This window comes from Actinomadura sp. WAC 06369 (assembly GCF_003947565.1).
Lineage (GTDB): Bacteria > Actinomycetota > Actinomycetes > Streptosporangiales > Streptosporangiaceae > Spirillospora > Spirillospora rifamycini.
Genome location: NZ_QHJN01000056.1, coordinates 1 through 43,123, shown reverse-complemented (window position 1 = coordinate 43,123; position 43,123 = coordinate 1). Strand labels below are relative to the sequence as shown.

38 protein-coding genes are annotated in these 43,123 nt (G+C 73.1%); 29 read left to right on the top strand and 9 right to left on the bottom strand.

Annotated features, from left to right (window positions below; genetic code table 11):
* The first annotated feature begins 378 nt into the window (after positions 1-378).
* Positions 379-2,553, top strand: coding sequence for a RelA/SpoT family protein (locus DMH08_RS17380; RefSeq protein WP_051301139.1), 2,175 nt, complete (start codon positions 379-381; stop codon positions 2,551-2,553).
* 80 nt (positions 2,554-2,633) lie between these two features.
* Here the strand turns inward: DMH08_RS17380 and aspS are convergent, their stop codons facing one another.
* From aspS to DMH08_RS17365, 3 genes are read right to left on the bottom strand one after another with little or no spacing between them, the layout of a single operon-like run.
* Complete coding sequence (gene aspS / locus DMH08_RS17375; RefSeq protein ID WP_026404174.1) at positions 2,634-4,394, bottom strand: aspartate--tRNA ligase; 1,761 nt, start codon at positions 4,392-4,394, stop codon at positions 2,634-2,636.
* Positions 4,391-5,659 carry a histidine--tRNA ligase gene (hisS, locus tag DMH08_RS17370; protein ID WP_125615793.1) on the bottom strand — a complete coding sequence of 423 codons (1,269 nt, stop codon included), beginning with the start codon at positions 5,657-5,659 and terminating at the stop codon, positions 4,391-4,393. The genes aspS and hisS overlap by 4 nt, the downstream gene beginning before the upstream one ends.
* Positions 5,660-5,675: 16 nt before the next feature.
* Positions 5,676-6,371 carry an MBL fold metallo-hydrolase gene (locus DMH08_RS17365; protein WP_125615790.1) on the bottom strand — a complete coding sequence of 232 codons (696 nt, stop codon included), beginning with the start codon at positions 6,369-6,371 and terminating at the stop codon, positions 5,676-5,678.
* A gap of 221 nt (positions 6,372-6,592) precedes the next feature.
* On the opposite strand from DMH08_RS17365, the gene DMH08_RS17360 reads away from it, so the two are divergent.
* On the top strand, positions 6,593-7,381 hold the full coding sequence (locus DMH08_RS17360) for a peptidylprolyl isomerase (protein WP_026404177.1): 789 nt from the start codon (positions 6,593-6,595) through the stop codon (positions 7,379-7,381).
* Between the two features lie 83 nt (positions 7,382-7,464).
* Positions 7,465-8,700: a DUF349 domain-containing protein gene (locus DMH08_RS17355; RefSeq protein ID WP_026404178.1), complete on the top strand. Its 1,236-nt coding sequence runs from the start codon at positions 7,465-7,467 to the stop codon at positions 8,698-8,700.
* Positions 8,701-8,781: 81 nt separating this feature from the next.
* Here DMH08_RS17355 and DMH08_RS17350 read toward each other — a convergent pair whose 3' ends face one another.
* The 3 genes from DMH08_RS17350 to DMH08_RS17340 all read right to left on the bottom strand — a co-directional run bounded on the left by DMH08_RS17350 (position 8,782) and on the right by DMH08_RS17340 (position 10,842).
* The gene (locus DMH08_RS17350) at positions 8,782-9,522 is read right to left on the bottom strand and encodes a DUF305 domain-containing protein (protein ID WP_125615787.1); all 741 of its coding nucleotides are present in this window, start codon (positions 9,520-9,522) and stop codon (positions 8,782-8,784) included.
* Positions 9,519-10,202 carry a DUF3105 domain-containing protein gene (locus DMH08_RS17345; protein WP_084550770.1) on the bottom strand — a complete coding sequence of 228 codons (684 nt, stop codon included), beginning with the start codon at positions 10,200-10,202 and terminating at the stop codon, positions 9,519-9,521. Before DMH08_RS17345 ends, DMH08_RS17350 begins: the two co-directional genes overlap by 4 nt.
* Positions 10,203-10,305: 103 nt before the next feature.
* Positions 10,306-10,842: a hypothetical protein gene (locus DMH08_RS17340; RefSeq protein ID WP_125615784.1), complete on the bottom strand. Its 537-nt coding sequence runs from the start codon at positions 10,840-10,842 to the stop codon at positions 10,306-10,308.
* A 281-nt stretch (positions 10,843-11,123) separates the two neighbouring features.
* Here DMH08_RS17340 and DMH08_RS17335 point away from each other — a divergent pair, with 281 nt between their 5' ends.
* The 17 genes from DMH08_RS17335 to DMH08_RS17255 all read left to right on the top strand — a co-directional run bounded on the left by DMH08_RS17335 (position 11,124) and on the right by DMH08_RS17255 (position 29,978).
* Positions 11,124-12,494, top strand: a complete 1,371-nt coding sequence (locus DMH08_RS17335; protein WP_125615805.1) for a replication-associated recombination protein A — start codon at positions 11,124-11,126, stop codon at positions 12,492-12,494.
* Between the two features lie 194 nt (positions 12,495-12,688).
* Positions 12,689-13,120 carry a DUF948 domain-containing protein gene (locus DMH08_RS17330; protein ID WP_026404181.1) on the top strand — a complete coding sequence of 144 codons (432 nt, stop codon included), beginning with the start codon at positions 12,689-12,691 and terminating at the stop codon, positions 13,118-13,120.
* Positions 13,117-13,437, top strand: a complete 321-nt coding sequence (locus DMH08_RS17325; protein WP_125615781.1) for a hypothetical protein — start codon at positions 13,117-13,119, stop codon at positions 13,435-13,437. Before DMH08_RS17330 ends, DMH08_RS17325 begins: the two co-directional genes overlap by 4 nt.
* Before the next feature lies 1 nt (position 13,438).
* A complete protein-coding gene (alaS, locus tag DMH08_RS17320; RefSeq protein WP_026404183.1) occupies positions 13,439-16,108 on the top strand; it encodes an alanine--tRNA ligase in 2,670 nt (889 codons plus the stop codon).
* Positions 16,109-16,181: 73 nt separating this feature from the next.
* Positions 16,182-16,640: a Holliday junction resolvase RuvX gene (gene ruvX / locus DMH08_RS17315; protein WP_026404184.1), complete on the top strand. Its 459-nt coding sequence runs from the start codon at positions 16,182-16,184 to the stop codon at positions 16,638-16,640.
* Entirely contained in the window at positions 16,637-17,791 is a 1,155-nt protein-coding gene (mltG, locus tag DMH08_RS17310) for an endolytic transglycosylase MltG (RefSeq protein WP_125615778.1), read from the top strand. The genes ruvX and mltG overlap by 4 nt, the downstream gene beginning before the upstream one ends.
* Before the next feature lie 69 nt (positions 17,792-17,860).
* Positions 17,861-18,703 carry a shikimate dehydrogenase gene (locus DMH08_RS17305; protein ID WP_125615775.1) on the top strand — a complete coding sequence of 281 codons (843 nt, stop codon included), beginning with the start codon at positions 17,861-17,863 and terminating at the stop codon, positions 18,701-18,703.
* 472 nt (positions 18,704-19,175) lie between these two features.
* Complete coding sequence (gene infC, locus DMH08_RS17300; RefSeq protein WP_199747850.1) at positions 19,176-19,724, top strand: translation initiation factor IF-3; 549 nt, start codon at positions 19,176-19,178, stop codon at positions 19,722-19,724.
* A gap of 295 nt (positions 19,725-20,019) precedes the next feature.
* Positions 20,020-20,214: a 50S ribosomal protein L35 gene (gene rpmI / locus DMH08_RS17295; RefSeq protein WP_026404187.1), complete on the top strand. Its 195-nt coding sequence runs from the start codon at positions 20,020-20,022 to the stop codon at positions 20,212-20,214.
* 70 nt (positions 20,215-20,284) lie between these two features.
* Positions 20,285-20,659 (top strand): 50S ribosomal protein L20, encoded by a 375-nt coding sequence (gene rplT, locus DMH08_RS17290; RefSeq protein ID WP_026404188.1) that lies wholly within the window; start codon positions 20,285-20,287, stop codon positions 20,657-20,659.
* A 34-nt stretch (positions 20,660-20,693) separates the two neighbouring features.
* A complete protein-coding gene (locus tag DMH08_RS17285; RefSeq protein ID WP_125615772.1) occupies positions 20,694-21,509 on the top strand; it encodes a TrmH family RNA methyltransferase in 816 nt (271 codons plus the stop codon).
* Between the two features lie 238 nt (positions 21,510-21,747).
* Complete coding sequence (locus tag DMH08_RS17280) at positions 21,748-22,191, top strand: STAS domain-containing protein (protein WP_051301129.1); 444 nt, start codon at positions 21,748-21,750, stop codon at positions 22,189-22,191.
* A gap of 199 nt (positions 22,192-22,390) precedes the next feature.
* Entirely contained in the window at positions 22,391-23,467 is a 1,077-nt protein-coding gene (locus DMH08_RS17275) for a sensor histidine kinase (RefSeq protein WP_125615802.1), read from the top strand.
* Positions 23,468-23,610: 143 nt separating this feature from the next.
* Entirely contained in the window at positions 23,611-24,720 is a 1,110-nt protein-coding gene (gene pheS, locus DMH08_RS17270; protein WP_026404192.1) for a phenylalanine--tRNA ligase subunit alpha, read from the top strand.
* A complete protein-coding gene (pheT, locus tag DMH08_RS17265) occupies positions 24,720-27,200 on the top strand; it encodes a phenylalanine--tRNA ligase subunit beta (protein ID WP_125615769.1) in 2,481 nt (826 codons plus the stop codon). Before pheS ends, pheT begins: the two co-directional genes overlap by 1 nt.
* Positions 27,201-27,549: 349 nt before the next feature.
* On the top strand, positions 27,550-29,169 hold the full coding sequence (locus tag DMH08_RS17260; protein WP_125615766.1) for an ABC-F family ATP-binding cassette domain-containing protein: 1,620 nt from the start codon (positions 27,550-27,552) through the stop codon (positions 29,167-29,169).
* Positions 29,170-29,243: 74 nt separating this feature from the next.
* Entirely contained in the window at positions 29,244-29,978 is a 735-nt protein-coding gene (locus DMH08_RS17255; protein ID WP_026404195.1) for a DUF7873 family protein, read from the top strand.
* A 469-nt stretch (positions 29,979-30,447) separates the two neighbouring features.
* Here the strand turns inward: DMH08_RS17255 and DMH08_RS17245 are convergent, their stop codons facing one another.
* Genes DMH08_RS17245 through DMH08_RS17235 form a run of 3 tightly spaced genes read right to left on the bottom strand, consistent with a single transcriptional unit; the run spans position 30,448 to position 32,779 of the window.
* On the bottom strand, positions 30,448-31,287 hold the full coding sequence (locus DMH08_RS17245) for an ABC transporter permease (RefSeq protein ID WP_125615763.1): 840 nt from the start codon (positions 31,285-31,287) through the stop codon (positions 30,448-30,450).
* A complete protein-coding gene (locus tag DMH08_RS17240) occupies positions 31,284-32,294 on the bottom strand; it encodes an ABC transporter ATP-binding protein (protein ID WP_125615760.1) in 1,011 nt (336 codons plus the stop codon). The genes DMH08_RS17245 and DMH08_RS17240 overlap by 4 nt, the downstream gene beginning before the upstream one ends.
* Positions 32,291-32,779, bottom strand: a complete 489-nt coding sequence (locus tag DMH08_RS17235; protein ID WP_026404198.1) for a MarR family winged helix-turn-helix transcriptional regulator — start codon at positions 32,777-32,779, stop codon at positions 32,291-32,293. The genes DMH08_RS17240 and DMH08_RS17235 overlap by 4 nt, the downstream gene beginning before the upstream one ends.
* 166 nt (positions 32,780-32,945) lie before the next feature.
* On the opposite strand from DMH08_RS17235, the gene argC reads away from it, so the two are divergent.
* The 9 genes from argC to tyrS all read left to right on the top strand — a co-directional run bounded on the left by argC (position 32,946) and on the right by tyrS (position 42,492).
* Positions 32,946-33,974, top strand: coding sequence for an N-acetyl-gamma-glutamyl-phosphate reductase (argC, locus tag DMH08_RS17230; RefSeq protein WP_125615757.1), 1,029 nt, complete (start codon positions 32,946-32,948; stop codon positions 33,972-33,974).
* A complete protein-coding gene (gene argJ / locus DMH08_RS17225) occupies positions 33,971-35,128 on the top strand; it encodes a bifunctional glutamate N-acetyltransferase/amino-acid acetyltransferase ArgJ (RefSeq protein ID WP_026404200.1) in 1,158 nt (385 codons plus the stop codon). The genes argC and argJ overlap by 4 nt, the downstream gene beginning before the upstream one ends.
* Before the next feature lie 23 nt (positions 35,129-35,151).
* Entirely contained in the window at positions 35,152-36,069 is a 918-nt protein-coding gene (argB, locus tag DMH08_RS17220; protein ID WP_125615800.1) for an acetylglutamate kinase, read from the top strand.
* The gene (locus DMH08_RS17215; RefSeq protein ID WP_267898552.1) at positions 36,066-37,340 is read left to right on the top strand and encodes an acetylornithine transaminase; all 1,275 of its coding nucleotides are present in this window, start codon (positions 36,066-36,068) and stop codon (positions 37,338-37,340) included. Before argB ends, DMH08_RS17215 begins: the two co-directional genes overlap by 4 nt.
* A gap of 3 nt (positions 37,341-37,343) precedes the next feature.
* On the top strand, positions 37,344-38,261 hold the full coding sequence (gene argF / locus DMH08_RS17210) for an ornithine carbamoyltransferase (RefSeq protein ID WP_026404202.1): 918 nt from the start codon (positions 37,344-37,346) through the stop codon (positions 38,259-38,261).
* An 8-nt stretch (positions 38,262-38,269) separates the two neighbouring features.
* On the top strand, positions 38,270-38,773 hold the full coding sequence (locus DMH08_RS17205; RefSeq protein WP_034519757.1) for an arginine repressor: 504 nt from the start codon (positions 38,270-38,272) through the stop codon (positions 38,771-38,773).
* Positions 38,774-38,942: 169 nt separating this feature from the next.
* Positions 38,943-40,361, top strand: a complete 1,419-nt coding sequence (argH, locus tag DMH08_RS17200) for an argininosuccinate lyase (protein WP_125615754.1) — start codon at positions 38,943-38,945, stop codon at positions 40,359-40,361.
* A gap of 111 nt (positions 40,362-40,472) precedes the next feature.
* Complete coding sequence (locus DMH08_RS41660) at positions 40,473-41,144, top strand: DNA-3-methyladenine glycosylase (protein ID WP_233617649.1); 672 nt, start codon at positions 40,473-40,475, stop codon at positions 41,142-41,144.
* Between the two features lie 70 nt (positions 41,145-41,214).
* A complete protein-coding gene (gene tyrS / locus DMH08_RS17190; RefSeq protein WP_026404207.1) occupies positions 41,215-42,492 on the top strand; it encodes a tyrosine--tRNA ligase in 1,278 nt (425 codons plus the stop codon).
* Positions 42,493-43,123: the final 631 nt, after the last annotated feature.

Here is a 43,123-nt window from a genome sequence, read left to right as displayed (position 1 = left end):
CCCCCGTTCAGGGCAGGCGGAGAGCGGCGGTGCGCCCGCCCGGCGCGGCGGGCGGGCGGCGCGCGGCGCGGGCGGCGGCCCGGTGCGCCCCGCCGCGCGCGGGGGGGGCGGCGAGCCCCCCGCGGGCCGCGCCCCCCAGCACCGCCCCCCCGGCCGCCCCGGGGGGTTGGTGGGGCAGGGGGTGGACCAGACCCGCGTCGGGCCGGGGCCACCCCGGGCGGCACCGGGGGCGAGGCCGGGGCCGCCCGGCCGGGCCCCGCGTCCCACACCGAGGAGGACCCCGCCGACCGGGGCGCCTCCGCGACCACCACCGTCCCGCCGTCCGCCGCCCGGGTGCGCCGCAGGCTCGCACGGCTGGGCGCCCAGCGCGGAACCGCCATGAACCCGGTACTGGAACCACTGATCAAGACGGTCCGCAACACCCACCCGAAGGCGGACCTCCGGCTCATCGAACGCGCCTACGACGTCGCGGCGCACTACCACCGGCACCAGAAGCGCAAGAGCGGCGACCCGTACATCACGCACCCGCTCGCGGTCGCGACCATCCTCGCCGAGCTCGGGATGAACACCGAGACGCTCTGCGCGGCGCTGCTGCACGACACCGTCGAGGACACGCCCTACAGCCTGGACGAGCTCACCGCCGACTTCGGCGACGAGATCGCCGCCCTGGTCGACGGCGTCACCAAGCTCGACAAGGTCAAGTACGGCGAGGCCGCCGAGGCCGAGACCGTCCGCAAGATGGTCGTCGCGATGTCCCGCGACATCCGCGTCCTGGTGATCAAACTCGGCGACCGGCTGCACAACATGCGCACCCTGCGCTACATGCCGCGGCACAAGCAGGAGAAGAAGGCCCGCGAGACCCTCGAGGTGTTCGCGCCGCTGGCGCACCGCCTCGGGATGAACACGCTGAAGTGGGAGCTGGAGGACCTCGCGTTCGCCACCCTGTACCCGAAGCGGTTCGACGAGATCGCCCGGCTGGTGTCCGAGCGCGCCCCGCGGCGCGACGTCTACCTGCAAGAGGTCATCGAGAACGTCTCCACCGACCTGCGCGAGGCCCGCATCAAGGCCACCGTGACGGGACGGCCGAAGCACTACTACTCGATCTACCAGAAGATGATCGCCCGGGACGTCAGCTTCGACGACATCTACGACCTGGTCGGCATCCGGGTCCTGGTCGACAGCGTCCGCGACTGCTACGCCGCCCTCGGCTCGATCCACGCGCGATGGAACCCGGTCCCCGGCCGGTTCAAGGACTACATCGCGATGCCGAAGTTCAACATGTACCAGTCGCTGCACACCACGGTGATCGGCCCCGGCGGCAAGCCCGTCGAGCTGCAGATCCGCACGTGGGGGATGCACCGGCGCGCCGAGTACGGCGTCGCCGCGCACTGGAAGTACAAGGAGGAGACCGTCGGCGGCCGCCGCGCCGGCGACATGCAGTGGCTCCGGCAGCTCCTCGACTGGCAGAAGGAGACCGCCGACCCGGCCGAGTTCCTGGAGTCCCTCCGCTTCGACCTGTCGGTCTCCGAGGTGTTCGTCTTCACCCCCAAGGGCGACGTCATCGCGCTGCCGCAGGGCGCGACCCCGGTCGACTTCGCGTACGCGATCCACACCGAGGTCGGGCACCGCTGCATCGGCGCCCGCGTCAACGGACGCCTCGTCCCCCTCGAGTCGACCCTCGACAACGGCGACACCGTCGAGGTGTTCACCTCCAAGTCGCAGGACGCCGGGCCCAGCCGCGACTGGCTCGGGTTCGTCAAGAGCGCCCGCGCCCGCAACAAGATCAAGCACTGGTTCTCCAAGGAGCGCCGCGACACCGCGATCGAGTCCGGCAAGGACGCCATCGCCCGCGCCATGCGCAAGCAGAACATGCCGCTGCAGCGCATGATGTCCGGGGAGGCGCTGCTCGCCCTCGCCCGCGACATGCGCTACCCCGACGTGTCGTCGCTGTACGCCGCGGTCGGCGAGAGCCAGGTCTCGGCCCAGCACGTGGTGCAGCGCCTCGTGGACGCCCTCGGCGGCGTGGAGAGCGCCGAGGAGGACCTCGCCGAGATCGCGCTGCCGACCCGCCGCAAGCGGAACCGGCCCGCGGGCGACCCGGGCGTCGTCGTCGCCGACGACCCGGACGTGTGGGTGCGGCTGTCGCGCTGCTGCACGCCCGTCCCCGGCGACGACATCGTCGGGTTCGTCACCCGCGGCCACGGCGTCTCGGTGCACCGCAGCGACTGCGCCAACGTCGGGAGCCTGCGCAGCCAGCCCGACCGGCTGATCGACGTCAAGTGGTCCCCGGGCGAGGACTCGGTCTTCCTCGTGGCCATCCAGGTCGAAGCGCTCGACCGGCCGCGGCTGCTGTCCGACGTCACCCGCGTGCTGTCCGACCAGCACGTGAACATCCTGTCCGCGTCGGTCACCACCACCCGCGACCGGGTCGCCGTCAGCCGCTTCACCTTCGAGATGGGCGACCCCAAGCACCTCGGGCACGTCCTGAAGGCCGTCCGCTCGATCGACGGCGTGTACGACGTCTACCGCGTGACGAGCGGCGCCACCCGCTGACCCGCGGCGCCGGGGCCTCCGGCCGGACACGCGAGAGGGCGGTCGCCACCGCGGCGACCGCCCTCTGCCGTGCGTGCGGGTCAGCTCCCGGCGGGCTCCTCCTCGGGGATCACGTCGACGCCGGCCTCCTTGCGCTGCTGCGGCGTGATCGGCGTGGGCGCGGCGGTCAGCGGGTCGAACCCGGACGCGGCCTTCGGGAAGGCGATGACGTCGCGGATCGACTCCTGCCCGGCGAGCAGCATGACGACGCGGTCCCAGCCGAACGCGATGCCGCCGTGCGGCGGCGGGCCGAACTTGAACGCCTCCAGCAGGAAGCCGAACTTCGACTCGGCCTCCTCCTTGGACATGCCGAGGACGTCGAACACCCGCTGCTGCATCTCGGCGCGGTGGATACGGATCGAGCCGCCGCCGATCTCGTTGCCGTTCAGCACGAGGTCGTAGGCGTCGGCGAGCGCGGCGCCCGGGTCGTCCTGGAAGGTGTCGGCGTACTCGGGCTTCGGCGCGGTGAACGGGTGGTGCACCGGCGTCCAGCCGATCTGCTCGCCCTTGTCGTCCTCGACCGGCTCGAAGACCGGGGCGTCCACGACCCAGACGAACTCCCACGCGGACGCGTCGATCAGCTCGCAGCGGCGGCCGATCTCCAGCCGGGCGGCGCCCAGCAGCTCCTGCGTGGCGTGCCGCTTGCCCGCGCCGAAGAAGATCGCGTCGCCGGGGGACGCGCCCGTCTTCGCGGCGAGGCCCTCCTTCTCGGCGTCCGACAGGTTCTTGGCGACCGGCCCGCCGAGCGCCCCGTCGGGCTGGACGAGGACGTACGCGAGGCCGCGGGCGCCGCGGGACTTCGCCCAGTCCTGCCAGGCGTCCAGCTCCTTGCGGGTCTGGGACGCGCCGCCCGGCATCACGACCGCGCCGACGTACGGGGCCTGGAACACCCGGAACGAGGTGTCGGCGAAGTACTCCGTCATGTCGGTCAGCTCGTTGCCGAACCGCAGGTCGGGCTTGTCCGAGCCGTACCGCGCCATGGCGTCGGCGTAGGTGATGTGGGGGATCGGCCGGGGGATCTCGTACCCGGCGATCTCCTTCCACAGCCGGGACACGAGGTCCTCGCCGACGCGCAGGACGTCGTCCTGGTCGACGAACGACATCTCGATGTCGATCTGCGTGAACTCGGGCTGCCGGTCGGCGCGGAAGTCCTCGTCGCGGTAGCAGCGGGCGATCTGGTAGTAGCGCTCCAGCCCGCCCACCATGAGCAGCTGCTTGAACAGCTGCGGGGACTGCGGCAGCGCGTACCAGTGGCCCGGCTTGAGCCGGACGGGCACGAGGAAGTCGCGGGCGCCCTCGGGCGTCGAGCGGGTCAGCGTCGGGGTCTCGACGTTGACGAAGCCGTGCTCGCGCATCACCTCGTGGGTGAGGAACGACGCCTCCGACCGGACGCGCATGGCGTGCGCCACCGCGTCCCGGCGGATGTCGAGGTAGCGGTACTTGAGCCGGATCTCCTCGTTGACGTTGACGTCGCCCTCGATGGGGAACGGCAGCGGCGCGGCCTCCGACAGCACCTCGATCGTCTCGGCCGCGACCTCGATGTCACCGGTGGGCAGCTCGGGGTTCTCGTTCCCCTCCGGACGGATCCGGACCTCGCCGACGACCTTGACGCAGAACTCCGAGCGCAGGTCGTGCGCCGCGTCCTCCTCGCGGAAGACGACCTGCGCGGTGCCGGACGCGTCCCGCAGGTCGATGAAGGTGACGCCGCCGTGGTCGCGGCGGCGGGCCACCCAGCCGGCCAGCGTGACCTGCTGCCCGGCGTGCTCCCTGCGGAGCGTCCCCGCCTCGTGCGAGCGGATCATTTCGAAAGCCTCTCTTTCAACGTCGTGACGATGTCGGCGAGGGGGACGGCGGTCTGCTCGCCCGCGGCCAGGTCCTTGACCTGGGCGACGCCGTCCGCGATATCTCGCTCGCCGAGGATCACGGCGTACCGGGCGCCGGACCGGTCCGCGTCCTTCATGGCGCCCTTCAGCTTCTTGCCGCCGAACGCCGTGTCGGCGGCGACCCCGGCCCGGCGCAGCTCCGCGACGAGCCCGAACATGCGGCGTTCCGCGGCGCCGCCCAGCGGCACCCCGAACGCCTCGCAGCGCGGCCGGGCGGCGAACTCGGCGCCCTCGGCCTCCAGCGCGAGGATCGTCCGGTCCAGCCCGAGCCCGAACCCGATGCCGGGCAGCGGCGGGCCGCCGATGTCCTCCGACAGCCCGTCGTAGCGGCCGCCGCCGCCGATGCCCGACTGGGCGCCGAGCAGCGGGTGGTCGAACTCGTAGGTCGTCCGGGTGTAGTAGTCGAGGCCGCGCACCAGGGTGGGGGTGTCCTCCCACTCGATGCCGAGGTCGGCCAGCAGCTCCCGGACGGCGTCGTGGTGCGCCTTGCAGGCCGCGCACAGGTGGTCGGCCATCAGCGGCGCGCCGGCGAGCTGCTCGCGGACCTGCGGGCGCTTGTCGTCCAGCACCCGCAGCGGGTTGATCTCGATGCGGGCGCGGGTCGCCTCGTCCAGGTCGAGGCCGCGCAGGAACTCCTGCAGCCGCGCCCGGTAGGCCGGACGGCACTCGCGGCAGCCGAGCGAGTTCAGCAGCAGCCGCACCCGCGTCAGCCCGAGGGAGCGGTACCAGTTCGCCGCGATCGCGATCGTCTCGGCGTCGACCCGCGGGTCCTCGCTGCCGATCGCCTCGAGGTCGAGCTGGTAGAACTGCCGGTAGCGGCCCTGCTGCGGGCGCTCGGCGCGGAACGCCGCGCCGGTCGTCCACACCTTCACCGGCAGCGCGCCCTGCTTGTGCAGGCCGTTCTCCAGCACGCACCGCAGGACGGACGCGGTGAACTCGGGCCGCAGCGTCAGCGAGCGGCCGCCGCGGTCCTCGAACGTGTACATCTCCTTGGACACCACGTCGGTGGACTCGCCGACGCCGCGGCGGAACAGGTTGGTGTCCTCGAAGACGGCCAGTTCCAGATAGCCGTATCCGGCCAGCCGCGCCTGCTCGGCGAACGCCTCGCGGACCGCGTACAGCAGGTCCGCGCGCGGCGGGACGTATTCACTGACCCCTTTGGGGGCCTGGAAGCTCGAACTCATGATGTGTGTGAGGTTCCTAGAGTCCCTTGCGGGGCCCGTCGGCGGGCGCGGTGTCCGCGAGGAACGGATTCGTGACGCGCTCGCGGCCGATTGTGGTCTGGGGGCCGTGGCCGGGCAGGACGGCGGTCTCGTCGGGCAGCGACAGGCACACCCGCGCCAGGCTGGCGAGGATCTGCTCGTGCGACCCGCCCGGCAGGTCGGTGCGGCCGATCGACCCGGCGAACAGCAGGTCCCCGGAGAACATCACGTCGGGGAGCTCCTGCGCGGCGGGCGTCCGGAAGGTCACCGACCCGGGCGTATGGCCCGGCGCGTGGTCGACGGTGAACCGGAGCCCGGCGAGCTCCAGCTCCGCGCCGTCGGCCAGTTCCCGCACGTCGTCCGGCTCGGTCAGCTCCAGCCCGCCGAACAGCTGCTGCCCGGGACCGAGCGACAGCCCCTTGGCCGGATCGGTCAGCAGGTCGCGGTCGTCCGGATGGACGAACGCGGGCACGTCCTTCGCGCCGCACACCGGCGCCACCGACCACACGTGGTCGATGTGGCCGTGGGTCAGCAGCACCGCGACCGGCTTCAGCCGATGCTCGCGCAGGATCTCGTCGATGCCTGCCTCGGCGTCCTGGCCGGGGTCGATGATGACGCACTCCTCACCCGCGGCGGGCGCCACGACATAGCAGTTCGCGGCGAACGATCCAGCGGGGAACCCGGCGACGAGCACGGACGTCCTTCCTTAGAACCATCTCGGTGGGCGTGTTCGAGGGTACCGGCGCGCCCGCGGCCACCGCGAACGAGATCCGCCGATCGCCGTGTCGCGGAGCGTTATCCCGCGGGGCGGAAGGGTGACCTCGTTCCCCGGCGTCCGTTTTACGGCGCTTTTACGCGCCGGTACCGCTACTATGCGCTGCACGTTCACCTGATCACAGCGAAAGGGCATGGCCAGTGGCGGGGAAGGACCGCAAGAAGCAGCTCGCGCGGCAACGCTATGAGCGCCAGCAGCAGCGCCGGGCGGCGGAGGCGGCCAGGGCGCGCAGGCTGAAGGTGTTCGGCTCGGCCGCCGCGGTGGCGGTGATCGCGCTCGGCGGGGCGGGGATCTTCCTGTTCACCGGCGACGACGACCCGGCCGAGGCGAACGCCGCGTCCGGCGGGAACTCGGCGTCGCCCGCGAACGGCGAGTGCGCCTACACCGAGTCCGACGCGCCGGGCGCCCCCGACGGCCTCGGAACCCCGCCCGTGAAGCCGGCTCACACCGGCACGGTGAACGCGACCGTCAAGACGAACCAGGGCGACGTCGTCCTTCAACTGGACGGCAAGAACGCGCCCTGCACCGTGAACTCGTTCGCGTTCCTGGCGGAGAAGAACTACTACGACGACAGCCCCTGCCATCGGCTCACCAGCGGCGGGCTCAACGTCCTGCAGTGCGGAGACCCGACCGGCAAGGGAACGGGCGGCCCCGGCTACCGGTTCGCCGACGAGAACCTCGACGGCGCGGCCTACGGCAAGGCGACCCTCGCCATGGCGAACTCGGGCCCCGACACCAACGGCAGCCAGTTCTTCATGGTCTACGGCGATTCGCAGCTCCCGCCCGACTACACCGTGTTCGGCAAGATCACCAAGGGTATGGACGTGCTGGAGAAGATCGCCGCGGCGGGCTCGGAGCCCGAGGGGGACGGCGAACCCAAGAAGAAGGTCACGATCGAGGACGTCACGGTGGCCGCCGCGGCCGGGTGACCGGTATCAGCCGAACGGGATACTAAGGTGTGGAGGGTCCGAAGGCCGTGAGCACGTTCGGGCCCGCGATTCAGGAGGCAAGGGTGTCCAGCGCGACCGATCCATGGGGCCGGGTGGACGAGGACGGCACCGTCTATGTCAAGACGGCCGACGGCGAACGGGTCGTCGGGTCCTGGCAGGCGGGCGCGCCCGAGGAGGCCCTGGCCTACTACAAACGCAAGTACGACGCGCTCGTCACCGAGATCGGGCTGCTCGAGCAGCGCGTCCGCACGACCGACCTGCAGCCCGCCCAGGCCGAGCAGAGCATCGGCCGGCTGCGCGAGGCGGTGACCGGGGCGAACGCGGTCGGCGACCTCGACGCGCTGGCCCGCCGGCTCGACGGGCTGACCGAGCGGGTCGGCCGGCGCCGCGAGGAGGTCAAGGCGCAGCGCGAGCAGCACCGGCACGAGGCGCGCGAGATCAAAGAGCGCATCGTCGCCGAGGCCGAGCGCATCGCCGCCGAGGAGACCCACTGGAAGAACGGCGGCGAGCGGCTCCGGCAGCTCGTCGAGGAGTGGAAGGCCGCCGACCGCATCGACCGGCCCACCGAGACCGCGCTGTGGAAGCGGCTGTCGTCCGCCCGCAACGCGTTCACCAAGCGCCGCAAGGCGTACTTCGCGACGCTGGACGAGCAGCGGGAGGACGCCCGCCGCGAGAAGGAGCGCCTGGTCGCCGACGCCGAGGCGATGAGCGGCTCCACCGACTGGGGCGAGACCGCCGCGGCCTACCGCGAGCTGATGCGCCGCTGGAAGCTCGCCGGGCGCGCCGCCCGCGACGCCGAAGAGGAGCTGTGGGCCCGCTTCAAGGGCGCGCAGGACACCTTCTTCCAGGCCCGCAGCGCGGCGTTCGCCGAGCGCGACGCCGAGTTCCGCGGGAACGCCGAGGAGAAGGAGAAGATCCTCGCCGAGGCCGAGCGGCTGCTGCCCGTGCGGGACGTCCGGCAGGCCCGGCAGGCGCTGCGGACGGTCCAGGAGCGCTGGGAGGCCGCCGGGATGGTGCCGCGCGACCAGCGCGACCGCCTCGAGGGCCGGCTCCGCAAGATCGAGGAAGCCGTCCGCGCCGCCGAGGAGAACGAGTGGCGGCGCACCAACCCCGAGGCCCGCGCCCGCGCGGAGGCCACGGTCGCGCAGCTGCGCAGCTCCATCGACCAGCTCCAGGGCCGCCTCGACAAGGCCCGCGGCGCCGGCCGCGAGCGGGACGCCAAGGAGGCGGAGGAGGCGCTCACCGCCCGCCGCGCGTGGCTGGAAGAGGCCGAGCGGACCCTCGCCGAGTTCTCCTGACCCCGCGTCGGCCGCAGCACGTACCGTCGGCCCCGCCCCGGGACGTCCCGGAGCGGGGCCGACGGCGTCCGCGGGCGGCGTTCAGCCGGGGCCCCCGGCCGGGGACGCCCCGCGCTCGCGGAGCATCCCCTCCATCAGCGAGATCTCCGACTGCTGCCCGCGGACCATCGTCCGGGCCAGCCGCCGCACCCGCTCGTGACCGGTCAGGCCGAGGACGGCCTCGGCCATCTCCACCCCCGCTCGGTGGTGGGTGGTCATCAGCCGGAGGTACAGCACCTCGGCGTCCCGGCCGGACGCCCGCTCCAGCTCCGCGAGCTGCTCCGGCGTCGCCATCCCGGGCATCCGGCCGGACGCGCCGGACCCCGGCGCGGACCCGCCGCCGTGCCCGCCGTGCCCCGCCATCCAGCGCATCCGGCCGCCCGGATCCGCCTTCGGCAGCTCCCACTCGTCCAGCCAGGCCGTCATCATGCCGATCTGCTGCGACTGGGTGTTGGCGATGTCGTAGGCGAGCAGGCGCACGTCCGCGTCGCCGGTGCGGTCCCGCACGATGAACGACATCTGCACCGCCTGGGCGTGGTGGACGCTCATGTCCCGCGCGAACCCGGCCTCGGGCCCGTCGGTGCCCGGCCGTCCCGACCGCAGCGCGGCCAGCCCGGCGAGGGCGACCGCGCCCACGAGCACGGCGACGGCGAGGACGACGGTGACCCGGCGCCCCCGCCCGCCGCCCGACGCGCCCCCGGACGGAACCCCGTCGGTCCCGTCGGCCGCGCCGGACGGGACGTCGTCCGGTCCGGCGCGGCCGTCGTCGTCTCCGGGCGTCACGCGGTGGCCTTGGCGCCGGTGCACGCGGCGCCCGGCTCGGGGGTCTGCGGGCCCTTCACGAACGCCTTGAGGAACTCGTCGAGGCGGGCGTCGCCGGCGTCCTGGAGGTCGAGCTGGTTGCCCCAGGCGGTGAGCGTGATGGGGGCGTCCTGGGCCGCGTACGGGCTCATGAACGTATAGCTCGTCGACTCGACCTTCTCCCGCAGCGCCTCGACCTGCTCCGCGGCGAGCCCCGGCCGGTAGGTGATCCAGACCGAGCCGTGCTCCAGGGAGTGGACGGCGTTCTCGTTGCGCAGTTCCCGGTCGTAGACGACGCCGTCGCAGTTCTGCCACACCGGGTCGTGGTCGCCGCCCATCGGCGGGTCGGTCTCGTAGTCGACGCTCGCCCGGGTGTGCTCGCTGCCGAGGTCGTCGTTGGTGACCACGCCGGCGATGGACGCGCCGCCGTCCGACGACGACCTCGTCTGCAGGAAGGCGTAGGTGACGGCGACGACCGCGACGAGGCCGATCACGGTGAAGAAGGCGATGCCGCCCCAGGGCACCTCCCGCTGCGTCAGGGCGTTCTTCTTCGCGGTCCTGCTCCTGTTCCCGGCGGCGTTGTTCCTGGGGGCGCCGCTCTTCACGGGGCCGCTCTTGGCGGCACTGCTTCGGGCGTTCTTGTTCCGGGCGCTCTTGGACATGAGAGCGGTCCTCTCGAGGGTGGTTCGGCTGATCGGGGAGACGGAGGCCCCGCCGTACCGCCTCGGCGGCGGGCACGGCGCGGCGGCCTGGACGGCCGGTCTCCTACAGCCGGAGCACCTGGAGCGCGGAGAGGGAGGGGGCGGCGAGCGCCGCGCCCGGGGGCCGGTTCGGGACGCGGCCGGAGCGGGCGGGCAGCCGCAGGAACGGGCGGCGGGCGGCGCCCGCCAGCACGAGGGCCATCAGCGTCAGCAGCACCGCCAGGCACAGGCAGACGTCCCCCGGCGAGGGGCCGGGCATGTCGGACGGCGTCGGTGCCGCGTGCGCGACCGCCACAGGACCGCCGAGAACCCCAGGGGCGGGGCCGGACACGGCATCGGACCCGAGACCGGACGCCGGACCCGGCGCGGCACCGGACGCGTCGCCCGGTACGGCCGACGCGCCGCCCGAGGAGCCGCCGGGCGCCGCGGCGGCGGCCGCGACCGGCGCGCTCACCGCGTGCTCGGTGCAGATCCGCATCGGCGGAGCGTGGCCGAGCCCGTACCCGGCCACCAGCCCGGCCACGACGAACAGGGCCACGAGCAGGCCGGCGAGCCCGCTCCGCCTGTTCGCCCGCGCCCGGGCCGTCCTCGTCTCGGTCACTTTCCCGCTTTCTCCTCCGGGGCGTTTCAACGCGCCCGCCCGCCTCCCGGTTCCCGCAGGAGCGGGCGGATCGGCGCGCCCCCTGGGAGAGATAATGTCGGAGCGTGACCAGCAGGGCGGAATCGGGCCAAGCGGAAAGCCTGTTCGACGATCCGGCGCTCACGGGCGGCGCCCGCGGCGACACGGCGGGTGACGCTCGCGGCGGGCCGGCCGCGTCCGGGGCCGCCGCGCCGGCGGCCGGCCCCGGCGGGCGGGCGGACGGGCAGCCGCTCGCCGTGCGCATGCGGCCGCGCGGCCTCGACGAGGTCGTCGGGCAGGGCCACCTGCTCGGTCCCGGCACCCCGATCCGGCAGCTCGTCGACCGGGACGCCCCCATGTCGCTCGTCCTGTGGGGCCCGCCCGGCACCGGCAAGACCACCCTCGCCACGGTCGTCAGCCACGTCACCTCCCGCCGCTTCGTGGAGGTGTCCGCCGTCAGCGACGGCGTCAAGCGGGTCCGCGCCGAGATCGACCTGGCGCGCCGCGAGCTCGGCATGACCGGACGGCAGACCGTCCTGTTCGTCGACGAGGTGCACCGCTTCAACAAGGCCCAGCAGGACGCCCTCCTCCCGGCCGTGGAGAACCGGTGGGTGTCGTTCATCGGCGCGACCACCGAGAACCCCTTCTTCTCGGTGATCAGCCCGCTGCTGTCGCGGTCGCTGCTGCTCACGCTGGAGCCGCTCGGCGACGACGCGCTGCGCGAGGTCGTGGGCCGGGCGATCGCCGAGGAGCGCGGCCTCGGCGGCTCCGTCCGCCTCGACCCCGCCGCCGAGGACCACCTCGTCCGCCTCGCGGGCGGCGACGCGCGCCGGGCCCTCACCTACCTGGAGGCCGCCGCCCTCGTCGTCGACCGGGGCGGCGCGAAGACCGGCGGCTCGGAGACCGGCGACGCGGAGGAAGAAAACGCGGAGACCGACGCGGGGGGCGGCGACGCGGAGGACGGCGGCGACGCGGCCGCGGACGTCCCGGTGATCGACCCCGACGTGCTCGAGCGGGCGGTCGACCGCGCGGCCGTCCGCTACGACCGCGAGGGCGACCAGCACTACGACGTCATCAGCGCGTTCATCAAGAGCATCCGCGGCAGCGACGTGGACGCCGCGCTGCACTACCTCGCCCGGATGATCGAGGCCGGGGAGGACCCCCGGTTCATCGCCCGGCGGCTGATCGTGCACGCCAGCGAGGACGTCGGGATGGCCGACCCGACCGCCCTGCAGACGGCGGTGGCGGCGGCGCAGGCCGTCGAGTTCGTCGGCCTGCCCGAGGCGCGGATCAACCTCGCGCAGGCGGTGATCCACCTCTCCCTGGCCCCCAAGTCCAACGCGGTGATCGCGGCGGTGGACGGGGCGCTCAGCGACGTCCGCAAGGGGCTGGCCGGCCCCGTCCCCGCCCATCTGCGGGAAGCCCACTACAAGGGCGCCGCCCAGCTCGGGCACGGGAAGGGCTACAAGTACGCGCACGACCACCCCGGCGGCGTCGTCCGCCAACAGTACGCGCCCGACGCGGTGCACGGCCGGGAGTACTATCGCCCGACCCGGCACGGCGCCGAGTCCCGCTTCACCGAGGTCCTCGCGCGCATCCGCTCGGTGCTGCGGGGGAGCGGCGACCGGAGTTGAGACCGCCCCGCGCAGCGGTGCGCCCGGCAACGGGCGCCCGATCCCGATAATCTTGGGCGGGACGCCCCGGGCGCGGGGTCCGCGCCGCGGGGGGCCGGACCGGACGGCCCGGTAGGGTCGGTCGGCATGCCGGCCGGCGCGGTCCGGCCGCAAGCCCGGCCCCGGGCCGAACACACAGCGAACGGAAAGCCCTGATGCTCACTGGTGGACAGGTTGCCGGCCTCATCGTGGCCGTGTTCTGGGCGGTGCTCGTCGCGTTCGTCGCGCTCACGCTGCTGAAGCTCGCCCGGCTCCTCGACGAGGCCGGCAAGGTCGTCCGCGACCTGGGCGAGCAGGCGGGACCGCTGCTGGACGACATGACGCGCACGGTCAGGCGGGCCGACGAGCAGCTCGCCCGCACCGACGTGATCACCAAGCAGGCCGCCTCCGTCACCCAGAACGTCTCCGCCGTCACCACCGTCATGACGTCGGTGGTCGGCGGTCCGCTGGTGAAGGCCGCCGCGTTCTCCTACGGGGTCCGCAAGGCCATCGGCAACCGGGAGGGCGAGGGACGGCCCGCCGACTCGGGGCGGCCGCGGCTGGAGTCGGGCCGCGGGGCCCGCAAGAGCGGAAGGGGACGCAGGTGAAGCGGCTGTTCTGGCTCTCGGTCGGCGCGGGCGCCGGCGTCTACGCCACGCACCGCGTCAAGCGGCGCGTCGAGCGGTTCGCGCGCTCGCTGACCCCGGAGAGCGTCGCGGCGCGCGCGGTCGCCGGCGGGCAGGGCGCGGGCGAGCGGCTGAAGCTGTTCGCCGCGGACGTCCGCACCGAGATGCAGGCCCGCGAGGAGGAACTGCGCGAGGCCGTCCGCATGGACCAGGCCCCGCCCGAGCAGGACGACGCCAGGCCCGCCCGGGTGCTGCGCGGGCGGTACACGATCATCGATGACGACAAGGATGGCCACTGATATGGAGTCGGCAGAGGTCGCACGCCGCTTCCTCAAGTTCTTCGAAGAGCGCGGGCACACGGTGGTGCCGTCGGCCAGCCTGATCGCCGAGGACCCCACGCTGCTGCTGGTCAACGCCGGCATGGTCCCGTTCAAGCCGTACTTCCTCGGCCAGCGGACGCCGCCCTCGCAGCGGATGACCAGCGCCCAGAAGTGCGTGCGGACCCCCGACATCGAAGAGGTCGGCAGGACCACCCGGCACGCCACCTTCTTCCAGATGCTGGGCAACTTCTCCATCGGGGACTACTTCAAGGAGCAGGCGATCCCGTTCGCCTGGGAGCTGCTGACGCGCCCGCGCGAGGACGGCGGGTTCGGGTTCCCCGAAGAGAAGCTGTGGGTGACCGTCTTCGAGAACGACGACGAGGCCCGCGACATCTGGCACGACAAGGTCGGCGTCCCCCTCGACCGCATCCAGCGGCGCGGCATGGAGGACAACTTCTGGTCGATGGGCGTGCCGGGCCCCTGCGGTCCCTGCTCGGAGATCTACTACGACCGCGGCCCCGAGTACGGCCGCGAGGGCGGCCCCGTCGCCGACGAGGACCGCTACCTCGAGGTGTGGAACCTCGTCTTCATGCAGTTCGAGCGCGGCCCCGGGGAGAGCAAGACCGACTTCCCGATCCTCGGCGACCTGCCCGCCAAGAACATCGACACCGGCATGGGCCTGGAGCGCATGGCGGCGATCCTGCAGGGCGTCGACAACATCTACGAGACCGACACCCTGTGGCGCGTCCTCGACCGCGCCGCCGGGCTGACCGGCGCGCGCTACGGCCGCGACCACCGCGCGGACGTGTCGCTGCGCGTCATCGCCGACCACGTCCGCAGCGGCACGATGATGGTCGCCGACGGCATCCGCCCCGGCAACGAGGGCCGCGGCTACGTGCTGCGCCGCATCCTGCGCCGCTCCATCCGCAACCTCCGGCTCCTCGGCGGCGAGGACGCCGGGCTGATGCACGAGCTGACCGCCGTCGCGGTCGCCGCGATGGGCGAGCAGTACCCCGAGCTCGTCCGCACCGCCGCGAACATCCACGCGGTCATCGACGCCGAGGAGGACTCGTTCCTCCAGACGCTGCGCACCGGCACCGCCATCTTCGACACCGCGGTCGCCGAGACCAAGAAGTCCGGTGGCGCCGCACTGGCCGGCGACCAGGCGTTCAAGCTGCACGACACCTACGGCTTCCCCATCGACCTCACCCTGGAGATGGCCGCCGAGCAGGGGCTCCGAGTCGACGAGGACGGCTTCCGCCGGCTCATGCAGGAGCAGCGGGACCGCGCCAAGAAGGACGCCCGCGACAAGAAGACCGGCAACCTCGACGTGTCCGTGCTCGACTCGCTGCTGACCGGCGCGGGCGGGCAGGTCGACTTCACCGGCTACACCGACATCGTCGGCGAGGCCCGCCTCGTCGGCCTGCTGATCAACGGGGCCGGCGCGCAGGCGGCCGGCGAGGGCACCGACGTCGAAGTCGTCCTCGACCGCACCCCCTTCTACGCCGAGGGCGGCGGCCAGCTCGCCGACCACGGCGTGATCCGGCTCGGCAGCGGCGCCGTCATCGACATCACCGACGTGCAGTCGCCGCTGCCGGGACTGATCGTGCACCGCGGCCGCGTCCGCAGCGGCGAGGCGCAGGCCGGCGACTCCGCGTTCGCCGAGATCGACGTCGAGCGGCGCCGCGCGATCTCCCGCTCGCACAGCGCGACCCACATGGTCCACGCCGGGTTCCGCCGCGCGCTCGGCGAGTCCGCCGCGCAGGCCGGGTCGGAGAACTCGCCCGGCCGCTTCCGGTTCGACTTCACCGCGACCGGCGCCGTCCCGGAGAGCGTGCTGCGCGACGTCGAGGACGAGGTCAACGAGGTCCTGGTCGGCGACCACGACGTCCGCGCCTTCCACACCTCGATCGACGAGGCCCGCGCCATGGGCGCCCTCGCCCTGTTCGGCGAGAAGTACGGCGACGAGGTGCGCGTCGTCGAGATCGGCGACTACTCCCGCGAGCTGTGCGGCGGCACCCACGTCGCCCGCTCCGGCCAGCTCGGCCTGGTCAAGGTGCTCGGCGAGTCGTCGATCGGCGCCGGCGTCCGGCGCGTCGAGGCCCTCGTCGGCATCGACGCGTTCCGCTTCCTCGCCCGCGAGAACGTCCTCGTCGCGCAGCTCGCCGAGCAGCTCAAGACCCGCAAGGAGGAGCTGCCGGAGCGCGTCGCCGGCATCGTGACCCGGCTGCGGGACGCCGAGAAGGAGCTCGAGCGGCTGCGCGCCGCCCAGGTGCTGCAGATCGCTGGGTCCCTCGCCGAGGGCGCCCGCGACCTCGGCGGGACCGCGTTCGCCGCGCACCGCGCCCCCGACGGCACCGGCGCCGACGACCTGCGCAAGCTCGCCGTGGACGTGCGGGGCCGGCTCGCCGCCCGCCCGGCCGTCGTCATGATCGCGGGCGTGCCCAAGGACCGTCCCGTCGTGGTCGTCGCGGTCACCGAGGGCGCCCGCGAGCGCGGCCTGAAGGCCGGCGCGCTCGTCGGGCTCGCCGCCAAGGCGCTCGGCGGCGGCGGAGGCGGCAAGGACGACCTCGCGCAGGGCGGCGGCGCCGACCCGTCCGCCGTGGACGCCGCGATCACCGCGGTCGAACGCGCCGTAGGGGCCGCGTGATCCCCGCAGTCGGGGGTAAAGGGCTTCCGGGGGACCCGGATCGGCGGATCCGGAACCGGACGGGAGCCGGGCGGTGAGGCCGGGGGTGCGCCTCGCCGTCGACGTCGGCAGCGTCCGCGTGGGCGTGGCGCGCTGCGATCCCCGCGGCGTCCTCGCCTCCCCGCTGGAGACCGTGAAAAGCGGGAAGGGGGACGTCGACCGGGTCGTGGAGCTCGCCGGAGAGCACGAGGCCGTCGAGGTCGTCGTCGGGCTGCCCACCACGCTGGCGGGCCGGGAGGGCCCGGCGGCGGAGGCGGCGCGCGCGTTCGCGCGCCGCCTCGCGGGGCGGCTGCCCGACGGCGCGGTGCGGCTGTACGACGAACGCCTCACGACCGTGACGGCGGAGAGCGGCCTGCGCGCGGGGGGCGTGCGCGGGAAGGCCCGCCGCAAGGTCGTCGACCAGGCGGCGGCGGCGGTGCTGCTCCAGGCGGCACTTGACGCGGAACGGTTGACTGGGCGTCCCCCAGGCGAGATCGTCCGGGGAAGCTCATGAACGATTTGGACCTTTTCTCAGAACCGCAGGACGGCCGGCAGGGCCGTCCCGCCGGACGCCGCGACCAGCGGCGCCAGCGCAAGGGGCAGAAACGGCGCCGCCGCAACGGCCGCGCGGCGGTGTTCTTCGCGCTCGCGTTCCTGGTGGCGGTCTTCGGCACCGCCGGTGTCCTCGGTGTCGCCGTGCTCGACAACCGGCTCAACCCGCCGGACTACGACGGCGCGGGCAGCGGGAGTGTCACGGTCCAGGTGACCGAGGGCGCCAGCGGCACGGTGATCGCGGCCGCGCTGGAGGAGCACGGGGTCGTCCAGAGCGCCCGCGCGTTCCTGAAGGTGTGGAACGCCGAGACGCGCTCGTCCAGCATCCAGCCCGGCTTCTACCAGATGCGGCGGAAGATGTCGTCGAAGGCGGCCATGGCGCTGCTGCTGGACCCCAAGGCCCGGTCGGGCAACCAGATCACCATCCCCGAGGGACGCCGCGCCTACGAGACGTACGAGCTGCTCTCGAAGAAGACGGGCATCCCCATGGAGGAGTTCGAGGCCGCGGGGAAGAACACCGAGAACCTCGGGCTGCCCGAGTACGCCGGCGGGAAGGTCGAGGGCTACCTCTTCCCCGGCCGCTACAACCTCGACCCGAACGGCTCGGCGGAGGACATCCTCAAGCAGATGGTGGCGCGGTTCGTCCAGTACGCGGAGTCCAGCGGGCTGGAGGCCAAGGCCGAGGAGGCCGACCTCGAGCCGGCGAAGGTCGTCACGCTGGCGAGCCTGGTGCAGGCCGAGGGCGGCAAGCCGTCCGACCTGCCCAAGATCTCCCGGGTGATCTACAACCGGATCAAGATCGGCATGAAGCTGCAGTTCGACACGACCCTCCTCTACGCGCTCAAGGACCGGCGGCTGGCGGTGAGCGTGGCGGACACGAAGATCGACTCGCCGTACAACACGTACAAGCACGCGGGGCTGACGCCGGGGCCGATCTCGAACCCGGGCGAGGCGGCGATCGATGCGGCGCTGAACCCGGAGGAGGGGGAGTGGCTCTACTTCGTCGCCACCGACCCCACCAACAAGGTCACCAAGTTCGCCGAGACGTGGCAGGAGCACCAGGCGAACGAGCGGGAGTTCGAGGAGTGGCAGAGCCGGAACCCCGGCAACTGACCCGACCCGCTCGGCACAGGGCCGCCCGGCGGGACCGCCGGGCGGCCCGGTCGTCGTGAAGGAGGAGATGTGAGCGACTCCGGTCGCCCCGGCCGCCGCGCGGCCGTGCTCGGATCGCCGATCGCGCACTCGCTGTCCCCGGTGCTGCACCGGGCGGCGTACGCGGCGATGGGACTGGACGGCTCGTGGACGTACGAGGCGGTGGAGTGCGGCGAGGCGGAGCTGGCCGGCTTCCTCGGCGGGCTCGGGCCCGAGTGGGCCGGGCTGTCGCTGACGATGCCGCTCAAGCGCGTCGCGCTCGACCTCGCCGACTCGGTGAGCGACCTCGCGGCCGGGGTCGGCGGCGCCAACACGCTCGTCCTGCGGGACGGGCGCCGCCACGCCGACAACACCGACGTCCACGGCATCGTCGCGGCGCTCGCCGAGGCGGGCATCGCCGCGCCCGCGTCCGCGCTCGTGCTGGGCGGCGGCGCCACCGCCGCGTCCGCGCTCGCCGCGCTGGCGCGGCTCGGCACCGCCGAGGCCGTCCTCGCCGTCCGCGCCCCGGAGCGCGCCGCCGGAACGGCCGCGGTAGGGGAGCGGTTCGGGCTGGCGGTCAAGGCCGTGCCGCTCGACCGGGTCCGCGACCACCTCCCGGCGCAGCTGGTGGTGTCGACGCTGCCCGGCCGCGCCGCGGACGCGTTCGCCGCACCGGTCGCCGCGTCCGGCGCGGCCCTGTTCGACGTCGTCTACGCGCCGTGGCCGACCGCGCTCGCGGCGGCCGTCGAACGGGCGGGCGGCACGGTCGTCGGCGGGTTCCCGATGCTGCTGCACCAGGCCGTCCGGCAGGTCGCGCTGATGACCGGCCGCGACGACGTCCCGGTGGAGGCGATGCGCGCCGCCGGCGAGGCCGAGCTGGCCCGCCGCGGCTGACCGTCCGGAGCCGGCAACCGGCGCGGCGGGGCGCGCCCCGCGGGAATGCGGGCGGTCCCCCGGCGGTTGACGGTGATGACGCCGGTGATCGGCGTACCCACTCGACGCCCGGCCCGTCCGCCGCTCCGCCGTCGGCGCGGCGAACGCGGCGGCCGGATCGCCGGTCGTGCCCACGGACGCCTCCGACGGTGGTAGTCTTGGAGGCCGACCGGCCCTGTGCACGCGACCCGTCCAGGTTGCGCGCGCCGGGCGCTCAAGCGGAGGCCATCTCCCACCTGACCGGCCGAAAGGGCCGGTGGGTAACGGTCCGGCGAACGGGCGCGCAGCGTCCGCTCCGCCGTCGTCCCCGGACGGTCGTCCGTTCCGGGGAGACCGAAGGTGGCCCCGTATGCGAGTCGTGCGGGGCTTTTCTCATGGGAAGCCTCGGGGTACGACCGGTCCCAGAACTTGAGAACGGCCCCAAGGAGGTCCCATCAGCGCCGAACCGCGTATCAACGACCGCATTCGCGTGCCCGAGGTCCGGCTCGTCGGCCCGAACGGCGAACAGGTGGGCATCGTGCCCATCGCCAAGGCCCTTGAACTCGCGCGCGAGTCGGACCTCGACCTCGTCGAGGTGGCGCCCACCGCGCGTCCGCCCGTCGCGAAGCTCATGGACTACGGCAAGTTCAAGTACGAGTCCGCGATGAAGGCCCGTGAGGCGCGGAAGAACCAGGCGCACACGGTCATCAAGGAGATCAAGCTCCGCCCGAAGATCGACCCGCACGACTACGAGACCAAGAAGGGTCACGTGGTGCGGTTCCTGAAGGCCGGGGACAAGGTGAAGGTCACGATCATGTTCCGTGGTCGTGAGCAGTCCCGCCCGGAGCTGGGGCGCCGCCTCCTGCAGCGGCTGGCCGACGACGTCGAGGAGCTCGGCTTCGTCGAGTCGCGGCCCAAGCAGGACGGTCGGAATATGATCATGGTGATCGGTCCGCACAAGAAGAAGACCGCGCGCGGGCAGGAAGAGTCCGGCACCGCCTGACGGCGACCGGGCGCCACGCCTGAACGCGGCGCACGGCCCGGCCCCGGCCGGGCCGCCGCCGGGGAGTCCGGGGGGCGTCTCCCCCGAGAAGAACCGGCCCGGGCCTGCCTCCACGGCGGGCCCGAACCATGGCCTCGCGTTCGCGCGGGACCGTCACGCACGTACATTGACGCCTGACCAGGCGCGTCACACGGAACGCGGGCGCGGACCACGCCCGCGCCGCCGTGCGGTGCGCCGATCAGGCACGCCTCCGTGCCGCCGCACGGAGGCCGGAACGAGGGAGACGACGGCGACCATGCCGAAGACGAAGACCCACAGCGGTGCCAAGAAGCGGTTCAAGCTGACCGGCTCCGGCAAGGTGATGCGCCGCCGCGCCAACAAGAACCACCTGCTCGAGCACAAGCCGTCCAAGCGGACCCGCCGCCTCGACGGCCCGGCGGTCGTGGCCGACGCCGACGCCAAGAACATCAAGAAGCTGCTGCGCAAGTAGCACTCGACCGGCAACATCAGCGACCGGCCGGGTCCAGACGGGCCCCGGCCCCCACGAAGGAGTTCAGCACGTGGCACGCGTGAAGCGGGCGGTCAACGCCGCCAAGAAGCGTCGGGTCGTCCTTGAGCGGTCGAGCGGCTACCGCGGCCAGCGGTCGCGCCTGTACCGCAAGGCCAAGGAGCAGCAGCTCCACTCGATGACCTACGCCTTCCGGGACCGCAAGGACCGCAAGGGCCAGTTCCGCCGGCTGTGGATCCAGCGCATCAACGCCGCCGCCCGCGCCAACGGGATCACCTACAACCGGTTCATCCAGGGCCTGAAGGCCGCGGAGATCGAGGTCGACCGGCGCATGCTGGCCGAGCTGGCCGTCAACGACGCCGCCGCGTTCGCCGCGCTCGTCCAGGTGGCCAAGGACGCCCTCCCCGCCGAAGGGAAGGCCGCCTGAGCCGGGCCGCCGGCGACAAGGCGAACACAGCGATATGGCGGGCCGCGAGCTGACCTCCCTGCGATCACCACGGGTGAAGTCCGCTCGGCGGCTCGCCAAGCGCGCGTTCCGCCGCCGCGAGCGCCGGTTCCTCGCCGAGGGGCCGCAGGCGGTGCGGGAGGCGCTGCAGATCCCGGGCGGACTCGCCGAGCTCTACACCACCGCCGAGGCCGAGACCCGGCACCACGAACTCGTCCTCGCCGCCGAACGCGCCGGAGTCCCGGTGCTGCGGGTGAGCGGCGAGGTCATGGCCGAACTCGCCCAGACGGTCACCCCCCAGGGGCTGCTCGCCGTCTGCGAGTTCATCGACGTCCCCCTGGCCCGCGCGCTGGAGACGGGGCCCCGGCTCGTCACCGTGCTCGCGCACGTCCGCGACCCGGGCAACGCCGGCACCGTCCTGCGCACCGCCGACGCGGCCGGGTCGGACTCCGTCGTCTTCACCGACGCCTCCGTCGACCCCTACAACGGCAAGTGCGTGCGCGCCTCCGCGGGCAGCCTGTTCCACCTGCCGGTCGTCGTCGGGCCCCGCTTCGAGGACCTGATCGGCGAGTTCAAGAACGCCGGTCTCACGGTCCTGGCGGCGGACGGCGCCGGGGACCGCACCCTCGACGCCGCGATCGACGACGGCGTCCTCGCGCGGCCCACCGCCTGGGTGTTCGGCAACGAGGCGTGGGGGCTGCCCGACGAGATCCTCCAGCACGTCGACGAGGTCGTGCGCGTCCCGATCTACGGACGCGCCGAGAGCCTCAACCTGGCCACGGCCGCGGCCGTGTGCCTCTACGCGTCCGCGCGCGCGCAGCGCGGAGGCTGACCGGCGGTTGCGTTCCGTGGCCGGTTGGCCGCATGAGGTCGCCGAACCGGCCACGGAACGCCGCTCCGCCTGGGACAATGGTTGCTTCCGTGGACGCGTGGCGGGGGCCCGTCCCGTGCCGGGCCTCGTCCCTGAGGAGGACGAGAAGTCGGACCGGCGAGGGAGTACGAGCGTTCCACCGGATGCCTACTGTGTTGACCAGGCGGCGACGACGCCGTGCGGACTGGGGGCGAACGTGATGACCAAGAACGCGGCCGGACGGGCGGGCAGGCCGGGGCCGGAGATCAGATGCACCGGCACCGCCGTCCTCGCGCCGCCCCGCGACGCGGGCGCCCCGCCGGCGCCGCCCGGTCTGGAGATCGACGTCGCCCGCGTGCACGGCGACACCGCGGTCGTCGCGGTCGCGGGCGAGATCGACCTGCACACCGCCGACACGCTGCGCGCCCGCCTCGTCGCCCTGCACGCCGCGGGCTCGCGCCGCCTCGTCGTCGACTTCGCGGGCGTCGTGTTCTGCGACGCCACCGGCCTCGGCGCGCTCGTGGCCGCGCACAACGAGATCTCCGCCGACGGCGGCCGCATCGTCCTCGCCCGGGTGCGCCCGGCTCAGATCCGCCTGCTCCGCATCACCGGCCTGCACCGCCTCTTCACGCTGCACAACGATCCCGACGAGGCGTGCGTCTGATCACGGACGGGGGTACGTCCGGAGGGTCGCCGGGGGGCGGGCCCGCGCGGCGGCGGCCTCCGGGAAGGCCACAAAAGCCTTGCCTCACGGTCTTTCCCGGGTCCCCGGGGGTGCGGGACTGCCGATAGAGTCGTATCCGACAGGCCGCGTCCCCCTCGGTGTTCTGGAGGCCGCTTTGGGCGGAGAGGAATACCCGCGCGTGGCCGCGCGCGCGCCCGCGCCCGGCTTCGAGCGGGACCCGGCCGACGACCTGCCCGACGGGCTGCTGGTCGCCGACCGCGAGGCGCGGATCGTCACCTTCAACGCCGCCGCCCGGCGCATGACGGGGATCGCCGCGGCGGACGCGATCGGCCGCGACTTCCGCGACGTCCTGCCGCTGCACGACGCCGAGGGCCGCGACTGGTGGAAGTGCCTCGACCCGTACGAGGGGCTGTCCACCCGCACCCGGCACCCCGAGCAGACCCTGTTCCGCCCCGGCGGCGCGGAACTGCTGGTGACGGCCTCTTACCGGCGGGACGCCGAGGGGCGGGTGGAACGATTCACCGTGTGCCTGCGCGACGCGCAGCAGCGCGCGCGGCGCGAGCGCGACCGCGCCGACCTGGTGTCGACCGTCGCGCACGAGCTGCGGTCGCCGCTGACCAGCGTGAAGGGCTTCACCGCGACGCTGCTGGCCAAGTGGCACCGGTTCAACGACGACCAGAAGCGCGTCATGCTGGAGACCGTCAACGCCGACGCCGACCGCGTGACGCGGCTCATCACCGAGCTGCTCGACGTCTCCCGCATCGAGGCGGGCCGGCTGGAGATGCGCCGCCAGGTCGTCGACCTCGCCGAGGAGGTCCGCAAGGTCATCGCCGGACGGGTCGCGGCCGGGGAGCCCGAGGACCGGTTCCGCTTCGAGGTCCGCGGCGAGCTCCCCGAGATGTGGCTCGATCCCGACAAGGTCGACCAGATTCTGGGAAACCTCGTGGAAAACGCGGTGCGGCACGGCGCCGGAACCGTCACAATCGTGGTGGAGCCGGACGCGCACAAGGAGGGGGCCGCCGTGTCGGTGCGGGACGAGGGCGAGGGCATTCCGCCCGAGGCCGTCCAGCGCGTCTTCCGGCAGTTCTGGCGCGGCCCCGGCGGCAACCGCCGCGGCGGTACCGGGCTCGGTCTCTACATCGTGAAGGGCCTCGTCGAGGCGCACGGCGGCGTGATCACCGTGCGGCGCGCGCCCGGCGGCGGCGCCGAGTTCCGATTTACCGTGCCCGCAGGGGCTCCCGACTACGCCGTCTGACGGCGTCCGGAACCGTTCGGAACCGGGCGCGCGGCGACCCGGGGCTCCGGCGGGCCGCGCGGCACGCGCACGCTGACCGGACATCCGCCGCCCGCGCACTAGACTGCGGGCGTCCCACGCCGACCGGAGTCGATCACACAGCCATGTCTGCACCCAATAAGTCCTATGACCCCGTCGAGGTCTCCGCGCTCCAGCCGCAGGAGGTGGAGCGGGCCCGCGACGAGGCCCTCGCCGCCATCGCCGCGGCCGCCGACCTCGACGCCCTCAAGCAGGCCCGCCTGGCGCACGCCGGCGACCGCTCGCCGCTGGCCCTCGCCAACCGCGAGATCGGCGCGCTGCCGCCCGCGGCCCGCGCCGACGCGGGCAAGCGCATCGGCGCCGCCCGCGGCGCCGTCGGGCAGGCGCTCAAGAAGCGCCAGGCCGAACTCGAGGACGAACGCGACCAGCGCGTCCTGGTCGAGGAGACCGTCGACGTCACCCTGCCGTGGAACCGCGCGCCGCGCGGCGCCCGGCACCCGCTGACCACCCTGCAGGAGCGGATGGCGGACGTCTTCGTCTCCATGGGCTTCGAGGTCGCCGAGGGGCCCGAGGTCGAGGCGGAGTGGTTCAACTTCGACGCCCTGAACTTCAAGCCCGACCACCCGGCCCGCACGATGCAGGACACCTTCTTCGTCGAGTCGGAGGAGACCGGGCTGGTCCTGCGCACGCACACCTCCCCGGTGCAGATCCGGTCGCTGCTGTCGCGGGACCTGCCGGTGTACGTGGTGGCGCCGGGGCGCACGTTCCGCACCGACGAGCTGGACGCCACGCACAGCCCCGTCTTCCACCAGCTGGAGGGCCTCGCCGTCGACGAGGGGCTGACGATGGCGGACCTGCGCGGCGGCATCGAGGCGTTCGTCGCCGGGATGTTCGGCGCGGGCCTGGCGACGCGGTTCCGGCCGTCGTACTTCCCGTTCACCGAGCCGTCCGCCGAGGTGGACATGCAGTGCTTCGTGTGCCGGGGCGCGTCCGCCGAGCCCGGCGGCGACCCGTGCCGCACCTGCGGTTCGGAGGGCTGGATCGAGCTCGGCGGCTGCGGCATGGTCAACCCGCGGGTGCTCACGGCCTGCGGCGTCGACCCGGACCGCTACAGCGGCTGGGCGTTCGGGCTGGGCGTCGAGCGGACGCTGATGTTCCGGCACGGCGTGGAGGACATGTACGACATGGTGGAGGGCGACGTCCGGTTCACCCTCCCGTTCGGGATGGAGATCTGATGCGGGCCCCGCTTTCCTGGGTGCGCGAGCACGTCGCGCTGCCGGCGGACGTGACCGGCCGCGACCTGGCCGAGAAGCTGATCGCGGCCGGTCTGGAGGTCGAGACGGTCGAGCGGGCCGGCGCCGACATCACCGGGCCGCTGGTCGTCGGCGAGGTCCTGGCGATCGAGGAGCTGACCGGGTTCAAGAAGCCGATCCGGTACTGCCGGGTGGACGTGGGCGACGCCAACGGCACCGGCGAGCCGCAGAACATCGTGTGCGGGGCGACGAACTTCGCCGTCGGCGACCGCATCGTGGCGATCCTGCCCGGCGGCGTGCTGCCGGGCGGGTTCGCGATCGGCGCGCGCAAGACCTACGGCAAGATGTCCGAGGGCATGATCTGCTCGGTCGGCGAGCTCGGCGTCGGCGACGACCACGGCGGCATCCTGGTGCTGCCGCCGGACGCGCCGGTCGGCGCGGACGCGATCGAGCTGCTCGGGCTCCGCGACGACGTCCTCGACATCGCCGTCACGCCCGACCGCGGCTACGCGCTGTCGATCCGCGGCATCGCCCGCGAGGCCGCGACCGCCTACGGCGTCCCGTTCACCGACCCCGCGGAGATCGAGCTCCCGGCGGCGTCCGGCGAGGCGCACCCGGCGAGCATCGCCGACCCGACCGCCTGCGACCGGTTCGTCCTGCGCGAGGTCCGCGGCTTCGACCCGGACGCGCGGACGCCGATGTGGATGCGGGTCCGGCTGCACCGCGCCGGGATGCGGCCGGTGTCGCTCGCCGTCGACGTCACCAACTACGTGATGCTGGAGCTCGGGCAGCCGCTGCACGCCTTCGACCGGGCCAAGCTCACCGGCCCGATCGTGGTGCGGCGCGCCGCGTCGGGCGAGGTGCTGGAGACCCTCGACCACGTCAAGCGGACGCTGGACCCCGAGGACGTCCTCATCACCGACGAGTCGGGGCCGATCTCGATGGCGGGCGCGATGGGCGGCCTGGCCACCGAGATCGACGACCGGTCGTCCGACATGGTGATCGAGGCCGCGCACTTCGACCCGATCGGCACCGCCCGGATGTGCCGCCGGCACCGGCTGCACAGCGAGGCGTCGCACCGCTTCGAGCGCGGCGTCGACCGCGAGCTGCCGCTGTACGCGTCCTACCGGGCGGCGCGGATGCTCGCCGAACTGGGCGGCGCCGAGGTCCTTCCCGGGGTGACGCACGCCGAGGCGCCCGTCGAGCGGACGACCGTCGCGATGCCCGCCGGGCACCCCGGGCGCGTCGCGGGCGTGCCGTACGGGCGCGACGCCGTCGTGCGGCGGCTGGAGCAGGTCGGCTGCACCGTCGAGGGCGCGGGGGACGAGCTCGCGGTGACGCCGCCGTCGTGGCGTCCCGACCTCGTCGACCCGAACGACCTGGCCGAAGAGGTCATCCGGCTGGAGGGGTACCAGAACATCCCGGTGCGGGCGCCGCGCCCGGCCGCCGGGAAGGGCCTCACCGCCGGGCAGCGGCTGCGCCGCCGCGTCGGCCGCGCCCTCGCCGGCGCCGGGTACGTGGAGGTGCTGAACTTCCCGTTCGTCGCCGAGAAGGACTGGGACGACCTGCACCTGCCGGCCGACGACGCCCGCCGCCGCGCGCTGCGGCTCGCCAACCCGATGTCGGAGCAGGAGCCGCTGCTGCGCACGACGCTGCTGCCGGGCCTGCTGCGGACGCTCGCGCAGAACGCCGGGCGCGGCTTCGGCGACGCGGCCCTGTACGAGCTGGGCGTGGTGTTCCGGCCCGACCCGGACGCGCCGAAGGCCGCGCCGCGCCTCGCGGTGGACCGGGGGCCGACGGCCGAGGAGGTCGCGTCCGTGGAGGCGGCGCTGCCCGACCAGCCGCACCGGGTCGCGGTCGTGCTGTCCGGCGAGCGCGAGGCGTCCGGCTGGTGGGGCGAGGGCCGTCCGGCGCTGTGGGCGGACGCGATCGAGGCCGCCCGCACCGTCGCCCGCGAGGTCGGCGTGGAGCTGACCGTCGCGGCCGACCGGCACGCCCCGTGGCACCCGGGCCGCTGCGCCGCGCTGTACGTCGGCGACGTCCTCGTGGGGCACGCCGGCGAGCTGCACCCGCGCGTCACCAAGGCGTACGGGCTGCCGCCGCGCAGCTGCGCGATGGAGCTGGAGCTGCGCCGCCTCGGCGAGCCGGTCCAGGTCCGCGCGCCGCACGTGTCGACCTACCCGGTCGCGGTGCAGGACGTCGCCCTGGTCGTGGACGACGCCGTCCCCGCGGCGGACGTGGAGGCGGCGCTGCGCGACGGCGCCGGGGAGCTGCTGGAGACGGTCCGGCTGTTCGACGTCTACACCGGCGAGCAGGTCGGGGAGGGCCGCAAGTCGCTGGCCTACTCCCTGCGGTTCCGCGCCGCGGACCGCACGCTGACCGCCGAGGAGGCGTCGGGCGCGCGGGACGCGGCGGTCGCCGCCGCGGCCGACCGCACCGGCGCCGTCCTGCGCGGCGCCTGACGATCGCGCGCCGCCGAAGCGCGGCTGAGGAAACGGCCCGGACCCGCCCCGCGGGTCCGGGCCGTTTTCATCGGCCGCCGCCGGAAACCTTCTTAATGCTACTTGTGTTGCGATAAGCGCTCGGGTAATCTGACCGCGTCACATCGCCGCCCGGTTGGGGAGTCCATTGAGGATCTGAGGTCGCAGGCACCGCGCGACCAGCCGCGCCCGTCATCGGGCCGTCGGCACGCGCATGCGATCTCAGCGGACCCTCGTCCCGGGCTTTCCCATGCCCGCAGGCGCGATGCGCGTTCTCCGCGGTGTCTCCACGTGTCCGGCACACCGAACGACACCACCGGAGGAGCGCCTCTTGTCTCACGCCATCGTCTGCACCGACCTGTCTTTCGCCTGGCCCGACGGGACGACCGTCCTGGACGGCCTCGACGCCGCGTTCGGCGCCGGGCGCACCGGCCTGATCGGCGTCAACGGGGCGGGGAAGTCCACCCTGCTGAAGCTCGTCGCCGGGGAACTGCGGCCGGGCTCGGGCAGCGTCACCGTCGAGGGGGAGGTCGGCTACCTGCCGCAGACCCTCGTCCTCGACGGCTCCGCCACGGTCTCCGATCTGCTCGGCATCAGCGGGACGCGCGCCGCGCTGCACGCCATCGAGCGGGGCGAGGCCACCGAGGCGAACTTCGCGGCCGTCGGCGACGACGGCTGGGACGTCGAGGAGCGGGCCCGCGCCGAGCTGGACCGGCTCGGCCTCGAGGACCTCGGCCTCGACCGGCCCGTCCCGACGCTGTCGGGCGGCGAGGCCATGATGGTCGGGCTCGCCGCGCTGCTGCTCGCCCGTCCCGACGTCCTGCTGCTGGACGAGCCGACCAACAACCTCGACCTGGACGCGCGCCGCCGCCTCTACGACGCGGTCGCGGCCTGGAAGGGCGTGCTGGTCGTCGTCAGCCACGACCGGGAGCTGCTGGACCTGGTCGACGACATCGCCGACCTGCGCGACGGCGGCGTCCGCTCGTTCGGCGGCAACCTGTCCGCCTACGAGGAGCTGCTCGCCGTCGAGAAGGAGGCGGCCGAACGCGCAGTCCGCGCCGCCGAGACCGACCTGCGCCGGCAGAAGCGCGAGCTGGAGGAGGCCCATGTCAAGCTCGCCCGGCGCAAGCGGTACGGCGACAAGATGTACGAGAACAAGCGCGAACCGAAGATCGTGATGGGGGAGCGCAAGCGGCAGGCGCAGGTCGCGGCCGGCAAGCACCGCATCATGCACGAGGAGCGGCTCGCCGACGCCAGAACCCGGCTGGACGAGGCGGAGAGCGCCGTCCGCGAGGACGACGAGATCCGCGTCGAGCTGCCCGCGACGCGCGTCCCGGCGGGGCGCACCGTCGTGACCGTCACCGGGCTGTCCGCGCCCGAGCCGGAGCCCGCGACGCTCACCGAGCTGATCGTCCGGGGCCCGGAACGGATCGGCCTCGTCGGCCCGAACGGCTCCGGCAAGACGACCCTGCTGCGCGCGCTGGTCGGCGAGTCGGCCCCGGACGGGACGACCGTCAAGATCGGCGTCGATGGCGTGCGGTACCTGCCGCAGCGCCTGGATGTCTTGGACGACGCCCTCAGCGTGGTCGACAACGTCCGGGCGCACGCCCCGTCGGCGTCCGTCACGGAGATCCGCTCGGGGCTGGCGCGGTTCCTGTTCCGCGGCGCGCGGGCCGAGCGGCCCGCGGGGACGCTGTCGGGCGGCGAGCGCTTCCGCGCGGTGCTGGCGTCGCTGCTGCTCGCCGAGCCCGCCCCGCGGCTCCTGCTGCTGGACGAGCCGACGAACAACCTCGACATGGCCAGCGCCCGCCAGCTCGCCCAGGCGCTCGCCGCGTACCGGGGCGCGCTCGTCGTGGTCAGCCACGACCTGCCGTTCCTGCGCACGCTGGGCCTCACCCGCTGGCTGCGGATGGACCGCGCGACCGGCCTGACGGAGGTGGAACCGGAGTGATCCGAAAAATACGGTGATGACACGATCAAGCTGCTGCTACGGTCCTTCTGTCCGAAAAAGGGGGAGCGAACGAGATGCCGACGAAGCTGAACCAGATCATCGCGGTCGAGAAGGGCGTGAAGAGCAAGTCCGTCCAGGATCTGGCGGCCGCGCAGCAGGCGGTCCAGAAGGCCCCGCTGCTGTCCGGCATCTCGCGGACCTACCAGCCCAAGGACGAGGAGGGGGAGCAGTTCCCCGCGGAGTCCACCCGGGTGCAGGTCAAGGTCGACGACGTCCTGCGCGACGTGACCGGGTCGCTGACGCGCCTGTTCGACGTCACCGCCACCAAGGACTGGGCGAACTGCGACGCCCGCGCCGACGTGACCGTGGACGGCACGACGATCCTGCGGGACGTGCCGGTGTCCTACCTGCTCTTCCTGGAGAAGCAGCTGAAGGAGCTGCACGGCTTCGTCCGGAGGCTGCCGGTGCTGGACGCCGCCGAGACGTGGGTGTCCGACCCGTCCACCGACGTGTGGCGGACCGAGCCGGTCCGCACCGTGAAGACCAAGAAGGTCCCGCGCAACCACGTCAAGGCGGAGGCGACCGACAAGCACCCGGCGCAGGTCGAGGTGTACTACGAGGACGTCACGATCGGCCACTGGACGACGGTGAAGTTCTCCGGGGCGCTCCCGGCCAAGCGGGTCAACGAGCTGCTCGGCCGGATCGAGCGGCTGCAGGACGCCGTCAAGTTCGCGCGCGAGGAGGCGAACGGCACCGAGGTGACGGACCGGCGGGTCGGCGAGGCGGTGTTCGGCTACCTCTTCGGCTGACCGCGCCGAAGCCGACCGACAACTGAAAAGGATCCTCCCGCCGACGCGCGGGAGGTGCGCGAGGAGCGCAAGCTGAAGCTGAAGCCGAAGCTGACACGGCGAGCGAAATGCGGGTTCGAGTCCCGCCCCCGGCACTCGCGCCGGGGTGGCCCAACCGGTAGAGGCAGCCGCCCGTCAAACTCAGACTCTCGCTCCAGACTCAGCATTCACCGCCGATCGCCGGGTCGCGCGGACGTGGACGAGTCCCTTGAGATGCCGGTTCGATTCCGGCTCGCTCCGCTCGTGGGGCGATGGCGTAAAGGTAACGCGCAAGGGTCTGATGAGACTGATCCGCGTCCTTTCACAGACCGGCGTGCGAATTGGGCGGTAACCACAGGGGCCCGGGGGATGGCAAAACCCCCGGGCCCCGTCTGCGCTCCGGCGCCTGCGTCGGCACGCGCCACCTCGGCACGGGCCACGTCGGCAAGCGCTACGTCAGCACGCGCTTGGTGAACGTGCGGGTCGCGGCCCACGTCAGGACGACCGTCCCGCCGACGATCGCGAGCAGGAACGCCCACGCGGGCATGTGCGGGATGTCGGGCGTCAGCGTGCTGCGCAGGCCCTCGCTGACGTACACGAGCGGGTTGAGCAGGCTGAGGTACTGCAGCCAGGGGATGCTCTCCAGCGCCGACCACGGGTAGTAGACGCAGCCGAGCATGGTCATCGGCAGCAGGATCAGCGAGAACATCATCTGGACCTTCTGCGGGTTCATGAGCGTGCCGAGCAGCAGCCCGCCGGACGCGGCCAGCAGCGACCCGGCGACCATGACCAGGGCCAGGACGGGCCAGTTGTCCACGTTCACCTGCGGCGCCTCGCCCTCGGCGTGGATGAACAGCACCGCGGGGAACACCAGCAGCCCGCCGATGAGCCCCTGCAGCGCCGCCGCGAGGATCTTCTGGATCGCCAGCAGCGGGATCGTGACCGGCGCCAGCGCCCGGTCGGTGATCGACTTCTGCCAGTTCAGCTCCATCATCAGCGGGAAGGTCACCGCCATCATCGCCTGCATGATGATGGACGAGCCGACCAGGCCCGGCACCAGGATGGTGGAGAACGTGGCGTCCCCCGCGCCGGCCATGGCGCCGCCGCCGAGCTTCGGCAGCACGTAGGCGAACACGAAGACGAACATGACGGGCTGCATCAGCACCCGGATGAACGTCGACAGCAGGTTCTTGCGCATCACCCGCACCTCGCGCGCCATCATCGCGGCGAACGTGCGCGGGACCGTCGCCCGCGCCGGGGGCGGCGGCGTCAGCACCGGGGCGCTGCTCATTCCCTGTACTCCCTTCCGGTCAGGGTGAGGAAGACGGTCTCCAGGCTGGGGCGCAGCTGGCTGGCGTCGGTGACGCCGACGCCGGCCTTCGCGCCGAGCGCGACGAGCTCGCCGAGGACGCCGTCCGGTTCGGCGGCGAACACCCGCACCTGCCCGCCGTTGACCTCGACCTTGGTGATCCCGTCGCGGTCGCCCAGCGCCTCGATGTCGCGGGGGGCCGCGTCGTCGTAGGCGACGGTGATGACCGTGTCGGCGCCCGCGCTGCCCTTGAGCTCGTCGACCGTGCCGCTCGCGAGGACCTTGCCGTGGTCGACGACCGCGACCCGGTCGCAGAGCGCCTCGGCCTCCTCCATGTAGTGGGTGGTGAGGACGATCGTCTGCCCGCCCTGCTGCAGGCCGCGCAGCACGTCCCACAGGTTCGTGCGGGTCTGCGGGTCGAGCCCGGCGGTCGGCTCGTCCAGGAACAGCACCTCGGGCCCGTGCATCAGCGCGCGGCAGATCATCACGCGCTTGGCCTGCCCGCCCGACATCTCGAACGGGTTGCCCTTGCGGTGCTCGCCGAGCCCGAACAGCTCGATCAGCTCGTCCGCGCGGCGGCGGGCGTCCTTGGCGCTCAGCCCGAAGAACCGGCCGCGGAATTCGAGGTTCTCGGCGGCGGTCAGGTCGCTGTCGAGGGTGTTGTTCTGCGACACCACGCCGATGCGCCGCTTGATCTCGACGGCGTCCTTCACGACGTCCATGCCGCACACCGACGCGCTGCCGCCGGTCGGGACGACGAGCGTGGTGAGCATGCCGATGGTCGTGGACTTGCCCGCGCCGTTCGGCCCGAGCAGGCCGAAGAACTCGCCGCGCGGGACGTCCAGGTCGATGCCGCGGACGGCGGGCACCTCGGGCCGCGGCCCGGAGGCGGGGTAGGTCTTGCGCAGGTCGACGGCGCGGACGGCCGCGCCGCCGCCCGGCGGCGGTTCGCCGCCGGAGGACCGTTCGTTGTCGGATGGCGCGGTCAACAGCGGTCTCCTTCGGAGAAGTCGGTGAAGCGTTCGAGCAGGGTGAGCAGGTAGCGCCGCACGGCGGGCTCGTCGGCGTCGTCGGGGACGTCGTACAGCGCCCACAGGTCCCGCGACATGGCGTGGCCGGTCTCGGCGACGAGCGCGCGGCCGGCCTCGGTGACGTGCAGCCGGACGGCGCGGCGGTCGCGTTCGTCGCGGCGGCGCTCCAGCAGCCCGTTGCGCTCCAGGGTGTCGGCGACCGACGTGGCGGTGGCGGCCGACTGCATGAGCCGCCGGGCGACCTCCCCGGGGCGCAGGCCGTCCTCGCCCACCAGGATCCGGAGCATGAAGAACCCGGCGGGGCTGACGCCGTGCTTCTCGACGAGCCGCCACATGACCGGGCCGGCCAGTTTCGAGGCGGCGGCGAACAGCCGGCCGACGGGCCACTCCTCGGGCGGGCCGAGGTCGGCGAGGTCGCCGAAGCCGAGAGTCTCCCTGTCCATGCGCTCGATTGTGAGGCTGCTGAAATTCAGTTGTCAAATGATTAGAGGGCTAACTACTTCACTGTGGCGTCGGTCTCATCGCCGCACCGCACCGCGGTCCGACTTTGAATAATCATCCATTGCCATGCATACTCTTGCTTGTCGCTTCCGAAGGGCAGAGTGGAACATGGGAATCCGGACGGCGGTCGCCGGCGCCAGCGGTTACGCTGGCGGCGAGCTGCTGCGCATCCTCGACGGACACGCCGAATTCGAGATCGGCGCACTCACGGCGGGCTCCAACGCGGGCACCGAACTGGGCGCGCACCAGCCCCACCTGCGATCCCTGGCCGGGCGCGTCCTGGCCGAGACCACACCCGACGTCCTCGCCGGGCACGACGTCGTCTTCCTCGCGCTGCCGCACGGGCAGTCCGCCGAACTCGCCGAACGCCTCGGCGACGACGTCCTCGTCGTCGACTGCGGCGCCGACTTCCGCCTCGCCGACCCCGCCGCCTGGGAGCGGTTCTACGGGACGCCGCACTCCGGCACCTGGCCCTACGGCCTCCCCGAACTCCCCGGCGCCCGCGACGCGCTGCGCGCCGCCCGGCGCATCGCCGTCCCCGGCTGCTACCCGACCGCCGTCACCCTCGCGCTGCTCCCGGCCTTCACCGCCGGCATCGCCGAACCCGACGTCGTCGTGGTCGCGGCGTCCGGCACGTCCGGCGCGGGACGGTCCCTCAAACCGCACCTGCTGGGCAGCGAGGTCATGGGGTCGATGAGCCCCTACGGGGTCGGCGGCACCCACCGCCACACCCCCGAGATCGTGCAGAACCTCAGCGCGGCCGCCGGCGAGCGCGTGACCGTGTCGTTCACGCCGACGCTCGCGCCGATGAGCCGCGGCATCCTCGCCACCTGCACCGCCAAGGCCCGTCCCGGCCTCACCGCCGAGGCGCTGCGGGACGCCTACGCGACCGCCTACGCCGAGGAGCCGTTCGCCGGGCTCCTCCCCGAGGGGCGCTGGCCCGCCACCTCCATGACCCTCGGCGCGAACACCGCGCTCGTCCAGGTCGCCCTCGACGAGGACGCGGGCCGCATCGTCGCCGTCGCCGCCATCGACAACCTCACCAAGGGCACCGCGGGAGGCGCCGTGCAGAGCGCCAACCTCGCCCTCGGCCTCCCGGAAGAACTCGGGCTGACCACGATCGGAGTGTCCCCGTGAGCGTCACCGCACCCCAGGGTTTCCGCGCCGCCGGCGTCGTCGCCGGACTCAAGGACAGCGGCACCCGCGACCTCGCCCTGGTCGTCAACGACGGGCCGTCCCGCGCCGCCGCCGGCGTCTTCACCCGCAACCGGGTGAAGGCCGCGCCGGTGCTGTGGTCCGAGCAGGTCCTCAAAGGCGGCCGCGTCCACGCGGTCGTGCTGAACTCCGGCGGCGCCAACGCCTGCACCGGCCCCGCCGGGTTCCAGGACACCCACGCCACCGCCGAGCGGGTCGCCGCGGCCCTCGGCGACTCCGCCGGCGAGGTCGCGGTCTGCTCCACCGGCCTCATCGGCGAGCGGCTCCCCATGGACGCGCTGCTGCCCGGCGTGGACACCGCCGCCGCCGAACTGTCCCGCGGCGACGGCGGCCTCGCCGCGGCCGACGCGATCCGCACCACCGACACCGTCGCCAAGATCTCCTTCCGGCAGGGCGCCGGCGGCTACATGATCGGCGCGATGGCCAAGGGCGCCGGCATGCTCGCCCCGTCCCTCGCCACCATGCTCTGCGTGATCACCACCGACGCCGACCTGCCCGCCGAGACCCTCGACCGGGCGCTGCGCGCCGCCACCGGCGCCACCCTCGACCGGCTCGACGCCGACGGCTGCATGTCCACCAACGACACCGTCCTGCTGCTGGCGTCCGGCGCGGCCGGCACCGTCCCCGCCGAGGACGAGTTCACCGCGCTGCTCACCGAGGTCTGCGCCGACCTCACCCGCCAGCTCCTCGTGGACGCCGAAGGCGCCTCCAAGGCCATCGCGATCGAGGTCGTCGGCGCCGCGACCGAGGACGACGCGGTCGTCGTCGGCCGCTCCATCGCCCGCAACAACCTGCTCAAGTGCGCCATCCACGGCGAGGACCCCAACTGGGGCCGGGTCCTGTCGGCCGTCGGCACCACCGACGCCGCCTTCGAACCCGACCAGCTCAACGTCGCGATCAACGGCGTGTGGGTGTGCCGGGGCGGCTCCTTCGGCGACGACCGCGACAAGGTCGACCTGCGCCCCCGGGACGTGACGATCACCGTCGACCTCGCCGCGGGCCCGCACAGCGCCACCGTCTGGACGACCGACCTCACGGCCGACTACGTCCACGAGAACTCGGCGTACTCGACATGAGCGGCGTCACCTCGGGCGCCGAGATGCGCCAGAACCGGGCCGGCGTCATGGCGAAGGCCGAGACGCTCATCAAGGCGCTGCCGTGGCTCGAGCGGTTCCACGGACGCACCGTCGTGATCAAGTACGGCGGGCACGCCATGACCGACGAGGCGCTGCGGCACTCCTTCGCCGAGGACATCGTGTTCCTGCGCTACGCGGGCCTCAAGCCCGTGATCGTGCACGGCGGCGGCCCGCAGATCAACGCCGCCCTCGACCGCAACGGCATCGAGTCGTCCTTCACCGCCGGCCTGCGCGTCACCACCCCGGAGGCCATGGAGGTCGTCCGGATGGTCCTCACCGGCCAGGTGCAGCGGGACGTCGTCGGGCTGATCAACCGGCACGGCCCGTTCGCGCTCGGCATGTCCGGCGAGGACGCCAACCTGCTCACCGCCGAGCGCAAGCGCGCCGTCGTCGACGGCGAACCCGTCGACATCGGCCAGGTCGGCGAGATCGTCGAGGTGCAGGTCGGAGCCGTCCGCGCGATGCTCGACGACGGGCGCGTCCCGGTCATCTCCAGCATCGCGCGCGGCGACGACGGCGAGGTCTACAACGTCAACGCCGACACCGCCGCCGCCGCGATCGCCGTCGCGCTCGACGCCGCCAAACTCGTCGTCCTCACCGACGTCGAGGGCCTCTACGCGGACTGGCCCGACAGCGACGACGTCATCGACCGGCTCACCACCGACGAGCTCGCCGAACTGCTGCCCGGCCTGTCGGCGGGCATGGTGCCGAAGATGGAGGCGTGCCTGACCGCCGTGCGCGGCGGCGTCCCCCAGGCCCACGTGCTGGACGGGCGGGTGTCGCACTCGCTCCTGCTGGAGATCTTCACCGACGAAGGGATCGGGACGATGGTGCTGCCCAGCCCCGCGGGCGCGCAGCGGACGACGGAGGGGAACGCGTGAGCGGCGACGACCTTGCCGGCGACGACGGCCTGACCGGCAGCGACGACCTGAGGAAGCGGTTCGAGGCCGCGTTCATGCCGAACTACGGCGTCCCGCCGGTCGCGCTCGCGCGCGGCGAGGGCTGCACCGTCTGGGACGCCGACGGGCGCGCCTACCTCGACCTCATCGCCGGCATCGCCGTCAGCTCCCTCGGCCACGCGCACCCCGCGCTCGTCGAGGCCGTCACCGCGCAGGCCGCCACGATCGCGCACACCTCGAACCTGTTCCTGCACGAGCCCGAGGTGCTGCTCGCCGAGCGGCTGCGCGGCCTGCTGGGCGGCGACGGCGGCCCGGCCGGCCGCGTCTTCCTCGCCAACAGCGGCACCGAGGCCAACGAGTGCGCCCTCAAGCTCGCGATCAAGTACGGCAAGGAGAACGGCCGCTCCTACTTCGTCGCGGCCGAGAACGGCTTCCACGGCCGGACGCTGGGCGCGCTCTCCCTCACCGGCAAGACCGCGATCCGCGAGCCGTTCGGACCGTTCGGCCGCGACGTCCGGTTCGTCCCCTACGGGGACGCCGACGCCCTCAAGGCCGCCGTCGACGGCGACTGCGCCGCGGTGTTCCTCGAACCCGCCCAGGGCGAGGCCGGGGTCGTCCCCCCGCCGGACGGCTACTTCGCCGCGGCCCGCGAGATCTGCGACGCCGCGGGCGCGCTGCTCGTCGCCGACGAGATCCAGTCCGCGATCGGCCGGACCGGCACCTGGTTCGCCTTCCAGCACGAGAACGCCCGGCCCGACGTCATCACCCTCGCGAAGGGCCTCGGCGGCGGCCTGCCCATCGGCGCCTGCGTCGCGTTCGGCCCGCACGGCGACCTGTTCGCCAAGGGCGACCACGGCAGCACCTTCGGCGGCAACCCGATCGGCGCCGCCGCCGCGCTCGCCGTCCTCGACACCATCGACCGCGACGGGCTGCTCGGCAACGCCGCCGCCGTCGGCGACGCGCTCGCCGCGGGCATCGACGCCGTCGACCACCCGCTGCTCGCGGGCGTCCGGGGCCGCGGGCTGTGGCGCGCGATCACCCTCACCGGCCCGCACGCCCCGGCCGTCGAGGCCGCCGCCCGCGACGCCGGGTTCCTGATCAACGCGCTGCAGCCGGACGCGCTGCGGCTCGCCCCGCCGCTGATCCTCACCGCCGAGCAGGCCCGCGCGTTCACCGCCGCGCTGCCCGCGATCCTCGACGCCGCCCAATCCGCCGCCGACGCCGCCGGCGACTCCGCCGTGAAGGAGAATTGAGCGATGACCAGGCACTTCCTGCGCGACGACGACCTCACCCCGGCCGAACAGGCCGAGGTCCTCGAACTGGCCGCCCGCGTCAAGGCGGACCGGTTCGGGTACCGGCCCCTCGAGGGCCCCCGGTCCGTCGCCGTGCTGTTCGACAAGCCGTCCACCCGCACCCGGCTCTCGTTCACCGCCGGCATCGCCGAACTCGGCGGCAACCCGCTCGTCATGGACGCCGGCACCAGCCAGCTCGGCCGCGGCGAGACCATCGCCGACACCGCCCGCGTCCTCGAACGGCAGGTCAGCGCCATCGTGTGGCGCACCGCCGGGCAGGAGCGCATCGAGGAGATGGCCGCGGGCACCACCGTCCCGGTCGTCAACGCCCTCACCGACGAGTACCACCCCTGCCAGATCCTCGCCGACCTGCAGACCGTCCGGGAGCACCGCGGCGACCTCGCCGGCACCGTCCTCGCCTACTTCGGCGACGGCGCCAACAACATGGCGCACTCCTACCTCCTCGGCTGCGCCACCGCCGGCATGCACGTCCGCGTCGGCGCCCCCGCGTCCCTGCCGCCCGACCCCGCCGTCGTCAAGCGCGCCACCGAGATCGCCGCCGACACCGGCGGCTCCGTCACCGTCACCGACGACCCCGCCGCGGCCGCCGACGGCGCCGACGTCCTCGCCACCGACACCTGGGTCTCCATGGGCCAAGACGGCAAGGACACCGCGCTCTACGAGCCCTACGCCGTCACCGAGGACCTCCTCGCCCGCGCCGCCGGCGACGCGATCGTCCTGCACTGCCTGCCCGCCTACCGCGGCAAGGAGATCGCCGCGTCGGTCCTCGACGGCCCGCGCAGCCGCGTCTGGGACGAGGCCGAGAACCGCCTGCACGCCCAGAAGGCGCTGCTCGTCTGGCTGCTGGAGCGATCCGGGTGAACACGCCGATGACCAAGGCCGCGCGGCACGCCCGGGTGATCGAGCTGCTCACCCGCCACCCCGTCCACTCCCAGGGCGAGCTGGCGAAACTGCTCGGCGACGAGGGCGTCGAGGTCACCCAGGCCACCCTCTCGCGCGACCTCGTCGAGATCGGCGCCGTCCGGCTCCGCGGCGACGACGGCAGCCTCATCTACGCCGTCCCCGGCGAGGGCGGCCAGCGGATCCCGCGGGCCCGCACCGGCTCCGCCGAGACCTTCACCGGACGGCTCACCCGGCTCGCCGCCGAACTGCTCGTGTCCGCCGAGGCGTCCGCCAACCTCGTCATCGTGCGGACCCCGCCCGGCGCCGCCCAGTACCTCGCCTCGGCCATCGACCACGCCGAGTGGTCCACGATCCTCGGCACCGTCGCGGGCGACGACTCCATCCTCGTCATCGCCCGCGACCCCAACGGCGGCGACGACGTCGCCCAGTCGCTCCTCAAGCTGACCGAAGGCCGGGAACGACGAAGCTAGGGGCCGACGCCCCCGCACCGAACGGGCCGTCCCGCCCGGCGGCCCCGCAGCCCGTACGCTGTGGGGACGCCGTCCACCGCGGTGCCCGCGCGCGCCAACGGCGCACGCCGGCACGGCGCGCGGAACGGCCGACGAACGAATCGACATGGTGGGAAGAAGAGGAAATTCCGTGACCAAGGCACCGACGCGGCTGTGGGGCGGCCGGTTCGAGGGCGGCCCGTCGGACGCGCTCGCCCGGCTCTCGGTGAGCGTCCAGTTCGACTGGCGGCTCGCCCCCTACGACCTCATGGGCTCGCGCGCACACGCCCGCGTCCTCAACCGGGCGGGACTGCTCACCGACGACGAGCTCGAGCGCATGATCGGTGCCCTGGACGACCTCGAGGAGGCGTGCCGCACCGGCGAGTTCCGTCCCGCCGTCGCCGACGAGGACGTCCACACCGCCCTCGAGCGCGGCCTGCTGGAACGGCTCGGCGCCCTCGGCGGCAAGCTCCGCGCCGGCCGCAGCCGCAACGACCAGGTCGCCACCGACCTGCGCCTCTACCTGCGCGACCACGCCCGCCAGATCGTCTCCCGGCTCGTCGAGCTGGAGACCGCGCTGATCGCCCAGGCCGAGCACAACCTCGGCGTCGCCGCCCCCGGCATGACGCACCTGCAGCACGCGCAGCCCGTCCTGTTCTCGCACCAGCTGCTCGCGCACGTCCAGCCGCTCACCCGCGACATCGACCGGCTCCGCGACTGGGACCGCCGCACCGCGGTGTCCCCGCTCGGCTCCGGCGCCCTCGCCGGGTCCTCCCTGCCGCTCGACCCGCAGGCCACCGCCGCCGAACTCGGGTTCGACGCCGCCGCGCCCAACTCCATGGACGCCGTCGCCGACCGCGACTTCGTCGCCGAATTCCTCTTCGCCGCCGCGCTCGTCGGCGTCCACCTCTCCCGCCTCGGCGAGGAGGTCTGCCTCTGGGCGTCGCAGGAGTTCCGCTGGATCGAGATGGACGACACCTACGCCACCGGGTCGTCGATCATGCCGCAGAAGAAGAACCCCGACGTCGCCGAACTCGCCCGTGGCAAGGCCGGCCGCCTCATCGGCCACCTCGTCGGCCTCCTGACGACCCTCAAGGGCCTGCCGCTCACCTACAACCGCGACCTGCAGGAGGACAAGGAAGGCGCCTTCGACGCCGTCGAGACGCTCCTGCTCGTCCTGCCCGCCATGTCCGGCCTCATCGCCACCATGCGCGTCAACACCGAGCGCCTCGAGGCCACCGCCGCCGACGGCTTCGCCCTCGCCACCGACCTCGCCGAACTGCTCGTCCGGCGCGGCGTCGCCTTCCGCGACGCCCACGAGGTCGTCGGCCACCTCGTCGTGTGGTGCCAGGTCAACGACAAGGACTTCGACGACCTCACCGACGACGAGCTGATCAAGGTGTCGCCGCACCTGACGCCCGACGTCCGCGAGGTCCTCAACGTCCCCGGCGCCCTCGCGTCCCGCAAGGCCCACGGCGGCACCGCCCCCGACCGCGTCCGCGAGCAGATCACCGCCCTGCGCGCCCAGGTCAACGAGCACGCCGCCTGGGCCACCGGCGCCGACGCCTGACGGCACGAGCACCAGGGACCGTTCGGACCGAACCCCCCGAGGACGGTCCGAACGGTCCCGAAGCGCCCTAGGCTGGCGAACCGTCGGATCCCCTACGAGCACGGTGAGGCGATGGACGCGGCGCTCCTGCCACGCGACTTCTTCGACGGCCCGGTCGACGAGATCGCGCCCGCACTCCTCGGACACGTCCTGCGGCACCGCACCCCCGACGGCGACGTCGCCGTGCGACTGACCGAGGTCGAGGCGTACGCGGGCCCCCTCGATCCCGCGTCGCACGCCTACCGCGGACGGACGGCCCGCAACGAGGTCATGTTCGGCCCGCCCGGCCACGCCTACGTCTACTTCACCTACGGCATGCACTTCTGCATGAACCTCGTGTGCGGCCCCGACGGGACGTCCTCCGCCGTCCTCCTCCGCGCCGCCGTGCTCGGATGGCTCGCGTTCGCCGTGCTGCTCGCCGTCGTCCTCGTCGACGGCCCGTTCCACCGCACCTCCGAGATCGGCGAGGCCGTACGGCAGCCGTCGTCCGTCCGGTACGAGGACGGGTCCGTGCACTACGCCGCGGTCATCGAGAGGAGCAGCCCGCTCTTCGGCCGCCACAAGGCGTACGAGCTCTACACCGGCCGGGACCCGGGCCTCTCCTACGGCCACTACGTCCGCGTCGACTTCGGCGGACGTCCGGAGATCGAGTCCGCCCGCTGGGACGAGACGGGCGTCCAGGTGACCTTCGCCTCAGGGCACCGCGTGTTCGTCCCCGCCCGCGGCTTCGTCGGCGGCCGTTGAATATCGTTGGCGTCACATGCCTCCGCCAGGGCAAACTGCCAGGGAAGACAGACAGGAGACGAGGAAGAACGTGACCGACATCCTGGACGACCTCGCGTGGCGCGATCTGATCGCGCAGTCCACCGATCAGGACGATCTGCGGGCGCTGCTCGCCGCGGGGCCGGTCACGCTCTATTGCGGGTTCGACCCGACCGCGCCGTCCCTGCACCTGGGCAACCTGATCCAGATCCTCACGCTGCGCCGCTTCCAGCAGGCGGGCCACCGGCCCATCGGCCTCGTCGGCGGCGCCACCGGACTGATCGGCGACCCCAGCGGCAAGAGCGCCGAGCGCGTCCTCAACTCGCAGGAGACCGTCGCCGGCTGGGTCGAGCGCATCCGCGGCCAGGTGTCCCGCTTCCTCGACTTCGACGAGGGCCCCACCGGCGCGACGATGGTCAGCAACCTCGACTGGACCGGCCCCATGACCGCCATCGAGTTCCTGCGGGACGTCGGCAAGCACTTCCCGGTCAACCGGATGCTCGCCCGCGAGACGGTCAAGACCCGCCTCGAGAGCACCGGCATGAGCTACACCGAGTTCAGCTACGTCCTGCTCCAGTCGATGGACTACCTGGAGCTGTACCGGCGGTACGGCTGCCGCCTGCAGACGGGCGGCAGCGACCAGTGGGGCAACCTCACCGCCGGCGTCGACCTCATCCGCCGCGTCGAGGGAGGGGCCGCGCACGCCCTCACCACGCCGCTGCTCACCAAGGCCGACGGCTCCAAGTTCGGCAAGACGGCCGGCGGCGAGACCTACTGGCTCGACCCGGACCTGACCTCGCCGTACGCCTTCTACCAGTTCTGGTTCAACGCGGACGACCGCGACGTCGAGAAGTACCTCAAGGTCTTCAGCTTCCGCTCCCGCGAGGAGATCGACGACCTCGTCAAGCAGGGCGCCGAGCGCCCCGCCGCCCGCGCGCCGCAGCGCGCGCTGGCCGAGGAGATGACCACGCTGGTCCACGGGGCGGACGAGACCGCCCGCGTCGTCGCGGCGTCCCGTGCCCTGTTCGGGCAGGGGGCCCTTGAGGAACTGGACGAACGCACCCTCGGCGCAGCCCTCGCCGAGGTGCCGTCGGCGCACGTCGCCAAGGGAGAGCTCCCGCCGATCGTGGACCTCTTCGTGGCGTCCGGTCTGTGCAAGAGCAAGTCGGAGGCGCGGCGCGCGGTCGCCCAAGGCGGCGCGTACCTCAACAACGCGAAGGTCGAATCGGAGGACGCGGTCCCCGCCTCCACCGACCTCCTGCACGGGCGCTACCTCGTCCTGCGACGGGGCAAGCGCAACGTCGGAGGCATCGAGGTGACCGGGGCCTGAACGCCCGCCGAACGCCCGTCCGGAGTCCGCTCCGGGCGGGCGTTCGTCATGCCTGCCCAAAAGTTGGGGAAATACACGTCACGGTGAGGTCACGGAAACCCGCTCGAGTGGCCCGAAACCCTTGCCTGAGCTGGGCTTTGGCGTGGTCTAGCGCCGATTTGACGGTCCTGCCGGGGCGTCCTAATGTTCTACACGCCCCACGGGGGAGCGGGACGCCGGAGACGGCGGCCGGCCCGGGGGGAACCTCCAGACACCGAAGCGGGTGCGATCCGTCGCACCCAAAACGGGACAAGGAGGGCCGAACCACCCAGAGGTTGACAAACCGGGCGGATCGGATACAGTAGAAGGGTTGCCCCGGAGCGAGGGCCGCGAGAGCGGGACCGAGCGCGGTGGGTGTCCGTTTCTTGAGAACTCAACAGCGTGTTAAAAGCCAGTGCCTTTAACGATTCGGCCGGCAGGCCGGATCACCCCCGAGGCCCTGCATCCCCTCTTCGAGGGGTTGTGAGGCTGGGGATTTCTTTGAGGCAAGCACCCGAGTGGTGCATTGCCGGGATTGTTTCCAAGGTTTGGTTCTTCGGGTTCGCCCCCGAAGGGTCGGTAAGACCTTAATGGAGAGTTTGATCCTGGCTCA

Bases quoted from the DNA above. Each gene is read 5' to 3' on its own strand.
- rpmI (WP_026404187.1), top strand. From the start codon at position 20,020: ATGCCGAAGACGAAGACCCACAGCGGTGCCAAGAAGCGGTTCAAGCTG.
- DMH08_RS17280 (WP_051301129.1), top strand. From the start codon at position 21,748: ATGACCAAGAACGCGGCCGGACGGGCGGGCAGGCCGGGGCCGGAGATC.
- DMH08_RS17285 (WP_125615772.1), top strand. From the start codon at position 20,694: ATGGCGGGCCGCGAGCTGACCTCCCTGCGATCACCACGGGTGAAGTCC.
- mltG (WP_125615778.1), top strand. From the start codon at position 16,637: ATGAACGATTTGGACCTTTTCTCAGAACCGCAGGACGGCCGGCAGGGC.
- aspS (WP_026404174.1), bottom strand. From the start codon at position 4,394: ATGATCCGCTCGCACGAGGCGGGGACGCTCCGCAGGGAGCACGCCGGG.
- DMH08_RS17330 (WP_026404181.1), top strand. From the start codon at position 12,689: ATGCTCACTGGTGGACAGGTTGCCGGCCTCATCGTGGCCGTGTTCTGG.
- argF (WP_026404202.1), top strand. From the start codon at position 37,344: ATGACCAGGCACTTCCTGCGCGACGACGACCTCACCCCGGCCGAACAG.
- argB (WP_125615800.1), top strand. From the start codon at position 35,152: ATGCGCCAGAACCGGGCCGGCGTCATGGCGAAGGCCGAGACGCTCATC.
- pheT (WP_125615769.1), top strand. From the start codon at position 24,720: ATGCGGGCCCCGCTTTCCTGGGTGCGCGAGCACGTCGCGCTGCCGGCG.
- DMH08_RS17205 (WP_034519757.1), top strand. From the start codon at position 38,270: ATGACCAAGGCCGCGCGGCACGCCCGGGTGATCGAGCTGCTCACCCGC.
- DMH08_RS41660 (WP_233617649.1), top strand. From the start codon at position 40,473: ATGGACGCGGCGCTCCTGCCACGCGACTTCTTCGACGGCCCGGTCGAC.
- DMH08_RS17235 (WP_026404198.1), bottom strand. From the start codon at position 32,779: ATGGACAGGGAGACTCTCGGCTTCGGCGACCTCGCCGACCTCGGCCCG.
- DMH08_RS17335 (WP_125615805.1), top strand. From the start codon at position 11,124: ATGCGGCCGCGCGGCCTCGACGAGGTCGTCGGGCAGGGCCACCTGCTC.
- DMH08_RS17345 (WP_084550770.1), bottom strand. From the start codon at position 10,202: ATGTCCAAGAGCGCCCGGAACAAGAACGCCCGAAGCAGTGCCGCCAAG.
- hisS (WP_125615793.1), bottom strand. From the start codon at position 5,659: ATGAGTTCGAGCTTCCAGGCCCCCAAAGGGGTCAGTGAATACGTCCCG.
- alaS (WP_026404183.1), top strand. From the start codon at position 13,439: ATGGAGTCGGCAGAGGTCGCACGCCGCTTCCTCAAGTTCTTCGAAGAG.
- argC (WP_125615757.1), top strand. From the start codon at position 32,946: ATGGGAATCCGGACGGCGGTCGCCGGCGCCAGCGGTTACGCTGGCGGC.
- DMH08_RS17380 (WP_051301139.1), top strand. From the start codon at position 379: ATGAACCCGGTACTGGAACCACTGATCAAGACGGTCCGCAACACCCAC.
- DMH08_RS17255 (WP_026404195.1), top strand. From the start codon at position 29,244: ATGCCGACGAAGCTGAACCAGATCATCGCGGTCGAGAAGGGCGTGAAG.
- DMH08_RS17245 (WP_125615763.1), bottom strand. From the start codon at position 31,287: ATGAGCAGCGCCCCGGTGCTGACGCCGCCGCCCCCGGCGCGGGCGACG.
- pheS (WP_026404192.1), top strand. From the start codon at position 23,611: ATGTCTGCACCCAATAAGTCCTATGACCCCGTCGAGGTCTCCGCGCTC.